This is a genomic window from uncultured Aquimarina sp. (genome assembly GCF_947492405.1).
Taxonomy (GTDB): Bacteria; Bacteroidota; Bacteroidia; order Flavobacteriales; family Flavobacteriaceae; genus Aquimarina.
This window is the reverse complement of record NZ_CANLMP010000009.1, coordinates 115343-173013: the sequence shown is the minus strand read 5'-3', so window position 1 is coordinate 173013 and position 57671 is coordinate 115343. Positions and strand designations below refer to the sequence as shown.

General features: G+C 33.4%; 52 protein-coding genes, 5 tRNA genes and 1 pseudogene (1 of these 58 cut by a window edge). 18 read left to right on the top strand and 40 right to left on the bottom strand.

Annotated features, from left to right (window positions below; all coding sequences use genetic code 11):
* Positions 1 to 1381, bottom strand: a pseudogene (locus Q0829_RS25495) (hypothetical protein); its annotated part reaches 3006 nt to the left of the window's first position; the annotation flags it as partial.
* 326 nt (positions 1382 to 1707) lie between these two features.
* On the opposite strand from Q0829_RS25495, the gene Q0829_RS25490 reads away from it, so the two are divergent.
* A complete protein-coding gene (locus Q0829_RS25490) occupies positions 1708 to 3294 on the top strand; it encodes a peptide chain release factor 3 (protein ID WP_298548389.1) in 1587 nt (528 codons plus the stop codon).
* A 158-nt stretch (positions 3295 to 3452) separates the two neighbouring features.
* Here the strand turns inward: Q0829_RS25490 and Q0829_RS25485 are convergent, their stop codons facing one another.
* From Q0829_RS25485 to Q0829_RS25345, 29 genes are all read right to left on the bottom strand, one after another.
* A complete protein-coding gene (locus Q0829_RS25485; protein ID WP_298548386.1) occupies positions 3453 to 3773 on the bottom strand; it encodes a DUF962 domain-containing protein in 321 nt (106 codons plus the stop codon).
* A 144-nt stretch (positions 3774 to 3917) separates the two neighbouring features.
* Positions 3918 to 4232, bottom strand: coding sequence for a DUF3467 domain-containing protein (locus tag Q0829_RS25480; protein ID WP_298548383.1), 315 nt, complete (start codon positions 4230 to 4232; stop codon positions 3918 to 3920).
* A 70-nt stretch (positions 4233 to 4302) separates the two neighbouring features.
* On the bottom strand, positions 4303 to 8601 hold the full coding sequence (gene rpoC / locus Q0829_RS25475) for a DNA-directed RNA polymerase subunit beta' (protein ID WP_298548381.1): 4299 nt from the start codon (positions 8599 to 8601) through the stop codon (positions 4303 to 4305).
* A gap of 93 nt (positions 8602 to 8694) precedes the next feature.
* On the bottom strand, positions 8695 to 12504 hold the full coding sequence (gene rpoB / locus Q0829_RS25470; RefSeq protein ID WP_298548378.1) for a DNA-directed RNA polymerase subunit beta: 3810 nt from the start codon (positions 12502 to 12504) through the stop codon (positions 8695 to 8697).
* 129 nt (positions 12505 to 12633) lie between these two features.
* A complete protein-coding gene (gene rplL / locus Q0829_RS25465) occupies positions 12634 to 13011 on the bottom strand; it encodes a 50S ribosomal protein L7/L12 (protein WP_298548376.1) in 378 nt (125 codons plus the stop codon).
* Between the two features lie 66 nt (positions 13012 to 13077).
* Entirely contained in the window at positions 13078 to 13599 is a 522-nt protein-coding gene (gene rplJ / locus Q0829_RS25460; RefSeq protein ID WP_118457934.1) for a 50S ribosomal protein L10, read from the bottom strand.
* Between the two features lie 15 nt (positions 13600 to 13614).
* The gene (gene rplA / locus Q0829_RS25455; protein WP_298548373.1) at positions 13615 to 14310 is read right to left on the bottom strand and encodes a 50S ribosomal protein L1; all 696 of its coding nucleotides are present in this window, start codon (positions 14308 to 14310) and stop codon (positions 13615 to 13617) included.
* Positions 14311 to 14328: 18 nt separating this feature from the next.
* Positions 14329 to 14766, bottom strand: a complete 438-nt coding sequence (rplK, locus tag Q0829_RS25450; RefSeq protein WP_298548371.1) for a 50S ribosomal protein L11 — start codon at positions 14764 to 14766, stop codon at positions 14329 to 14331.
* Between the two features lie 77 nt (positions 14767 to 14843).
* Positions 14844 to 15398 (bottom strand): transcription termination/antitermination protein NusG, encoded by a 555-nt coding sequence (gene nusG, locus Q0829_RS25445; RefSeq protein ID WP_118457938.1) that lies wholly within the window; start codon positions 15396 to 15398, stop codon positions 14844 to 14846.
* A 5-nt stretch (positions 15399 to 15403) separates the two neighbouring features.
* Entirely contained in the window at positions 15404 to 15601 is a 198-nt protein-coding gene (secE, locus tag Q0829_RS25440) for a preprotein translocase subunit SecE (RefSeq protein WP_298548368.1), read from the bottom strand.
* Between the two features lie 99 nt (positions 15602 to 15700).
* A tRNA-Trp gene (locus Q0829_RS25435) sits at positions 15701 to 15773 on the bottom strand.
* A 60-nt stretch (positions 15774 to 15833) separates the two neighbouring features.
* Positions 15834 to 17021, bottom strand: a complete 1188-nt coding sequence (gene tuf / locus Q0829_RS25430; protein WP_298548365.1) for an elongation factor Tu — start codon at positions 17019 to 17021, stop codon at positions 15834 to 15836.
* Positions 17022 to 17079: 58 nt separating this feature from the next.
* Positions 17080 to 17151: transfer RNA gene (locus Q0829_RS25425), tRNA-Thr, on the bottom strand.
* Positions 17152 to 17278: 127 nt separating this feature from the next.
* A tRNA-Gly gene (locus tag Q0829_RS25420) sits at positions 17279 to 17351 on the bottom strand.
* A 32-nt stretch (positions 17352 to 17383) separates the two neighbouring features.
* A tRNA-Tyr gene (locus Q0829_RS25415) sits at positions 17384 to 17465 on the bottom strand.
* A 239-nt stretch (positions 17466 to 17704) separates the two neighbouring features.
* A tRNA-Thr gene (locus Q0829_RS25410) sits at positions 17705 to 17778 on the bottom strand.
* Positions 17779 to 17880: 102 nt separating this feature from the next.
* Entirely contained in the window at positions 17881 to 18183 is a 303-nt protein-coding gene (gene raiA, locus Q0829_RS25405; protein ID WP_118457944.1) for a ribosome-associated translation inhibitor RaiA, read from the bottom strand.
* Between the two features lie 66 nt (positions 18184 to 18249).
* Positions 18250 to 19140 (bottom strand): tyrosine-type recombinase/integrase, encoded by an 891-nt coding sequence (locus Q0829_RS25400; protein WP_298548362.1) that lies wholly within the window; start codon positions 19138 to 19140, stop codon positions 18250 to 18252.
* 126 nt (positions 19141 to 19266) lie between these two features.
* Entirely contained in the window at positions 19267 to 19461 is a 195-nt protein-coding gene (rpsU, locus tag Q0829_RS25395; protein ID WP_025743950.1) for a 30S ribosomal protein S21, read from the bottom strand.
* A gap of 223 nt (positions 19462 to 19684) precedes the next feature.
* On the bottom strand, positions 19685 to 21067 hold the full coding sequence (locus Q0829_RS25390) for an alpha-amylase (protein ID WP_298548359.1): 1383 nt from the start codon (positions 21065 to 21067) through the stop codon (positions 19685 to 19687).
* Positions 21068 to 21583: 516 nt separating this feature from the next.
* A complete protein-coding gene (locus tag Q0829_RS25385; RefSeq protein WP_298548357.1) occupies positions 21584 to 22747 on the bottom strand; it encodes an acyl-CoA dehydrogenase family protein in 1164 nt (387 codons plus the stop codon).
* A 121-nt stretch (positions 22748 to 22868) separates the two neighbouring features.
* Complete coding sequence (locus Q0829_RS25380; RefSeq protein WP_298548355.1) at positions 22869 to 23741, bottom strand: helix-hairpin-helix domain-containing protein; 873 nt, start codon at positions 23739 to 23741, stop codon at positions 22869 to 22871.
* Between the two features lie 19 nt (positions 23742 to 23760).
* Complete coding sequence (locus Q0829_RS25375; protein WP_298548353.1) at positions 23761 to 25362, bottom strand: alanine/glycine:cation symporter family protein; 1602 nt, start codon at positions 25360 to 25362, stop codon at positions 23761 to 23763.
* 99 nt (positions 25363 to 25461) lie between these two features.
* The gene (locus Q0829_RS25370; protein WP_298548351.1) at positions 25462 to 26478 is read right to left on the bottom strand and encodes a TrkA family potassium uptake protein; all 1017 of its coding nucleotides are present in this window, start codon (positions 26476 to 26478) and stop codon (positions 25462 to 25464) included.
* The gene (locus Q0829_RS25365) at positions 26475 to 26696 is read right to left on the bottom strand and encodes a PspC domain-containing protein (protein WP_298548349.1); all 222 of its coding nucleotides are present in this window, start codon (positions 26694 to 26696) and stop codon (positions 26475 to 26477) included. Before Q0829_RS25365 ends, Q0829_RS25370 begins: the two co-directional genes overlap by 4 nt.
* A 17-nt stretch (positions 26697 to 26713) precedes the next feature.
* The gene (locus Q0829_RS25360) at positions 26714 to 28006 is read right to left on the bottom strand and encodes a DUF2851 family protein (RefSeq protein WP_298548347.1); all 1293 of its coding nucleotides are present in this window, start codon (positions 28004 to 28006) and stop codon (positions 26714 to 26716) included.
* A 418-nt stretch (positions 28007 to 28424) separates the two neighbouring features.
* Positions 28425 to 29405, bottom strand: coding sequence for an AraC family transcriptional regulator (locus tag Q0829_RS25355; protein ID WP_298548346.1), 981 nt, complete (start codon positions 29403 to 29405; stop codon positions 28425 to 28427).
* Positions 29406 to 29564: 159 nt separating this feature from the next.
* A complete protein-coding gene (locus Q0829_RS25350) occupies positions 29565 to 30926 on the bottom strand; it encodes a pyridoxal-phosphate dependent enzyme (RefSeq protein ID WP_298548343.1) in 1362 nt (453 codons plus the stop codon).
* Positions 30927 to 31198: 272 nt separating this feature from the next.
* Positions 31199 to 32440: an FtsX-like permease family protein gene (locus Q0829_RS25345; RefSeq protein WP_298548342.1), complete on the bottom strand. Its 1242-nt coding sequence runs from the start codon at positions 32438 to 32440 to the stop codon at positions 31199 to 31201.
* An 8-nt stretch (positions 32441 to 32448) separates the two neighbouring features.
* Between Q0829_RS25345 and Q0829_RS25340 the strand changes: the two genes are divergently transcribed.
* From Q0829_RS25340 to Q0829_RS25270, 15 genes are all read left to right on the top strand, one after another.
* Positions 32449 to 33783 (top strand): DUF1343 domain-containing protein, encoded by a 1335-nt coding sequence (locus Q0829_RS25340; protein ID WP_298548340.1) that lies wholly within the window; start codon positions 32449 to 32451, stop codon positions 33781 to 33783.
* Between the two features lie 180 nt (positions 33784 to 33963).
* Entirely contained in the window at positions 33964 to 36180 is a 2217-nt protein-coding gene (locus tag Q0829_RS25335; protein ID WP_298548339.1) for a tetratricopeptide repeat protein, read from the top strand.
* Positions 36155 to 36799 carry a response regulator transcription factor gene (locus tag Q0829_RS25330; protein WP_298548336.1) on the top strand — a complete coding sequence of 215 codons (645 nt, stop codon included), beginning with the start codon at positions 36155 to 36157 and terminating at the stop codon, positions 36797 to 36799. The genes Q0829_RS25335 and Q0829_RS25330 overlap by 26 nt, the downstream gene beginning before the upstream one ends.
* 354 nt (positions 36800 to 37153) lie before the next feature.
* Positions 37154 to 37576, top strand: coding sequence for a hypothetical protein (locus tag Q0829_RS25325; protein WP_027393777.1), 423 nt, complete (start codon positions 37154 to 37156; stop codon positions 37574 to 37576).
* Positions 37577 to 37699: 123 nt separating this feature from the next.
* Positions 37700 to 38044, top strand: coding sequence for a zinc-ribbon domain-containing protein (locus tag Q0829_RS25320; protein ID WP_298548335.1), 345 nt, complete (start codon positions 37700 to 37702; stop codon positions 38042 to 38044).
* A 30-nt stretch (positions 38045 to 38074) separates the two neighbouring features.
* Positions 38075 to 38764, top strand: coding sequence for a Lipl32 family lipoprotein (locus Q0829_RS25315; protein ID WP_298548334.1), 690 nt, complete (start codon positions 38075 to 38077; stop codon positions 38762 to 38764).
* A 111-nt stretch (positions 38765 to 38875) separates the two neighbouring features.
* Positions 38876 to 39073 carry a hypothetical protein gene (locus Q0829_RS25310; RefSeq protein WP_298548332.1) on the top strand — a complete coding sequence of 66 codons (198 nt, stop codon included), beginning with the start codon at positions 38876 to 38878 and terminating at the stop codon, positions 39071 to 39073.
* A 20-nt stretch (positions 39074 to 39093) separates the two neighbouring features.
* A complete protein-coding gene (locus Q0829_RS25305) occupies positions 39094 to 39861 on the top strand; it encodes a hypothetical protein (RefSeq protein WP_298548330.1) in 768 nt (255 codons plus the stop codon).
* Between the two features lie 17 nt (positions 39862 to 39878).
* On the top strand, positions 39879 to 40916 hold the full coding sequence (locus tag Q0829_RS25300; RefSeq protein ID WP_298548327.1) for an SPFH domain-containing protein: 1038 nt from the start codon (positions 39879 to 39881) through the stop codon (positions 40914 to 40916).
* 30 nt (positions 40917 to 40946) lie between these two features.
* A complete protein-coding gene (locus Q0829_RS25295) occupies positions 40947 to 42026 on the top strand; it encodes a DUF6620 family protein (RefSeq protein ID WP_298548325.1) in 1080 nt (359 codons plus the stop codon).
* A gap of 135 nt (positions 42027 to 42161) precedes the next feature.
* Positions 42162 to 42797 (top strand): hypothetical protein, encoded by a 636-nt coding sequence (locus Q0829_RS25290; protein ID WP_298548322.1) that lies wholly within the window; start codon positions 42162 to 42164, stop codon positions 42795 to 42797.
* A gap of 37 nt (positions 42798 to 42834) precedes the next feature.
* On the top strand, positions 42835 to 43380 hold the full coding sequence (locus Q0829_RS25285; RefSeq protein ID WP_298548319.1) for a hypothetical protein: 546 nt from the start codon (positions 42835 to 42837) through the stop codon (positions 43378 to 43380).
* Positions 43380 to 43703: a hypothetical protein gene (locus tag Q0829_RS25280; protein WP_298548316.1), complete on the top strand. Its 324-nt coding sequence runs from the start codon at positions 43380 to 43382 to the stop codon at positions 43701 to 43703. The genes Q0829_RS25285 and Q0829_RS25280 overlap by 1 nt, the downstream gene beginning before the upstream one ends.
* A gap of 24 nt (positions 43704 to 43727) precedes the next feature.
* Positions 43728 to 44201, top strand: a complete 474-nt coding sequence (locus tag Q0829_RS25275; RefSeq protein ID WP_298548312.1) for a hypothetical protein — start codon at positions 43728 to 43730, stop codon at positions 44199 to 44201.
* A 451-nt stretch (positions 44202 to 44652) separates the two neighbouring features.
* The gene (locus Q0829_RS25270; protein WP_298548309.1) at positions 44653 to 45336 is read left to right on the top strand and encodes a Lipl32 family lipoprotein; all 684 of its coding nucleotides are present in this window, start codon (positions 44653 to 44655) and stop codon (positions 45334 to 45336) included.
* Positions 45337 to 45442: 106 nt separating this feature from the next.
* Here Q0829_RS25270 and Q0829_RS25265 read toward each other — a convergent pair whose 3' ends face one another.
* Complete coding sequence (locus Q0829_RS25265; protein WP_298548306.1) at positions 45443 to 45961, bottom strand: YkgJ family cysteine cluster protein; 519 nt, start codon at positions 45959 to 45961, stop codon at positions 45443 to 45445.
* 49 nt (positions 45962 to 46010) lie between these two features.
* On the opposite strand from Q0829_RS25265, the gene Q0829_RS25260 reads away from it, so the two are divergent.
* Positions 46011 to 46736, top strand: coding sequence for a class I SAM-dependent methyltransferase (locus tag Q0829_RS25260; RefSeq protein WP_298548304.1), 726 nt, complete (start codon positions 46011 to 46013; stop codon positions 46734 to 46736).
* Here Q0829_RS25260 and Q0829_RS25255 read toward each other — a convergent pair.
* On the bottom strand, positions 46714 to 47244 hold the full coding sequence (locus Q0829_RS25255; protein ID WP_298548302.1) for a DUF2059 domain-containing protein: 531 nt from the start codon (positions 47242 to 47244) through the stop codon (positions 46714 to 46716). The two genes, Q0829_RS25260 and Q0829_RS25255, sit on opposite strands and share 23 nt — an antisense overlap.
* A 45-nt stretch (positions 47245 to 47289) precedes the next feature.
* On the opposite strand from Q0829_RS25255, the gene Q0829_RS25250 reads away from it, so the two are divergent.
* Positions 47290 to 48060: a hypothetical protein gene (locus tag Q0829_RS25250; protein ID WP_298548300.1), complete on the top strand. Its 771-nt coding sequence runs from the start codon at positions 47290 to 47292 to the stop codon at positions 48058 to 48060.
* Between the two features lie 200 nt (positions 48061 to 48260).
* Here Q0829_RS25250 and Q0829_RS25245 read toward each other — a convergent pair whose 3' ends face one another.
* From Q0829_RS25245 to Q0829_RS25210, 8 genes are all read right to left on the bottom strand, one after another.
* Complete coding sequence (locus Q0829_RS25245; RefSeq protein WP_298548298.1) at positions 48261 to 49898, bottom strand: amidohydrolase; 1638 nt, start codon at positions 49896 to 49898, stop codon at positions 48261 to 48263.
* 118 nt (positions 49899 to 50016) lie between these two features.
* Positions 50017 to 50493 (bottom strand): hypothetical protein, encoded by a 477-nt coding sequence (locus Q0829_RS25240; protein WP_298548295.1) that lies wholly within the window; start codon positions 50491 to 50493, stop codon positions 50017 to 50019.
* A gap of 43 nt (positions 50494 to 50536) precedes the next feature.
* Entirely contained in the window at positions 50537 to 51118 is a 582-nt protein-coding gene (locus tag Q0829_RS25235) for a TetR/AcrR family transcriptional regulator (RefSeq protein ID WP_298548292.1), read from the bottom strand.
* Positions 51119 to 51190: 72 nt separating this feature from the next.
* Positions 51191 to 51643 carry an antibiotic biosynthesis monooxygenase family protein gene (locus tag Q0829_RS25230; RefSeq protein WP_298548290.1) on the bottom strand — a complete coding sequence of 151 codons (453 nt, stop codon included), beginning with the start codon at positions 51641 to 51643 and terminating at the stop codon, positions 51191 to 51193.
* Positions 51644 to 51989: 346 nt separating this feature from the next.
* Positions 51990 to 52580: an SRPBCC family protein gene (locus Q0829_RS25225; protein ID WP_298548286.1), complete on the bottom strand. Its 591-nt coding sequence runs from the start codon at positions 52578 to 52580 to the stop codon at positions 51990 to 51992.
* A 255-nt stretch (positions 52581 to 52835) separates the two neighbouring features.
* Positions 52836 to 54542, bottom strand: a complete 1707-nt coding sequence (locus tag Q0829_RS25220; protein WP_298548283.1) for a serine hydrolase — start codon at positions 54540 to 54542, stop codon at positions 52836 to 52838.
* Between the two features lie 233 nt (positions 54543 to 54775).
* Complete coding sequence (locus Q0829_RS25215; RefSeq protein WP_298548281.1) at positions 54776 to 55669, bottom strand: helix-turn-helix transcriptional regulator; 894 nt, start codon at positions 55667 to 55669, stop codon at positions 54776 to 54778.
* A gap of 167 nt (positions 55670 to 55836) precedes the next feature.
* A complete protein-coding gene (locus Q0829_RS25210; protein ID WP_298548279.1) occupies positions 55837 to 57633 on the bottom strand; it encodes a DUF885 family protein in 1797 nt (598 codons plus the stop codon).
* Positions 57634 to 57671 lie beyond the last annotated feature (38 nt).

Here is a 57671-nt window from a genome sequence, read left to right as displayed (position 1 = left end):
GGCTTCCAGATATGATTGGAATCCCATCAGAATCCACATCAGCTGATGTATTTGCTAGGTTATTGTCAATGGTTAAATCCGAATACAAAAAACTACCTGACGCCTCAATAGCATCAAAACATCCATCACCATCACTATCAACATCAAATTGATCAATAATACCGTCTATATCTGTATCAAATTGATCACTTATACCGTCGCCATTGCTATCAGAGAAACCAGAAAAACTAGTATCCAAATAATTTGGAACTAAATCTCCATCTTCATCTGCAAAAGGATCTCCACCTGGTTGTTCGTTTGTATCGAGAATACCATCATTATCATCATCTAAATCCACCGTATTAGAAACCAAATCTCCATCTTGATCGGCAGGATCGAAACCAGAAGCGGTTACTATAGTACCTAAAGCTCCATAGATATCAGCTCCTGTTGAAGTATTATCAGGAAATGTTGTTACATCTAACAAATTATCACTATCTACAACATCATCACCAAAAAACGATAATCCGTAAAAAGTTTCTCCTGCACTAATACCTAAATCGGCAAAAGTTATAATAGATAACCCCATTCTTTCACCCGCTCCACCAACTCTAATTGGCTGATTATCACTATTAGAGTCTTCTATAAAAGCATTATTCCTAACTGGATTAAACGAATTAACCGTTGGTTCTCCATAAGAAGTATTTGCAACAATCGTTACCAAATTACCGTAAGAAAGAGGATTCCCAGACCCATCTATAGTAAGTATTGCCGCTGCCTTAAAGGTGTTGTTCCCATTCTTCTCTGATGCTAAAAAACCATTTAAGGTTAGATCGGCTACATTATTCACTTTTAATGCAGGAAAAACAACATCAATTCTTTCGATATTCGATGGTCCTTCATCACCTGAATTCGTACCTTGATTCCTAAAAACATCTAAAGCACCTCTATTAATAACGGGCTCTTTTAAAATCGATTCAAGATCAATGTCTCCAGGAGTTCCCGGTAAACTAGGTCCATAAATAAAATTCGAACCTCCCGTTCTCTCATAGAAAATACTTGCTTTATCTCCTAAAACCGCTACTCCCTGAGCATTCGAAGCAATATCATCACGTCTAAAAATGTAAAATTGACTTGCAAATGGAATGGTATAGACATTACTATTATATGTTACAGAAGTTATAATCACTTCATCTCCTTGTCCATATTGATACGTTTGTCCGCTAGCAGAATAAGTATCTTGGTCTGTTGCAGCTTCTGTACTAATCGTCCAGCTGGTAACAGGATTTTGAGAATTACCATTAAATCCTATAAAAAGGAAAAAAAATAGTAGGTAATAAGAATTCTTAACCAAAACATTTAGGAGCCCTAAATGTCCTGAGACTTGGGTAATTTTTTTCATATGACGATGGTTTACAATAGCTTGTAAAAGTTGTGGGTAGCAACTTTTATAGGCTATTTATAAATATCTAAATAATATTTATATTTTCAAAATTTAAGCAAAATTACGGAAAAACCGTAAATAACACTAACTACAAATATGGCGATACATTTATATATCTAACACCTTTTTCCCCATCTTTTTTTTAATTTTTCGATGAAATACACTTTTATCTCGCCATAAATCACATCAAAAACACAATATTTCGAAAAACTCTTGTTTTCGTTACTTATAATGGCTTTGTAGTTTTAAGTAGTATATTTGCAGACTTTAGCAATATAACTACAATGAAATTCACTGAGGAAATAAAGAGAAGACGAACTTTTGGTATCATTTCTCACCCTGATGCAGGTAAAACAACGTTAACTGAAAAATTGCTCTTATTTGGCGGTGCAATACAGGAAGCTGGAGCCGTTAAATCTAATAAAATTAAGAAAGGTGCTACTAGTGATTTTATGGAGATTGAGCGCCAAAGAGGAATCTCTGTTGCTACATCAGTTTTGGCCTTTGAATACCAAAATGTTAAAATTAATATTTTAGACACACCAGGACATAAAGATTTTGCCGAAGATACCTTTAGAACTTTAACTGCCGTTGATAGTGTAATTGTCGTAATTGATGTTGCCAAAGGTGTAGAGGAACAAACTGAAAAATTAGTATCTGTTTGTAGAATGCGCAACATCCCTATGATTGTTTTTATAAATAAACTGGATCGTGAAGGGAAAGATGCTTTTGAACTACTAGACGAAGTTGAACAGAAACTCGGATTAAAAGTTACTCCACTAAGCTTTCCTATTGGAATGGGATATGATTTTAAAGGAATTTATAATCTTTGGGAAAAAAATATTAATCTTTTTAGCGGAGATAGTAGAAAGAATATAGAAGAAACTATTGAAGTTTCTGATTTATCCTCATCTGAACTTAATACATTAATTGGTGATACTGCAGCCGAAACTTTACGTGAAGAAATAGAATTAGTAGAGGGTATTTACCCATCTTTTGAAAAAGAGTCTTATCAAAATGGGAGTTTACAACCTGTCTTTTTTGGTTCAGCATTGAATAATTTTGGGGTTCGTGAATTATTAGATTGTTTTGTTTCAATTGCTCCAACACCAAGACCTAAAGAGAGCGATATTAGACTTGTAGAACCTGATGAAAAAGATTTTACGGGCTTCGTCTTTAAGATTCATGCAAATATGGATCCTAAGCATAGAGACCGATTGGCTTTCATTAAAATAGTATCAGGAACTTTTGAAAGAAATGTACCTTATTTGCATACAAGGCATAACAAAAAACTAAAATTCTCAAGTCCAAATGCTTTTTTTGCAGAAAAAAAAGAAATTGTAGACATCTCTTATCCAGGCGATATTGTTGGTTTACATGATACTGGCAATTTCAAGATAGGAGACACACTAACGACCGGTGAGCAATTAAATTATAAGGGAATTCCTAGTTTCTCTCCAGAGCATTTTAGATATATAAACAACGCTGACCCTATGAAATCCAAGCAATTAGCAAAAGGAATTGACCAATTAATGGATGAAGGAGTAGCGCAATTATTCACCTTAGAATTGAACGGAAGAAAAGTAATTGGAACGGTTGGAGCGCTTCAGTACGAAGTAATACAATATAGGTTAGAGCATGAATACGGAGCAAAATGTACCTATGAAAATCTTAATGTGCATAAAGCTTGTTGGATTGAAACCGAAGACATAGACAATGATGAGTTTAAAGACTTCAAGCGTGTGAAAAGTAAATTTTTAGCAAAGGATAAAAGAGGGCAATTAGTATTTTTAGCAGATTCTTCTTTCAGTTTACAAATGACACAACAAAAGTACCCTTCTATAACTTTTCACTTTACTTCAGAATTCTAAACGTTATTTAGAGGTGTTTTAAAACCGTTTATAAGAAATAAATAAGTTCTATACGTTTTTACAATAAACGCTTCTTAAAAAGCATTTATTAAATCGATTTTTATACGAAATATTACAAAAATCTATTAACTTTTATTTTAGTATAAAATATTATTATATCAATCTTTTGTGCTATCCAATGATCGCTTTCCAAGAAGAATCTCAAAGAACAACTTAAAATCTGAAATTAAACTCCATAAAGGATACTTGAATGTTGCCGGCTTATTTTTTTCAAAAAAGGCGTGACCTACCCATGCAAAACCATACCCAACAATAGGTACCAAAAACCATTTCCAACCCCAACCGTAATAAATAGCAATTGCTACAATAATAAAAACCAAAAAAGTACCAACAAAATGTAAAGTTCTACTAGTTCTATTTTTGTGTTCTGTTAAGTAGAACTTATAGAATTCAGAATAGGTTTTAATCCGATCAGACATAATTTAATACACTTAGTTATAAGAATGTTTAAGGTAACAAAAATATAAGTACTGATCAAGTATAGATATATTTCAAAATAAAAATCCGCCTGATTTTATCAATCAAACGGATCACATATTACTCTTAAGAATATTTTACACTTCTTATGCTTGTCCGGTAGGACCGAAATTCAAAGGAATCGGTGGTTGCTCATAATCTTTAATTTCACCATGAGCAGCTTCAAATCTAGACACATTATCTCCCAGTGCTTTTAATAATCTTTTGGCATGCTGAGGAGTTAAAATGATCCTACTTTTCACTTTACTTTTAGGTCTTCCTGGCATAATATTTACAAAGTCAACTACAAATTCTGATACTGAATGGTTAATAATTGCAAGGTTGCTATAAATCCCATCTGCAATAGCATCATCTAGCTCTATGTTTAACTGATTTTGTTTTGGTTTCTTTTCGTCTGCCATTTTTAAAATATTTTACCTGAACACATTGGTTCTTAAAACAGAAAGCCTGCCAATTGGCAGGCTTAACTGATTAATTATAATTAACTTCTTGTCGTTGTTCCATTCGATCTTCGAACTCTTCTTTAGAACCAACTATGATACTTTCATAATCTCTCATACCTGTTCCGGCAGGGATTCTATGTCCAACGATTACATTCTCTTTCAATCCTTCCAGATCATCAACCTTACCGCTTACCGCAGCTTCGTTTAGTACTTTTGTTGTTTCCTGGAATGATGCTGCAGAGATAAACGATTTAGTTTGAAGCGAAGCTCTTGTGATACCTTGAAGTATTGGAGTCGCCGTAGCAGGAGTAACATCTCGTGCCTCTACTAAATTCTTATCTTCTCTACGTAAAAGAGAATTTTCATCTCTTAAATCACGAGGTGATATGATCTGACCAGCTTTAAGGTTTTCACTATCACCAGCATCTTCAATCACCTTCATTCCGTACATAGAATCATTCTCAACTATGAAATCAGATTTATGAATTAATTGATTTTCTAAGAAAATAGTGTCACCTGGATCCTGAATTCTTACTTTACGCATCATTTGACGTACTACTACTTCAAAATGCTTATCATTAATCTTCACACCTTGTAACCTATATACTTCTTGTACTTCATTAACTAAATATTGCTGTACAGCTGAAGGTCCTTTAATCTTAAGGATATCTTCAGGAGTTACAGAACCATCAGATAAAGGCATACCTGCACGTACAAAATCATTCTCTTGTACAAGAATCTGATTTGATAATTTCACAAGATATTTCTTGATTTCACCAATTCTAGATTCTACAATAATCTCACGGTTACCACGCTTGATTTTACCAAATGATACCACACCATCAATTTCACTAACAACTGCAGGGTTCGATGGATTACGTGCTTCAAACAATTCTGTTACACGTGGAAGACCTCCTGTAATATCACCAGCTTTTGCTGATTTACGAGGAATCTTAACCAAAATCTTACCTACCTCAATCTTTTCATTATCATCTACCATTAAGTGAGCTCCTACAGGTAAGTTATATGAACGAAGAACTTCGTCACCTTTACCCATAATTAGAAGCGTAGGTATCTTTTTCTTATCACGAGATTCTGAGATTACTTTCTCCTGGAATCCAGTTTGTTCATCTATTTCTACTTGATATGTTACCCCTTGCTCTACATTTTCGTAGCTTACTTTTCCAGCAAACTCTGAAATAATCACACCATTATATGGATCCCACTGACAGATACTTTGATCAGCCTTAACAGTATCACCACTCTTAATGAATAATTGAGAACCATAAGGTATAAGATTTGTACTAAGTACAATCTTAGTTTTAGGATCAATAATCTTAACTTCAGAAGTACGAGAAATTACTACATCAATTTCCTTTCCTTCAGAATCCTGACCTTTTACGGTCTTCAATTCTTCTATTTCTGCTTTACCGGCAAACTTAGATTTTAGTTGATTTTCTTCCGAAATATTACTTGCAATACCTCCAACGTGGAATGTACGTAATGTAAGCTGTGTTCCCGGTTCTCCAATTGACTGGGCAGCAACAACACCTACTGCTTCACCTCGTTGAACTGTTTTACCAGTAGCTAGGTTACGTCCATAACATTTGACACATATACCTTTCTTAGCCTCACACGTAAGAGCAGAACGAACTTCTACTGACTCTACAGGAGAATTTTCTATATTCTTAGCAGTTGCATCATCAATCTCCACACCTGCTTCTACAAGCACTTCTTGAGTTAACGGATTAATTACATCCATCAATGAAGTTCTACCTGTAATTCTAGCAGCAAGACCTTCTATAATCTCCTCATTTTTCTTTAATGGGCTAACTTCTACACCTCTTAACGTTCCACAATCTTCAATATTAACAATTACATCTTGTGCAACATCCACTAAACGACGTGTAAGGTATCCTGCATCTGCAGTTTTAAGTGCGGTATCCGCAAGACCTTTACGAGCACCGTGTGTAGATATAAAGTATTCAAGAATTGAAAGACCTTCTTTAAAGTTAGAAAGAATCGGATTCTCAATAATTTCTCCACCAGCCGAGTTAGATTTTTTCGGTTTAGCCATCAATCCACGCATTCCTGTAAGCTGACGAATCTGTTCTTTAGATCCCCTTGCTCCAGAATCAAGCATCATATATACTGAGTTAAATCCTTGTTGATCTTCTCTAATACGTTTCATCGACAACTCTGTCAACTCAGCATTAGTAGATGTCCATATATCAATTACCTGATTATAACGCTCATTATTAGTAATAAGACCCATGTTATAATTGGCTACAATATTATCTACTTGACCGTTAGCATCAGCAATCATTTTATGCTTCTCTGCAGGAATGATGATATCTCCTAAACTAAATGATAATCCTCCTCTAAATGCAAAATTATATCCTAATGTTTTAATTTCATCTAAGAAAGCAGCAGTTTCTGGAACACTTGTTACTTTTAAAATACCACCAATAATATCTCTTAGAGATTTTTTAGTCAATACTTCATTTATATAACCAGCTTTTTCCGGAACTTTTTCATTAAATAAAACTCTACCAGTAGTAGTTTCTATTATTTTAGTTACTAACTCTCCTTCTTCGATATCTTTTGTTCTAACTTTTATGTTAGCATTGATATCTAATCTTTTCTCATTGTAGGCAATAACTACCTCTTCTGGAGAATAAAACGTTAAATCTTCACCTTTAATTTCTAATTCAGGTGTTGATCTACGAGATTTAGTCATATAATACAGTCCTAATACCATATCCTGAGAAGGTACCGTTACTGGTGAACCATTGGCAGGGTTTAAGATATTATGAGAAGCTAACATTAATAATTGTGCTTCTAATATTGCTTCTGGTCCTAATGGTAAATGCACTGCCATCTGATCTCCATCAAAATCGGCGTTAAATGCTGTACACACCAATGGGTGCAACTGTATCGCTTTACCTTCAATAAGCTTAGGCTGGAATGCCTGAATACCTAAACGGTGAAGCGTAGGAGCACGGTTTAGTAATACTGGATGTCCTTTTAGAACATTCTCCAAGATATCCCAAACAACAGGCTCTTTTCTATCTATAATTTTCTTTGCAGATTTTACTGTTTTAACAATACCACGCTCGATCAACTTTCGGATCACAAATGGCTTGTACAACTCGGCTGCCATATTCTTAGGAAGACCACATTCGAATAATTTCAATTCTGGTCCAACAACAATTACAGAACGAGCAGAATAATCCACACGCTTTCCAAGTAAGTTCTGACGGAAACGTCCTTGCTTACCTTTTAATGAATCTGATAGTGACTTTAATGGTCTGTTAGAATCTGTCTTAACTGCGGAAGCTTTACGCGTATTATCGAATAAAGAATCTACAGATTCCTGTAACATACGTTTTTCATTACGCAAAATTACTTCTGGCGCTTTGATTTCCATCAAACGCTTCAAACGATTATTACGGATAATTACACGACGATATAAGTCATTTAAATCGGATGTTGCAAAACGACCTCCATCAAGTGGTACTAATGGGCGTAATTCTGGCGGAATTACCGGAACTACTTTAAGAATCATCCATTCAGGACGGTTTTCTCTATTCTTATTAGCATCACGTAATGATTCAACTACCTGAAGACGTTTTAATGCCTCAGTTTTACGTTGCTTAGAAGTTTCATTATTTGCTTTATGTCTTAATTGGTATGACAGATCATCAAGATCAATTCTCTTTAAGATTTCGATCAGGCATTCTGCACCCATCTTAGCGATAAACTTATTAGGATCAGTATCATCCAAGTATAAATTCTCCTGAGGAAGACTATCCAAAATATTAAGATATTCTTCTTCTGTAAGGAAATCCATTTTCTGAACTGGCTCCCCTTCTTCATTTTTAGCGATACCAGGTTGAATTACTACGTATCTTTCGTAGTAAATAATCATATCTAATTTCTTAGACGGCAGCCCTAATAAATAACCTATTTTATTTGGTAAAGAACGGAAGTACCATATATGAGCTACAGGAACAACTAAATTAATGTGTCCTACACGATCTCTTCTAACTTTCTTTTCCGTTACTTCAACACCACATCGATCACAAACGATCCCTTTGTAACGAATTCTTTTATATTTACCACAAGCACATTCAAAGTCCTTAACAGGTCCAAAAATACGCTCACAGAACAAACCATCACGCTCCGGTTTGTGAGTACGATAATTGATAGTTTCAGGCTTTAAAACTTCTCCCTGTGACGCTGCTAAAATTGACTCAGGAGAGGCTAAACCTATAGAGATTTTATTAAACCTCTTTACTGTATTCTTATCATTATTTCTTGCCATAATATATGGTTGCTTAAGAATTATTGTAATTTAATTTTGAATAATAATTTTATCGTACCCTTTGACTACTCTCAGGGTACGATTTCAAATATATTATTCTTCTAATCTGATATCCAGACCCAGACCTTTCAATTCATGCATTAATACATTGAATGATTCTGGTAATCCTGGTTCTGGCATAGGTTCACCTTTCACGATACTTTCGTATGTTTTAGCTCTACCGATAACATCATCAGATTTCACAGTCAGTATTTCACGAAGGGTAGCTGAAGCACCATAAGCCTCCAGTGCCCATACTTCCATCTCTCCAAAACGTTGACCACCAAACTGTGCTTTACCACCAAGTGGTTGCTGCGTAATCAATGAATATGGACCTATAGAACGTGCGTGCATTTTATCGTCTACCATATGACCTAACTTAAGCATGTAGATTACACCTACAGTTGCCGGCTGATCAAAACGATCTCCTGTTCCACCATCATATAAATACGTATGTCCAAATCTTGGAATACCCGCTTCATCTGTAAATTCATTGATCTGATCTAAGGAAGCTCCGTCAAAAATTGGAGTAGCATATTTTCTACCTAATTTCTGACCTGCCCAACCTAATACAGTTTCATAAATCTGACCAATATTCATACGAGATGGTACCCCTAATGGATTCAGTACAATATCTACTGGTGTTCCATCTTCTAAGAAAGGCATATCTTCTTCTCTTACGATACGTGCAACAATACCTTTGTTACCGTGACGACCTGCCATCTTATCACCTACTTTAAGTTTACGTTTTTTAGCAATGTAAACTTTAGCAAGTTTTATAATTCCAGAAGGTAATTCATCACCTACAGAGATTGTAAATTTCTCTCTACGTAAGTTACCTTGTAAATCATTTTCTTTAATCTTAAAGTTGTGAATTAAATCAGCAACCATTTTATTAAGATTATCATCAGTAGTCCAAGTTCCTTTAGTAAGGTGAGCATAATCATCAACACTGTTAAGCATTTTCTGAGTGAACTTTTTACCTTTTGGAAGCACTTCTTCTCCTAAATCATTAATAACCCCTTGAGAAGTTTTTCCTCCAACGATTACAAATAATTTATCTACTAACTCTGCTTTTAATAATGCAAACTTTGCATCATAAGATCTTTCTAATATTGAAATATCTTCTTTATCCTGAGAACGTTTACGCTTATCCTTAATAGCACGAGCGAACAATTTTTTATCTATAACAACACCGTGTAAAGAAGGTGAAGCTTTTAAAGAAGCATCTTTAACATCTCCTGCTTTATCACCAAAGATAGCTCTTAACAGTTTTTCTTCTGGAGTAGGATCACTTTCTCCTTTTGGTGTAATCTTACCAATAAGAATATCTCCTGGTTTGATTTCAGCACCAACACGGATCATTCCATTTTCATCAAGATCTTTTGTAGCTTCTTCAGAAACATTAGGGATATCATTAGTCAACTCTTCGTTACCTAACTTAGTATCTCTTACTTCTAACGAATATTCATCGATATGAATAGAAGTAAAGATATCATCTCTAACTACTTTCTCAGAAATTACGATTGCATCCTCAAAATTATATCCTTTCCAAGGCATGAAGGCAACCTTCATATTTCTTCCTAAAGCAAGTTCTCCATTCTCAGTTGCATATCCTTGACATAGTACTTGTCCTTTGTTTACTCTATCCCCAACTCTTACAATTGGTTTAAGATTTATAGAAGTACCTTGGTTGGTCTTACGGAATTTTATCAGGTTATACGTTTTGGAATCACTCTCAAAACTTACCATTCTTTCTTCTTCCGTTCTATCATATTTGATAGTTATCTTTTGGGCATCTACATACTCAACAACTCCAGCTCCTTCGGCATTTATTAATACTCTGGAATCTGAAGCTACCTGACGTTCAAGTCCTGTTCCTACAATTGGAGCATCTACTCTTAATAAAGGAACTGCCTGACGCATCATATTCGATCCCATCAATGCACGGTTCGCATCATCATGTTCTAAGAAAGGAATCAAAGATGCAGAAATCGAAGCAATCTGATTAGGTGCAACATCCGCATAATTTACAGATGATGGTTCGATTACCGGGAAATCACCTTCCATACGTGCAATCACCTTATCGCTCTCAATTGTACCATCTTCTTTTAATGGAAGATTGGCTTGCATTATCAATTTTTCTTCTTCTTCTTCAGCGCTTAAATATCTAAATTCTCCTAAATCTACTTTCCCTTCTTCTACCTTACGATAAGGAGTTTCAAGGAATCCCATAGAATTTACTTTAGCAAATACCGCAAGTGAAGAAATCAACCCAATATTTGGTCCTTCTGGAGTTTCAATAGGACATAAACGACCATAGTGCGTATAATGTACATCTCGAACCTCAAAACCTGCTCTTTCTCTTGATAAACCACCAGGTCCAAGTGCAGAAAGCCTGCGCTTATGAGTAATCTCTGCTAATGGATTCGTCTGATCCATAAATTGAGATAACTGGTTAGTACCAAAGAATGAATTAATTACAGAAGACAAAGTCTTTGCATTAATTAAATCAATTGGAGTAAACACTTCATTATCTCTTACGTTCATACGTTCTCTAATCGTACGAGCCATACGTGCTAAACCAACCCCAAACTGTTGTGATAATTGCTCTCCTACGGTTCTTACACGACGGTTAGAAAGGTGATCAATATCATCAATTTCAGCTTTAGAGTTAATTAACTCTATTAAGTATTTTATGATAGTTATAATATCTTCTTTGGTAAGTACTTGCTTATCCATTTCGATATTAAGACCTAATTTTTTATTCATTCTATAACGACCTACTTCACCTAAGTTGTAACGTTGGTCTGAGAAGAATAACTTGTCAATAATACCTCTTGCAGTTTCCTCATCAGGCGGTTCTGCGTTACGTAATTGACGGTATATATGTTCTACGGCTTCTTTTTCAGAATTCGTAGGATCTTTTTGTAATGTATTATGGATTATTGCATAATCACCTTTTTGATTATCTTCTTTATGAAGCAAAATGGTTTTAGCACCAGAATCCACGATCTCATCTAAGTGATCTTTATCAAGGACTGTATCACGATCTAATACAATTTCGTTACGCTCGATAGAAACAACTTCTCCTGTATCTTCATCAACGAAATCCTCATGCCAAGTATTTAAAACACGAGCAGCAAGTTTACGACCTAATACTTTCTTTAATCCAGATTTAGAAACTTTAACCTCTTCTGCAAGATCAAAAATTTCTAATATATCTTTATCTCTTTCAAACCCGATAGCACGGAAAAGAGTAGTTACTGGTAATTTTTTCTTTCTATCAATATATGCGTACATAACGCTATTGATATCTGTTGCAAATTCTATCCAAGATCCTTTAAAAGGAATTACTCTGGCAGAATATAGTTTAGTTCCATTGGCATGGAATGATTGTCCAAAGAAAACACCTGGTGAACGGTGTAATTGAGATACAACAACACGTTCTGCTCCATTAATACAGAATGTACCACTTGGAGTCATATAAGGAATTGTTCCTAAATATACGTCCTGTACAATTGTTTCAAAATCTTCGTGTTCAGGATCGGTACAGAAAAGTTTTAGACGTGCCTTAAGTGGAACACTATATGTAAGACCTCTCTCTATACATTCTTGCAAATCATATCTTGGCGGGTCTACAAAGTAGTCTAAAAATTCAAGTACAAATTGATTACGTGTATCCGTAATCGGGAAATTTTCCATGAAGGTATTATAAAGACCTTCATTTCCTCTTTCTTCTGACTTCGTTTCTAATTGAAAAAAGTCTTGAAAGGATTTGATCTGGATATCCAAGAAATCTGGATAATCAGGTCTATTCTTTACGGAAGAAAAATTCAATCTTTCAGTTTGCGTTGCTAACATCAATGGACGGAATTAAATTAAAATTTAAAAAACAGCGTATTTTAATACATCATATTTATATACGCAAAATGGTTTAGACCTTAGAGAAAATTCTCCAGGTCTAAACCTCTATGTCAATATATGGTAAGCTTACTTAAGCTCAACCTCTGCTCCAGCCTCTTCTAATTGAGCTTTAAGAGCTTCTGCTTCATCTTTAGCAATACCTTCTTTGATTGCACTTGGAGCATCATCAACTAATCCTTTAGCTTCTTTAAGACCAAGACCAGTTAATTCCTTCACAAGTTTAACAACTGCTAATTTAGCACCACCAGCTGCTTTAAGGATTACATCAAATTCAGTTTTTTCTTCAGCAGCATCTCCACCAGCAGCTCCACCACCAGCAGCTACAGCTACTGCAGCAGCAGCAGGCTCGATACCATACTCATCTTTTAATATATCAGCTAACTCATTAACTTCTTTTACTGTTAAGTTAACTAATTGTTCTGCGAATTCTTTTAAATCTGCCATTTTCTATCGTTTTTAATAATTTTTTTTAATTGAAATATATTTGTTAAAAAGTGCGTACACGCTTGATTATCCTTCTTTCTCGGATAATGTTTTAAGAATACCTGCTATAGTACCTCCACTAGACTTTAATGCAGAAATAACATTCTTAGCCGGTGACTGTAATAAGCCAATAATTTCTCCGATAACTTCTTCTTTAGACTTGATATCTACAAGTGCATCCAGAGTTTCATCGCCAACAAAAATTGCTTCTTCTACAAAAGCTCCTTTTAATAAAGGCTTCTCAGATTTCTTACGAAACTCTTTTATAACCTTTGCTGGTGCATTACCTGTTTCAGAGAACATGATTGAAGTATTACCTTTTAATACTTCTGGCAACTCTCCAAAATCTTTATCAGATTTCTCCATTGCTTTAGCAAGGAGTGTATTCTTAATTACTTTTAATGATACGTTAGCTTTAAAACAAGCTCTACGTAAATTTGAAGTTGTTCCTGCATCTAAACCTGAAATATCCGCTAAATAGATATTAGTGTTTTCAGCTAACTGAGCAGTTAAGTCTTCAATTACTTGTGATTTTTCTTCTCTTGTCATAATCGTTTATCTTAATTACCCAGCATAGTTCTTAGAATCAATCTCCACACCAGGGCTCATTGTAGAAGACATATATATTGATTTAATATACACACCCTTAGCAGCCACAGGTTTTAACTTCACTAATGTTGTTAATAATTCTTTTGCATTTCCTGCGATTTTATCTGCAGAAAAAGATGATTTACCAATTGCAGCGTGAACAATACCGGTTTTATCAACTTTGAAATCAATTTTACCAGCTTTTACATCAGAAACAGCTTTTGCTATATCCATTGTTACTGTACCTGTTTTAGGGTTTGGCATTAAACCACGTGGTCCTAATACTCGACCTAATGGTCCTAATTTACCCATAACACTAGGCATTGTAATGATCACATCTACATCAGTCCATCCGCCTTTGATCTTATCAAGATACTCATCAAGACCTACAAAATCCGCTCCTGCTTCTTTAGCTTCAGCTTCTTTATCTGGTGTTACTAATGCAAGAACTTTAACATCCTTACCTGTTCCGTGAGGTAATGTTACCACACCACGTACCATTTGATTAGCTTTACGAGGATCTACGTTCAAACGAACAGCTAAATCTACAGAAGCATCAAAATTTACGTTTGTTATTTCTTTTACTAAAGCAGAAGCTTCGTCTACTGAATATGCTTTATTCTTTTCGACTTTAGCTCTAACTTCTTTTTGCTTTTTAGTTACTTTTGCCATTTTCTACACGTTTTTGGATTAAAAAGGAGCTTGTCCTTTTACAGTTACACCCATTGAACGAGCGGTACCGGCAATCATTTTCATAGCAGATTCTATAGTAAATGCATTTAAATCTTGCATTTTATCTTCTGCTATCGTACGAACTTGATCCCAAGTAACACTAGCCACTTTTTTACGATTTGGCTCTCCTGAACCTTTCTTTTGTTTTGCTGCTTCCAGTATTTGAACCGCCGCAGGTGGAGTTTTGATTACAAAATCAAAAGATTTGTCTTTGTAAACATTAATAACAACTGGCAATACTTTACCAGCTTTATCTTGTGTTCTACCATTGAATTGCTTACAGAATTCCATGATATTCACTCCGGCAGCACCTAAAGCAGGTCCAACTGGTGGGGATGGGTTCGCCGCTCCTCCACGTACTTGAAGTTTTACAACCTTACTTATTTCTTTAGCCATTTTTCTAATTTTAAATTAGAATTGTTCTATAAAGTGGAAGCAATAAGAACAATTCAGGATATATAATGTAACAATTATTATACTTTTTCTACTTGCATATAGCTTAATTCTAATGGTGTTTTTCTTCCGAAAATCTTAACCATTACTTCTAGCTTACGCTTTTCTTCATTAACCTTCTCAACTGTACCGTTAAAACCGTTAAAAGGACCATCAATTACTTTAACCGTTTCTCCAACAGTATAAGGGATAGCAACATTATCCGTTTTTACAGCAAGCTCATCTACTTTACCAAGCATTCTATTAATCTCCGCTTTTCTTAAAGGTACAGGATCTCCTCCTTTAACCTCTCCAAGAAAACCAATTACTCCATTAATAGACTTTATGATATGGGGAATTTCTCCAGAAAGATTTGCTTCTATCATAACATATCCTGGAAAATACACTCTTTCTTTATGAATTTTTTTCCCATTTCGGATCTGAATAACCTTTTCAGTAGGAACCAAAATCTGAGAAACATAATCCTCCATTCCCATATGAGCAATTTCTCGCTCAATATAGTCCTTGATTTTATTTTCTTGACCACTTACAGCACGTACAACGTACCATTTTTTTGTATTACCAACCTCAGCCATTATAATTACGATTTAACTAAAGTGAAATAATACTCTATTACATTACTAAATACAGTATCAACCCCCCAGATAGCTAATGAAAAAATAACCGAAAAAACAATAGTAACTAAGGTAAGCCTTTGTGCTTCTGCCCAAGGAGTCCATGTTACGTGGTTTTTTAATTCGCTATATGATTCCGTAATGTAATCTATTAATCCAGCCATCTTATTATTCTTTTTAATGACAAGAAAAACTCTTACCATTATAAATTCATTATATCAACTTCATTTTATTTAAATGAAGATATTTTTCATATTTATTAGCACGGGTTGAGAGACTCGAACTCCCGACACCTGGTTTTGGAGACCAGTGCTCTACCAACTGAGCTAAACCCGTATACATAAGTCAAGGTATTCGCCGTAACGAATACCTCACCTCATATATTAATATATTGTATTAGTCTAAAATTTCAGTAACCTGTCCAGCACCTACTGTTCTACCACCTTCACGGATAGCAAAACGAAGACCTACATTCATTGCGATTGGCTGAATAAGCTCAACAGTAATTGTTAAGTTATCTCCAGGCATAACCATTTCAACTCCATCAGGAAGCGCAATGTTTCCAGTTACATCAGTTGTACGAACGTAGAACTGAGGACGGTAGTTATTATGGAATGGTGTATGACGTCCACCTTCTTCTTTCTTAAGGATATAAACCTCAGCTTTAAATTTAGAATGTGGAGTTACAGATCCAGGCTTAGTAATTACCATACCTCTTGAGATCTGAGTTTTCTCAATACCTCTTAATAAGATACCAGCGTTATCTCCAGCTTCTCCTCTATCTAATATTTGACGGAACATCTCGATACCAGTAATAGTAGAAGTTAATTTCTCAGCTCCCATACCAATAATCTCTACAGGATCTCCAGTGTTAGCAATACCAGTTTCGATACGTCCAGTTGCAACAGTACCACGACCAGTAATAGAGAATACATCTTCAATCGGCATTAAGAAATCTTTATCGATCTCACGTAATGGCTCTTCGATCCAAGCATCTACTTCCTTCATTAATTCTAAAACGGTATCAACCCATTTTTGCTCTCCATTTAATGCTCCAAGTGCAGAACCAGAAACAACAGGTCCATTATCACCATCATATTCATAGAAAGAAAGAAGATCTCTAACTTCCATTTCTACCAATTCTAATAGCTCATCATCATCAACCATATCCACTTTATTAAGGAATACAACGATTCTTGGAATACCTACCTGACGTCCTAATAAGATGTGCTCACGAGTTTGTGGCATAGGTCCATCTGTCGCAGCTACAACCAAAATTGCTCCATCCATTTGAGCAGCACCAGTTACCATGTTCTTTACATAATCGGCGTGACCTGGACAGTCAACGTGTGCATAGTGACGGTTAGCAGTTTGATATTCTACGTGAGAAGTATTAATAGTAATACCTCTTTCTTTTTCTTCTGGAGCGTTATCGATAGTATCGAAATCTCTAGCCTCAGAAAGACCAGCATCTGCTAATACCTTAGTAATCGCAGCCGTTAAAGTTGTTTTACCGTGATCAACGTGTCCAATAGTACCAATATTTAAGTGCGGTTTGGAACGATCAAAAGTTTCCTTTGCCATAATTAATTTATTTAATCTTAGTTATATATTAGTGTTCAATTAATGCTTCTGAACTAAGAGCCAATGACGAGATTTGAACTCGTGACCTCTTCCTTACCAAGGAAACGCTCTACCCCTGAGCTACACCGGCTTTTTAAAGTACACAATGATAAACCAGAGTCCTTCATTATATATCGAAAGAAAACCGATTCATCATTATTATTGTTTTAAAAATCCAATGCTAAAAATGCATCAAGATTAGCTCTGTATTTTTTAAGAGCGGGAGACCGGGTTCGAACCGGCGACATTCAGCTTGGAAGGCTGACGCTCTACCAACTGAGCTACTCCCGCATTTACAATTTTGAAATCAAAATTGAAGGTTGTGGGGAGAGCAGGATTCGAACCTGCGAAGACGTAGTCAGCAGATTTACAGTCTGCCCTCGTTGGCCGCTTGAGTATCTCCCCAAAAAAATCATTATTTTAGAATGAACTTCTAAATTTTGAAAGCGCAAAAGTAATCAAATATTTTACAATTCAAAATTTTATAAAAAAAGGTTCCATTTTTTTTCAAAATTCCACCTTTTAAATAGTCGTTGGAGGAACTCCCACCGACATTGCTCAGGATAGATTTCTTGTCCCTAATTTTCATACAGCTCGAACATAATTCAACCCAGAAAACCCTTTGCAAATTTCAATATTTCAAGAGCCGATGGAGGGACTCGAACCCACGACCTGCTGATTACAAATCAGCTGCTCTAGCCAGCTGAGCTACATCGGCTTTTTAGTTACTTTTTTAAGCATAAAAAAGTCCGCTATTTCTAACGGACTGCAAATGTATAGAATTTATTTCTTACACAAAACAATTTTTAAAAAAAAATTATCAAACATGTGCATTTAATTTTTCCTTCCGTTTTCGCAATTGTCTTTCTAATGAACTAACACACTCATCCACACCTTCTTCAAAGCTTTTGTTTATTTTTTTTATGATAAACTCATCTCCAGGAACACTCAGTAAAATTTCAGTGATTTTATTTTCTTTACCACTTGTATTCATAACTTTCAAAAAAACATCAGCATGAATAATACGACTAAAATGATTTTCTAACTTATCCAATTTCGTCTGTGTAAAATCTACCAATTTCTGATCTACATTAAAATTTACGGATTGCAAGTTCACTTTCATAGGTGTTATTTTAATTGGTTAAACAAATATTTAAAGCCTAAAAGATATTAACGTAAAAGAAATACGCTACTTTTTATTCCTTGGGTGAGACTCCTTGTGTACTTTTGATAATTGCGCAACACTATGATGTGTATACACCTCAGTAGAAGCTAAACTAGAATGACCAAGTAATTCTTTTACAGCATTTAAGTTTGCACCTTCATTGAGCAGATGCGTCGCAAATGAATGTCTCAATATATGCGGGCTCTTTTTCACTTTAGAAGATGCCTTACTAAAATAACCATTTATGATTCGATACACAAGTGTTTCATAGATTTTAACTCCTTTTTCTGTTAACAGTAAAAAAGGATTTTCAGACCCAACCACAACCTCTGATCTTAATTCTAAATATTTTTTGATAGTAGAAATAATTGACGGTATTAAAGGTATATACCTTTCCTTATTGCGCTTCCCTAGTACCTTTACCTGTTTACCCAAGAGATCAATATTACTTATTTTTAGATTAACTAATTCAATTCTACGCATTCCTGTTGCATAAAAAAGCTCAACAATTAACCTATCTCTAACACTTTTAAAATCTTCTCCACCCAATAGTGCGCTCAAAACAGTATCCACTTCTGTATTTGAGAATGGAATTTGCAGCTTTTTTGAAACTTTTAATGCACTATGCTTAGCTAAAGGGGTTTTATCTATTTGACCAGTCTTTAGCAAAAACTTATAATACGACTTAAGTGAAGATACTTTCCTATTAATTGACCTATTAGAAACCCCTTCATCAACCAAATTTATAATCCAGGAACGGATTTGAGCATAATTTGATCTTGAGATATCTTTTTCGTCATATTCTTTTTCACAAAAATCAATATAAGACAACAAATCTCTCCGATATGCGGTAACTGTATGAACTGAATACTTTTTCTCTAAAAGTAAATAATCTATAAACTCTTTAACAAACACAAAAAAACCATTAGACAACAAAAGTATAAAACTTTTGGTATCTAATGGTTTAAAATTATATATACTGAAAAACGAAGTTTAATTCCTAAAAAGAATTAAAAACATACAACGTTTCAACATGTTGTTTTAAATTTCCTCTTGATCTCTTAAGTGCTGTATATACTGCGCTTTTTGAACCTGAGCTCTACGCTCAACAGAAGGCTTTGTGAACGCCTGACGCTTACGCAGCTGACGCATAGTTCCTGTTCTGTCGAATTTACGCTTAAAACGTTTTAACGCTCTATCTATATTTTCTCCGTCTTTAACTGGTATAATTAACATAGTGTTACCTCCTTTCTTTAAAAATTAGGGTGCAAAGATAACACAAAAGTATTATCTACAAAGCTTTTTTCAAATAACTTAATTATTATTTACTTATTTATTTTAAACTCTTTATAATCTCTATAAAAAATACGGTTTTTTTATCCGCTTTAAAACACTATAACAGATAAAAAAACCGTATCATTAAATGTTATTCTTATAAATCAATAAGAACATTCATTCTTTATTTTAGAGACCAAACAGTATATCCTTTTGGTGGCGCCTGGATCTTAACCCACTTTCCTCCTTGCGTAGTAGGTTCCCAACCAGAATTACCAGTATAATCTTTTATTGTTCTATTAGACCAGTTTGTCTGAATCCATCTTTCTTTCCATGAATTAGAGTTATTGATATACACAACCAAACCATTCTTTCCTCCACCACCATTTCTTCTGGCTATATACTCATCATTATCCGTCCAAAGGTTTGATGTATTACCTCCTGCAAGATTATTATGTATCCAAATCAGGTTATTCAATTTGTTTTTATCTAACCAGTCTTCATAATCTCTATAAAAAAGAGCAGGATATCCTTCGTGCGTTAAAATATACGCATATGCCAATAGCTTATTTGTATAAATCTCATCAGTATCATGATTTGCCACAAAGGTAACTGCTCTACTTGCATTTCTTTTCCATAACATATCACCACTAAGAGCATTTAAATTATTACCAACAAACGCATCTCTCATTTTATAGTAGCAAGCAAAATCAAATGCTGACATCTGAGCTTGACTTGTCCACCAGTCCAATGTATTTACATTTCCATCCCAATATTCTCCAACACCAAATGCACCTGTCGATTGACGAAATTCTTTTGCAACCCAAGGAGCAAAACCTTTTACATAATCAAATCTATATCCATCAAATCCCATAGTATTCTTATAATACTTAGCTACAGAATTACTTCTTTTCCATAACCAATCCTGTACATATGCTTTGTTATGACTTAAATCTGGAAATCCGCCAAAAATACCGCTATCAGAATTATAAGCTTCATTTGGATGAAAATCATATTTTGTTCTATCAAATTTATTAGACAACGGATTAAATTTTGTGTATGTATCTTTTCCAGCAAATTCATTTGGCTCTAAATCCCCTCCACTGTTATGATTAATCACTATATCTGCAATCACATTGAGTCCTTTATTATGAGCGCTAGAAATCAACGATTCTAGTTCTGACTTAGAACCAAATCTGGTTTGCGTACTTCCCATCTGATTATACTGACCGAAATCATAGTAATCAAAAGGATCGTATCCCATAGAAAATGGCCCGTTCTGAGCTTTGCTAACTGGAGGCAACCAGATTGCATCAACACCTGCATTACTCCAGGAGTTAACTTTTCCTTTGACAACATTCCACCAAGTACCACCGGCTGGAACATCCCAATAAAAGGCTTGCATCATTACTCCAGATCCTATAGATTTAAGACCTGCTCTAGTAGAAATTGATTCTTCAGGTTTAATAGATTCCGTTTCTACAGAATCAAAAACCTCATCTTTACCGCACGATACCATTATAAAAGATACCGCTAACAAAAAATAGATAAACTTAAAAGTTTTCATAAAATAAGTGTTTGTGTGTTAAATTTCTTACAATGTAATATTTTTACCTATAACGAAAACGTTTGAAGCATTGCGCAAACGTTTTCGTGTTGATAAAATTTTAACGTTTACACAAAAACAGATACAAAAACTTACTAATTCATTACTTTTTTATGAGTGAATAAAAGAAATCCGTAAGACTTATTAGTTCTTCAACTATAAGCTACGGATTTTATGGAGTTGTCAAAAAAAATATTGTAAAACTAGAGAATTTCAATCAACTAGTATATATTCCTTCTTATCAATAATCATTTTGGCAAATTGAAAAAATGATTTTCGCCAAAAAGCTATTTTAGATTATTCTTTAACAGCTGGTTTATATTCCTTCTTATCAATAACCATTTTGGCAAATTGAAAAAATGATTTTCGCCAAAAAGCTATTTTAGATTATTCCTTAACAGCTGGTTTATATTCCTTCTTATCAATAACCATTTTGGCAAATTGAAAAAATGATTTTCGCCAAAAAGCTATTTTAGATTATTCCTTAACAGCTGGTTTATATTCCTTCTTATCAATAACCATTTTGGCGATAATCTCTCTTAAGATTTCAGAAGTTCCGCCTCCTATCGGGCCTAATCTACTATCTCTAAACAATCTAGCGAGTGGATATTCTTCCATATAGCCATATCCTCCTAACAATTGAAGGCATTTATAAATTACCTCATCCGCTATTTTTGTAGAAAGTAATTTAGACATACTTGCTTCTTTTACTACGTATTGTCCTTCATTAAGCCTTTTAGCAACCGAATAATTAAATTCTTTACACATTTCTAATTCACTCGCCATATCTGCCACAGTATGTCTAAGTGCCTGAAACTTGTCTATAGTCCTACCGAAAGCTTCACGTTCACCCATATATTTAATAACATACTCCAATGCAAATTCTGTTCTAGCATGTGCATTAATACCCATAATCAATCGTTCCAGTGCAAAATGTTGCATGATATAAGAAAACCCCTTGTCCTCTTCTCCCATTAGGTTTTCTAGAGGAATTTTTACATTATCAAAAGCTATTTCTCCAGTATCAGATGCTTTCCATCCCAACTTATCCAATTTAGTTGCAGAAATACCTGGTGTATCGCGATCCATAATAAAGATACTAATTCCTTTATTTCCAAGTTCAGGAGTTGTCTTAGCAGCAACAACCAAATAATCACTATACACTCCATTAGTAATAAATGTTTTAGATCCATTTATAACATACGAATCTCCTTCTTTAACGGCAGTAGTTCTCATACCAGCGACATCAGAACCTCCAAACGGTTCAGAAATACATAAACAACCTATCTTTTCGCCAGTGATACTAGTTTTTAAATATTTTTCTTTTATTCTATGATCACCTTCTTTATTGACATGGGTCATCGCCAGATACGCATGTGCCCACATTGCAGCAGCAAAACCTCCTGAATTAATTTTCTGTAGTTCTTCTAAAAAAATAACGGTATAAAAAAGATCAAGGTCTAACCCTCCATATTCTTCAGGGTAAGCAATTCCGAAATACCCCATCTCACCGAACTTTTCCCAGATAAAACGTTCTATATCTCCAGTTTTTTCCCACTTCTCAATATGTGGAACTACCTCTTTTTGCAAAAAATCTTTAAGACTTTCTCTAAATAATTCGTGCTCTTCTGTAAAATACATGTTGTTTAGATGATAACTTTTAATTTATATATAGCAACATATTACCGTAAAGAAACAGATATCTTAAACTTTTAAACTAAATTTAAGTATTATCAATATTTACAGTAATTTTTTCCGATTTTTAATTTAATATCAAATATAACGCTATTCTATCTATTTTTTCTAAAGAAAAACCTTCAATTTTTCCTAATTCTTTAAAATCCGATATCCCGTTATTCTCTTCTATAAAATCCTTTATATCCAAAGCGGTTTCAAAATCAAAATAAGGAACCTCCATCAGTTCTTTTACAGAAGCCTTATTTATATTAATCCTCTCTATATCCTTCTTTGTTTTAACTGTATACAAAGCCAGAATTTTATTTCGTTGATTCTCATAAAGCCCCCTAACATCTTTAAGCTGGAGGTCACTTATGAATCCCTCCAAATTGTTTCTGTGTTTTATGATTCTTTCAGCTATGAAATCTGGAACCCCTATTACTTCCTGAAGCTCGGATGATGTTACTACATTAAGATCTCCTTTCTGAGCAAAAGATTTTGCGGGGTATTTAGATTTTTTATTGGAGTTAGAGCCTTTGTTTTTTTTAACCCAATCAGGAAATTTAAATAATGGTGAAATGACCGCCAACAATGAATCAGAAACTCCTGTAACATTCTTAAATTCTGAAACAGAATTTATCCATTTATTATTTTTCCTATATGCATAAAGTCTATCTAACTCTTCTGTAGACATCCCTAAAGTATATCCCTTATAATCAGTTATAAAATTAGGATTAAAAGGTCTTAATTTATATGATTTTTTTTTCTTTATTACTTCCTCTTTAAGAGAGTCTATTTCAATTTGAAATTTTGCCAATTCCTCAAAGTTATTGGAATTATTTACAGAACCTGGATAAAGATACAAGGCTATAAGGAAAAGAAAAATCAATATTGCTAAAAGAAGAATCCCATTTCGGAAACGTCTGTGTATCTCGAAATGGGATTTTATAGATTTCATATTAAGACAATAAATAAACTTAATTTTTAGAAGCTTTTATTGCGTCAAAATATCTAACAAGTTGTTTTTTAACTACAGGAAATAAGAAAAATAGTCCTACCATATTAGGGAACACCATTGCAAAAATCATTGCATCAGAGAATGCCCAAATTGATCCCATACTTGCTGCTGCACCAATAATAACAAAAGTTAAAAATAAAAGTTTATATACTAAATCTGCAGTTTTACCTCTACCGAATAAGAATTTCCACGATTGTAATCCATAATATGACCAAGATATCATGGTAGACACTGCGAATAAAACAACAGCGATCGTTAAGAATATATTAGAGTATGGAATAAATTTACCAAACGCTTGTGCAGTTATTCCTGCTCCTTCATATGATACACCATCAATTAAAACAGCACCAGTACCATCTCCTCCATATTGAAAAGCTCCTCCTGAATTAAATATAATAATAACTAAAGCTGTCATAGTACAGATTACTACTGTATCGATAAATGGTTCCAGCAATGCCACAAGCCCTTCCGAAGCTGAGTACTTAGTTTTTACAGCAGAATGTGCTATCGAAGCTGATCCAGCTCCCGCCTCATTAGAAAATGCCGCTCTTTTAAACCCTACTAACAAGACTCCAATAAATCCACCAACTCCTATTGCTTTTGGATTGAATGCTTCAGTAACGATCATACCTATAGCATCATCTATAAAAGAGAAATTACTAAAAATTATATACAAACAAGCAAGGATATACATTACTGCCATTAAAGGAACTACTTTTTCTGTAACAGAAGCTATTCTCTTTATTCCTCCAATAATAATGATTCCCACTAGAATCGCAAGTATAACACCAATGATTGTTCCCGCTCCTGCACTTTCTAATCCCATGAGTTCCTTTAGTACAATCGTTGCCTGATTAGATTGGGCAGCGTTTCCACCTCCAAAAGATCCTCCGATACAGAATATAGCAAAAATAACCGCCGCGATTTTACCTAAGGTAGCAAAACCTCTTTCCTTAAGTCCTTTACTTAGGTAATACATAGGACCTCCATATACCGTTCCATCTTCTCCAACATCTCTATATTGTACACCCAGCGTACATTCCACAAATTTCGTAGACATTCCCAATAATCCACAAATGATCATCCAGAAAGTTGCTCCAGGTCCACCTAAAGCAATTGCCAATGCCACACCTGCAATATTACCATTACCTACAGTTCCAGAAACTGCTGTTGCCAAAGCCTGAAAGTGAGAAACCTCTCCTTCCTTACTTTCATCTCTAATCGTATCTCTAATATCACCATCTACAGCAGCATCAGGATCTCCTAAGCTATGACCTTCTACATCGTCATATTTACCTCTTACTACATTAATTGCTTTTGCAAAATATCGAATATTTGGAAATCCAAAATATATAGTAAAGAAAATAGCACTTAACACTAATAAAATGATAACAAATGGTGCTCCAGCAAAAACTTCAAAAAAGATTACATTAGAGAAAAAATCAGAAACTGGTTGAAAAGCTTCATCGATTTTTTGATCCAGACCCTTTTCTGTGGTCTCTTGTGCAAATGTTATAAATGGAATTGTAAGAGCTAAAATTGAAAGAAGAATTCTCTTCATAATGTGTGAGTTAATTGAATTTAGTTTTTTAGAAGTGAGCAAGATGCTAAAAAAAACAATTGTTTACAATAATTTAACGATTAAATCTTTTGTAATAGTTTAAATATTAAATTCTTTATTCAGTTGATTTACTTGTTCTGGACGACCTATGATCACTATCTTAGAACCTGGGCTTAAAATTGTATCTGCTCCTGGATTAACTACATAATCTCCTTCTGGTGATTTATACCCAATAATAGAACAACCTGTTTTGGACCTCATATCAATTGTTCTAATAGTTCTTTCTTTTTGATCATCAAACATATCTTCAAAAGAAACTTCTTCAATGTTTATAGATTTTTTTCCAACAATAGAAAGATTATCCAAGAACTCAATCAAATCGGGAACCACAACCAACGAAGCCATATGATCTCCTCCTATTCTATCCGGCATAATTACATTATCCGCTCCTGCCAATCTAATTTTTTTATAAGATGCATCTTGTGATGCTCTACTAATTATTTTTAAATTCTTATTAATTTGTCTTGCTGACAACACTATAAAGAGATTATCTGCATCCTCTGGTAATGTACAAATCAAGGTTGCGGCTTTCTTAATTCCTGCTTCAATTAATACATCATCTTCTGTAGCATTTCCTTTAAGAAACAATAGCGTTTCACTTTGGTATCGCTGAATAATATCCTCATCTTTTTCAACTATAATAAATTTCTTATTATAGGCCGTTAATTTTGCTGCTGCCTGTTTACCATTGCGACCATATCCCACAATAATGATATGATTTTCTAGTTGATGTATCATTTTTTGTATTTTACGGTTTTGCATTCTTTTTGGATCATTTTTGCTTACTATATACTCAGTTATTACTGAAACTGAATACGCAAAAATCGCCACACTAGTAGATATTAAAAATATTGTAAATAACTTACCGTTATCATCCAATGGTTGAACTTCTCCAAAACCTACAGTGGTCATTGTGATCACCGTCATATATAAGGCATCTACCCAGGTATAATCAGAAATATAACGAAAACCCAATACTCCTGTAACTATAACAACAATCAGCAAGATTAATGCTATATATATTCTTGGTCTCCCCCAACTATATAGCTTTATCATAGATCAAAAACTGAAGTTCGTTTTGTATACACAAGATCCTTTAATTTCAACCAGAAAGCCATATTAAGGTAAATAACAAAGCCTAATCCTACTGTAGCAAAAGTCAAATAAATAAAAAACAAACGTACATTTTTAGCGCGCATTCCTAATCTATCTGCCAGCCTGCTAGAAACGTAAAAACCGTTTCGTTCTAAAAAATGTCTTAGATTATAAAGCATAATGCAAAATAATTATATTATCCCAAACTATCCTCTCTATTCAATAAATAATTACCAATAGAACACTTTAGACAAGCTTTTTTATCGCAATAGTTATTCTTAAGTTGAATCATAGATTGAGAATGCAAAGCATCCTCCATGTTAACTCCTAAACTAATAAACTTATCTGATATCGTATTCTTTTCTACTGGTAACTGTGATATCAGTCCGAAGATTTCTTCAGAAACATCTTTCCCCTGGCTTTTTGCATATAAAAATTTTATAGGAATAACTGTATTGATTAAGATTAAATGAACGAATGACTTTGTTACCTTTTTCTTTCTTGCAGAAGATTCTTTATCAAAAGTATAATGCGTTTTCCAAAAATCACTAGTACTTGTATCAAATAGTTTATAGAATTTTTCCAGATCACTAGTTGTAATAATCTTACTAAATAGTTTCTTATTTTCAAAATAAAGGTTTGCCAGCTGAGATATCCGAATCGTTGGAAAATTAGAAGGTCGTAGTCTAAAAAATTGAAAAGGCAAAACACCGTGGTTTTTTAATGTGAATTTATTTTTTAAAAATTCATAATACTGAAGTAACTCCTTAACATATGGAACATCCAAATCTGAATTGAGTAAACCAGCTTGACCATAAAACAAAGCTTCTAAATACTTTAGATTATTGCTACACTTTCTAAGAACTGAAAAATCAAAGGAATTAGCCAAACTTAAAAAAGGATCACTATTAACTTTAAGCCCGAAATTCTTCGCTAGTAATTTAAAAAGAACTGTTTCCCAATCATTAGAAGACTTATATAACAATTCTTTTATCAATTCAGATTTCTGTTCTAATCTTTCTAAATACAGTCTTTCTTGCCAATTAAAAATTATAAAATCAGACACATCACAAAGCTGCTTTTCACATTGAATCCAACTCGTATCTTTATTTTGAAAAAGTTTTTGATATTGAGACAGTATGTTTTTATCGATATAATCTTTAAGCTGTAACGCAGGGATTATAGAATTATCCTTTCTAAAAACTTCTACATCATTTTCCCATACTACATGTAATATAACATTATCATAGGCTGGATCACATTCGTGATGATGGACATACCAATCACTTGACTTACTATGAATCTCCACATTACCTGCCCATTTTTGATTATCAATCACCAATTGAGTATTAAAAAAATCAGGTCCAGAATTCATCTGATTATGCTCACCAACTTGTTCAAGTACAATAGGTAGTAAGTTTGTAGTTTTTAGATTTGAAAAATTAAACTTTTTGTATTTCCATAGGTAGTGCAAAAACTCTTCCTTCATACTATCATTAATTATTAATTTTAAAGAAAACCTCTTGATTTCTATAGTTATGTGTAATCAATAATTAAAATGTTACCATTTTTGATGTATTTAAATAGTAAAAAAAACTTTTTGAGCTTATTAGAAAGAGATATTCTCCCTTAATATCATACTATAACTCAGTAAATAGTACTATTTCTCCTATTATAGTTCTTAAAAAAGACTTAAATCTGGCAAAAATGTACTATTGGTAAGATTTTATGTATTAATGGAAATTGTTACAATTATTTCATTTCTTTAATTTGTTATCAGAAATAGGGAAGATAATTTCAAAAAACATAAAGATTACAAAATCCTAAGCTTAGTTGAGTTTGTGTTAGGTTATAGATGGTTGTCATTTTTTGACGACCATCTTTATTTTATATCAATTAGTATATAATCAAATTTGGATATCCGGATAGACGTCGAACTTATTAAAAAAAGCTTTTTTGAATTTTGAAGAATTCGAATAATTCAGATTATCCATCACTTCTTTAATAGACAAACCTTCTGCAAATATCATATTATAGGAGCTTTCTAATTTTTTATTATTAAAAAATTCTAAAGGCGTTTGATCATGAATCTCTTTAAACATATTGAAAAAATTGGTACGACTCATATGCGCCATGGATGCCAATTGATCTACACCAATAAATGGTTCGTGTAAATTATGCTCTAAATAATTACTAACTTTATAAATGTTACCAACTTGTGAGCTATTTATATTAAACGGATTACTTTCTGTTTCCCACATTAAAACATCTTTCCAGAACGTTTCTAGTAAACGGATTCCTCTTGCTATAAAAAATAAATAATTCTCTACCTTATTAACGTCTGGAGAAACAATTTGATCAAATAAGACTGACTGTTTATACGAAAGGTAAAATTTATTAATATGTTGATGTGAGTATCTAATATAACTATCTACCCTTTCTGCCATATCGCTATTTTTAAGAAAATATGGTTTTATATATTCACTTTTCAGAACAATCATAATAGATTTCACCTCAGCTCCTTTAGTGATATAAACTCTTTCGCCTTGTTGTGCATCCATACATCTCATATTTCCTGGAGTATAACCATCAGAGTATGAGCTTATGATTTCATTTTTCTTTATTTGATGGTCTAATGAATACTTTCTAAAATGTAAAATGATATCCTTTTCTGCTATAGGTTCTCTTACATACTCTATATCAACATGTGCTTTATAATTATTAATAAAAAGAAAAACCTCTGGAGATATTTTATAATAACTTAAATATCCTTCTCCAATCTCAGGAGGAAAATAGATTCTGTCGGTGGTTCCTTTCGGATCTAATTGAGATCTAAAATAGTTCCTTATTTCATCTATATCAGAAAAGTCAAATGAATATTTTTGCATAGTCCTAAGATTTTATACGAATCTTTCTATATAGATTGAAATTTTACGATTAAGTTGCGTAAAACAGCATCTAAATTAAGATTAATGTATAAAAACAACCCCTATATCAGCTTGTCAAACTAATAAAAGGGGTTCCTTACCTGTTATAAATATAATAATTTATTTTATATGACTGATAACATCATATTTTGTGATGATATGATGTTTCCCATTATCAAGAGTTACAAGAACAGCTGGATTACCATTTTTTATTAATCCAGATATTTCATCAAGCGATGTGTTTGCTTTTACTATTGGAAAAGGATCGTTCATAATCTCCCTAATTGGAGTATCACCTGTATTTTTATCTTCAAGAAACGCAGTAAACAAAGCACTTTCGTCTACAGAACCGACAAAACCTTCACTGTCTAAAACTGGTATTTGAGAAATCTGAAATTTACGCATGCGTTCTATTGCGTGAGAAACCAACTCTTCAGTTTTTACCGTGATTAAAGGCTTTTCTATGTGATTTTTAACTAAATCAACTGCAGTAGATACTTCTTCTTCCAGAAAGCCGCGTTCTCTCATCCAATCATCATTAAACATCTTACCTACGTAACGACTTCCATGATCATGAAATAATACAACCACTACATCATCCTTAGTGAAATGATCTTTTAATTGTAGTAGCCCTTTAATAGCTGCTCCAGCACTATTACCGAGAAACATTCCTTCTTCTTTAGCAAGTCTCTGTGTATATACCGCTGCATCTTTATCTGTTACTTTCGTAAAACCATCAATAATCGAAAAATCTACATTCTCAGGTAAAATATCTTCTCCAATACCCTCTGTTATATATGAATACACCTCATTTTCATCGAACACACCTGTTTCATGGTATTTCTTAAAAACAGAACCATATGTATCTATTCCCCAAATCTTAATATTTGGATTTTTTTCTTTCAAATACTTTCCAACTCCAGAAATTGTTCCTCCAGTACCTACTCCTACAATGAAATGAGTAACTTTTCCATCCGTTTGCTCCCATATCTCTGGTCCAGTACTCTCGTAATGTGCTTTTGCATTAGAAGGATTATCATATTGGTTTACATACCAAGAATTTGGAGTTTCTTCTGCTAATCTTTTAGAAACAGAATAATAAGACCTTGGATCATCAGGCTCCACGTTCGTTGGACACACCATCACTTTGGCGCCAACTGCGCGTAGAATATCCATTTTTTCTTTGGATTGTTTGTCTGCCATTACACAGATCAACTTATATCCTTTTACAATAGCTACCAGTGCTAATCCCATTCCGGTATTACCAGAAGTACCTTCGATAATAGTACCTCCAGGTTTTAATCTTCCATCGGCCTCAGCATCTTCAATCATTTTTAGAGCCATTCGATCTTTTACCGAATTTCCGGGATTAAATGTCTCATATTTTGCTAATACAAGCGCATCTACATCTTTTACCAAAGGATTCATTTTTACCATAGGTGTATCACCAATGGTTTCTAATATATTATTTGCGTACTTCACAAGCTTATTAATTTATTATAGTCTCTTGAATCTATTTCACGTATTAGAAAATCTATTATATCTGAAAGTTACTGCAAATACTAACACCATACTACTTTTTTAAATTTAACTGCAACTATATCTACAGTAAAATCAAGAAGAAGCACGTACTTATTGCATCTTAAAGCTTCATAACGAAGTCCCAATATATAAAATAGGTTTATTTGTTTTTTATGCGGTGCAAAGATACAAATACAAAGTCATTAAGTAAGAGGAAGATGCCTTATTTGCTACTATTGAAATCTTATTGCTTTAGAAGGTGATATTTTAGCAATTACATAAGACGGTATAAGAAGCATTGCTAAACATAATATAGTTGTTCCGATATTAAGCAAAATAATATATCCTACGCTTATATAAATTGGTGCAGTACTTACATAATAAGTAGCGGGATTAAGGCCTATAACTCCATAATATTTCTGAATAAACAACAAACTTATACCAATAAGATTACCCCAAAACAAACCGAGAAGAATTAAATATCCTGCGTTATATAAAAATACTTTTCGAATACTCCAATCATTAGTTCCTAATGATTTTAGAATACCAATCATTTGTGTTCTTTCTAATATTAAAACAAGTAATGCTGTAATCATATTGATTCCTGCTACCAATATAATAATTCCAATAATCCCAATTATGTTCAGATCAAAAAGTTTAAGCCATTCAAAAATGCTACCATACTTCAGAGCAATTGTTTGCGCCTCTAAATCAGATGGAATACTTTCATAGATCTCTTTCCCTTTTTTATCTATTTCATCAAAATCATCAATAAAAACCTCAAAACCTCCTACTTCTCCATCCTTCCATTTATTCATTTTTTGGATATGCCTTATATCAGCAAAAATAAATTTCTCATCAAATTCCAGAAAACCAGAATCGTATATCCCCACAATTTCGAAAGCACGAATATTCGCTGGAATTTTAGAACTCGAGTTTTTCTTTAAAAAAACCGTATTCGCCTTATCCCCTACTCCCAAACCTAATCGTGATGAAGTATAAGCTGATATTAATATCTGATTATTTCTCGGATCTGTAAAATCGGGTAAAGTACCTTCTATTAAATACTCTTTAAAATACGACCAGTCATAGTCATCTCCGATTCCTTTAACTACAACTCCTTCAAAATCATCTTCAGTTCTAATAAGACCTCCTTTTGTAGCAAATCCCTGTATGTGTTTAATACCATTTACATCAACAAAGTTTGGATAAAAGTGTTGGTCTTTTTTAATAGGAATCAAAGATTCTATACTATTATTATTATCATAACTAGTAATAATAACATGTCCATTAAATGCTGCAACTTTTTCTCGAATTTTACGTTGTAAACCTATACCGGTAGCAACCGTTATTAACATCATAACCATCCCGATGGAGATAGCAAAAATGGCTATTTTTATGATTGCAGACGATATGCTACTTTTATGTTCCTTACCTTTGATAAGGCGTTTGGCAATAAAATATTCGAAATTCAAAGTTATCTATGGTTTTTATCAGAAATGCATTCAAAAATACGTTTTTATTCTTTTTCACGCTGCTTATTTCTTGTGGAAGCGGTACAAAAACATCATCTCAAACTACTCAGGAAGGCGAAATGCCTATTATCAATCAAAAAAGTGTCATTTCTGAAAGTCAAAAACAAGATTCTTTGGACATTTTAGAACCAATTATTGTAGGAGCTAATCAAACCGAGCTCTATCTGCCTTTACTAAAAGATAAAAAAGTAGCCATTGTTGGTAATCAGACTTCTGTCATTTTCAAATTTCCTAATCTAGGCCCTCTTTTACAAACAGAAGGAGTTACTTCAACTACCTTACAACAATATACCCATTTGGTAGACTCTCTATTGTCAAGAAACATAAATATCCAAAAGGTTTTCGCCCCAGAACATGGTTTTAGAGGTAAAGCTGATGCTGGCGAGCTGGTGGCAGATGAAAAAGATATTAAAACCGGATTACCTATTGTTTCTTTACATGGCAAAAACAAGAAACCTCCTGCAGAAGAGCTTTCCAACATAGAAATTATGGTTTTTGATATTCAGGATGTTGGAGCAAGATTCTACACCTATATCTCGACGCTACATTATGTAATGCAAGCTTGTGCAGAAAATAATATTCCTTTATTAATCTTAGATCGCCCTAACCCAAATGGACACTATATCGATGGACCTACCTTAGAACCAGAACATTCTAGTTTTCTGGGAATGCATCCCATTCCTCTAGTTCATGGTATGACTATAGGTGAATATGCAAAAATGGTAAATGGCGAAGGTTGGTTAGGAGATGGTTTAAAATGTGAAATCAAAATTATACCTGTCCAAAATTACACACACCAAACGTTTTATAGTTTGTCTATAAGACCTTCTCCTAACTTACCAAATGATATATCGATAAATCTTTATCCAAGTCTTGGTTTTTTTGAAGGGACAACCATAAATGCCGGTCGTGGTACAGAAATGCAATTTCAGATTTTTGGTTCTCCTGATTTCCCAATTGATCAATATGATTTTGCATATACTCCTCAACCCAATTTTGGATCCAAATACCCTAAACATAAAGGAGAGGTTTGTTATGGAAAAGATTTAAGAAAAACCGAGCGCCTTAATAGCATAAATTTACAATGGTTGCTTAATGCCTATAACAATTCGAAAAACAAAGAAGGCTTTTTTAACACTAAATCATTTACAATACATGCAGGAACACCAAAACTAGAACAACAAATAAAACAAGGATATACAGCTCGAGAAATCAAAAAAACCTGGATAAAAGACCTGGAAAAGTTCAAAAAAGTAAGAGCTCAACACCTTCTGTATGAATAACCCTACGTTTGATATAATAAGTCCCCTGTTTTCAGGGATACTGTTAGTTTTATAAATTAATACCTTTGACTATTCAAAAAAAATATTAAAATAGTGATCTAGTTATCATGCGCATCTAAATTTATATAATTCTAAAATAAATGTGGATATACAATGGTATCGAGGATAATCCAAAAAAAAATGAAAGCAGTCAATTTCATCATATTCCCTTCTTTAAGAAACGCCATCAACCTAATATTCTTATTGGTTTCTTTGAGTATTTATGGACAAATTGACACTAAACGAACTTTCCCTTACCCCATTAAAGGAGAAAGAGAAATTATAAACGAACTTAAAACTTTAGCCAACACTCCTAATAAACGAGAAGAGAGTTACCTAAAAGCGCATAAACAATTAAGGAAAAAAGCAGTTAAAAGTAACCGGTTTAAAGCGGATTTAAGTTTGATTTTAAGTTCTTATTTTAGAAGTATCTCACAGATTGATTCTGTAAAATACTATGCAAAAAAAATCCTTGAGCTGAAAGATTTTGGAAACGATACTCTTAAAAGCAATATCTATGGGCTTGCATACTTCACATTAGGTCAAGCAAATAGTTTCATAGGATTACAGGAAAAGTCGAAAAAATGGTATTTTAAAGGTATCGATATTTCACAAAAATATGATGATGAACGCATCTACTATATAAATTCTTTTGGTTTGGCTAACATCTACATTGCCGCCAGCGAGTATGATTTAGCTTTGGACATTTTAGAAAAATGTCAGGAGTACAAAAAAAATGAAGAAATGGTATTTGGTTCTATAGTAAATATAGCCAATATTTACGGGTATAAAGAAGAATTTGATAAGTCAATTAAGTATTTCGAAAAAGCTAGAGAAATTTGTATACAAGCCAATAGAATAGGTTGCATCGGAACAATTTCTGTAAATATGGGAATTACGTACAAAAAACTTGGAGATCTTGATAAATCGCTCCTTTCTTTTGATAAAGCCTTAGAAATTGCAGAAAACAACAATCTTGACCGAATGCTAATTATTGGGGGTGTGGAAAAAGGACGTCTTTTAACGGAATTAAATAGAAACCAGGAAGCTGAAGATATTATGCTTACTGCCTTAGATATAGCAATAAAAATAGGTTTCTTAAGTGAACAAGAAAAAATTTATTTACGTCTAAAAGAAAATGCCATTTCCCAAAAAGACTATAAAAAAGCATTAAGTTATCATGAACAATACGATAAAGTTTCAGACTCTACGCGAACACTTGATAAAGATAAAGAAATCAATGAACTAGAAATAAAATACAAAACATTACAAAAGGAAAAAGAAATTAGATTTTTACAAATTGAAAATACCAATAAGCAATTGGAGTTAGCAAATCGAGAAGAAGCGATAAGCAATCTTAAACTTAAACAAGAGATAGAGCATAAAGAGAATGAAATTTTGAGAAAAGAAAATAAAAATAAATTATTAACTTTTCAGAACACTACAGAAAAAGCATTAAAAGATAATATCATTCTTAAGAAAAATCAAGAGATTAAAGACGCACAATTAGCTATTCAGCAAGCAGAAACTGTCAGACAAAAAGGCTTTAAAAATTTCATCTTATATTCTTTTTTAATACTTTTAATTCCCGTTATCGGTTTACTAGTTACCTATTATCAAAAAATAAAAGCTCAAAGCGAGTTAACAAAAAAACAAGAGGAGATAAACGAAGAGAAAATTTCATCCTTACTAAAAGATCAGGAATTGAAAGTTATTAAAGCCTCTATAGAAAGTCAGGATAAAGAAAGAAAACGTATTGCACAGGAATTACACGATAGTATCGGAGGAAATCTTGCTGCAATTAAGCTTCAATTAAATAATTCTGAAAATAAAAACAAAGGCTTACTTAAGAGTATAAATACTCAAATAGATGATACTTATGAGTTAGTTCGTGACCTTTCTCATAACTTGATCCCTAAAAAATTTAGCAAAAACAATTTTTGTGATATCCTTGAAGAATATTTCAAAAACATAGGTGGAGCGAGTAGTCTTACCACTTCATGTAGTGTATACCCTAGAAAAGAAATTGATTTATTAGGAGAAGAATTACAAATAGAAACTTTTAAGATCATCCAGGAACTCATCACCAATAGCATCAAACACGCAAAAGCATCTTCTATAGAACTGCAACTCAATTTGGTCGAAAATGAGTTAAGTATTTTATTCGAGGATGATGGCGTAGGTTTTGATACTACTAAAAATATAGAAGGAATAGGATTTAGAAATATAAGAAGTAGATTAAACAAGATTTCTGGAACTATAGACATAGATTCTAGAATCAAAAGAGGAACTATTATTAATATAGAAATTACCAACTTAACAACTACCATAAATGAAATACAACCTAATTATAGCTGATGACCATAAAATGTTTTTGGATGGCTTATTAAGCATTCTGAATTCTGAAAAAGATTATAATATTTTGCTGACAGCCAAAAATGGCAAGCACATTGCTAAATATTTAGAAATCAATCCAGATGAAAAAATAGACTTGATTATCACTGATATTACGATGCCAGAAATGGACGGTATCGCTCTTAATAAGATTGTAAAACAAAGAAAATCAAATATTAAAACTCTGGTAGTTAGTATGCACAATAATCCAGAAATGATTGACAACCTTATTGAGCATGATGTTGATGGTTATGTACCTAAAAATGCTGAAAAAGAAGAACTTCTTAAGGCAATACAAACTATATTAAAAGGAGAAAAATATTTTTCACGTGAGATAAAAGACATTTACATGGAAAATAAGTTTTCTAAAAAAAAGGACGAAGAAGTAAAACTTACTCAAAGAGAAGTCGATGTAATTACACTAATTGCCCAGGAATTCACAACTCAGGAAATCGCTGATAAATTATTTTTAAGTAAACATACTATAGAAAGTTACCGAAAAAACCTAATTGCTAAGCTTAATGTAAGAAATCTCGCTGGATTAACTAAGTATGCTTTAAAAATGAATTATATACAAAACTAATTTTTTTGTAGCATCAAACCCTTATGATGGTATTAGGAGATAAATAACCAAATAGTTATCATCTATAGGGCTATTCATTATTCTTCTGCTTAAAAAAAATAGATCATGAGTCTGTACATGTAAAATTGATGATTCCTATCAATTTTCCTGGTAACAGATTTATCACTCACCGCTTATTTAGTAATTATACTATACAAAAAAACTTCCCTCACTGTTTTCAGGGTATTCATTTCCCCTAGAAAGGGTGTTTCTAATAGCCCAGATATATAACATCTTTGTACTGTAGCTTTTGATAAACAATATATCAAAGCTTACAGCATAAACTAATTACTAACCCTATAAAACCATAAAGATATGATCTGGGGAATCTCATTAATTTTATTAAGCATTTTAGCAGTACCATCATTATTGCTTTCAAAAAAACCTAACGCCAAAGAACTTTTAGAAAAAATCGAACCGTATCAAGGATGGATTGGACTTGTATTCTGTTTCTGGGGAGTTTGGGGAATCATTTCTGCCATCTTAAATCTTGGATGGCTTACTACATATCCAATCTGGTGGGTAACCTTATTAGCAGGTAACATTATTTCTGCAGTACTAGGGTTTATGTTAGGTTTTGGACTTATCAATAAATTTTTCTTATCCAAAAATGAAGCAGCAAAAGAAAAAGCTAACGAACTAAGAGCAAAATTAGCTCCTAAACAAGGTAAACTAGGAGTATTTGGACTAATCGTTGGTGGATGGATGATCGTAGCATCATTCCTATTCTTTACATAATACGTTAGTTAGTTGAAGAATGGAGAGAGAACGAAATCTTTCTTTAAGATTGAATGCTCTCTCCTATTCCTAACTCAAGTAAAGTTTCAAACCAAAAGAATATCTAACATACATTGATTTGCCATGATTATATTCGGAACAAGCTCTTCTACAATACATCCTGCAAAACTGGATGGAGGTTGCTGTCCTTTTTGTAAAACAAAAAATCAGATGTGGATTCAGGGATATAGAAAATACTTTCACGTATTCTGGATTCCATTTTTTCCACTGTGGAAAAAAATCTACTCAGTATGTAGTCATTGTAAAGGTGTTTTTGACAAAAAGGAATTTAAAGACCAAGAATTGACCAATAGTTTCGAATATTTCGAAAACAATAAAATCAAAATTCCTTGGTATCACTTTACCGGTATTATCCTTGTATTATCAATGATTACGTTGATATTCACATTATCATTTTTCACTAAATAAACAATTTTAAATTACACAAATTATCAAATTATGAGAACAAAAATTTTATTTCTATTAAGCATTATCGTACTTGGAACTTCAACAACCCTGCAAGCGCAAAAATTAAAAAAATTCGGAAGTTCTATCGAGAAAAAAATAGGACCAAAAACTATCAAAGTACCTTATACAGACGTAGTATCCTATCTCGGATATGCAGCTCCAGGCAACGAAGATGAAGTAAAAGATGGAAAAAAATTCTACTACATCTACGTATGGGTACCACTTGCTGCTCCAGAATTGGGAGTGCGAATGATGTCTCCTGTAGGGAAAAACAAAATTAAAAAAGCTACGATGTCTAAAGCATACGAGGAGAATGCTAAATCTGCTGATTATTTTGATACGTATATCACATTAGAACGTTCAGATATTATTAGTACTGCTAATATAAGTCAAGACGCAGTAGATAGTGCTAACTGGACTATTCTAGAACGTAATGATGATAGTGGAGAGATGCCAAAACAACCAAGTGGTAGTACTTATAACTCATTATTAAGATATAAAAGTGACATTAATGATCCTTTAAAAGCATTAACCGTTGGGTTGTATCGTATAGGTTTTACTACATATAAAACCGGAGAAGTAAAAGGTACTTTCTTAGCAGAAGTTGCGGCTCCAATAAAAATACCAGGTGTAGTAATGGCTAAAACCATTAAAGACCTAAAAACAGGACTTAGCAAATAATGTATTCCTAACAAACAAAAACTGGATAGTTATTCCTATGTTCAAAAAACATAGGGATAACTTTCTTTCACTTCTTCTTTCTAAAACACCCACAACTAAATCACTTACGTTATGCCAGACGATGCTGAAAAAAACAAAAAAGAAAAAAGTGTTCTCGATGATATATTAGGCAATGCTATTTCCTCTACCAAAAAATACGAAGAAACAAACGCTGGTCTCGAGACTAAAAAATGTAAAAACTGTGGTGCAGCCAGACCTAGTGATACAGATCTTAAATATTGTGATTTCTGTGAAAGTCAATTTTACTAAAACCTAATATACCTCTTGAGATGTCATTTACAACCACACAAAATAGATGGGATACTTTTCTAACCAAAATTGAAGATCGATTTCACGATGTACTAAGTAAAACAGAAGCTGCACTACCGCTACTGTTTGAAGCTACTGATTTTGAAACTACAACCTTCCATAATGCCTGGCAAGGAATATATACCCAAGCCTCTGATCTGATTTCTAAAATAGATTCGACCTGGTTCGACAAAGTAGAAGAAACCTTTTTAGATACCCATCTAGATGATGATTCTGTTCAATTCATCAAAGAACGAAATAAAGGGTTTCAACTTCAGCATGACCTGGATCAAGAATTAAAATCATACGAAGTTCGGATTTTTTCGGAAGCAGCAAAAAAACTACTGGTTGCCGTAAAAGAAACACTATCCAAAGACTTTTCTTGTACCCAATGTCAAGCAAAACTTCCTGTTAAAAATAATTTTTTCCGGTCTTATTATAGTACTTGCGATTATTGTCAAACAGTGAATACATTCGAGCCTGGAACCAAAGCAAGAAATATAGAACATTTTGCTATTAATGCATTAGGAGAAGAAGCTGCTCTCGAACATTATTTAAAATATGAACAGCTTAAATTTCAGAACTATCTAAATGATCGAGATGTTTATGGCAAAGACGAATTAGTAAATCAATATCGAAAATATATAGAAGCCTTTCTAAAGAAAAGGATCGAAATCATTCCTGATTATCAAGATCGATATGAAAAAGATCTTACCGCTAAAATGTCATTCATAATCGATTATTCATAAACAAAAAAAAGAAAAACATGTCTAATTCATTTAGTAATCAATTACGCTCAGTTATTGAGTGGCAAAACCCAAAATCAGATACTCTTTTTGAGAAATGGACTCAAAATGGTGATGAAATTAAAAATGCATCAAAACTGATCGTTGGACCAGGACAAGGATGTCTTTTTGTTTATGAAGGTAAAGTAGAAGGTTTTTTTGAAGAAGAAGGACTCTATGATCTTAAGACCGGTAATATTCCTTTCTGGACGACCATCAAAAACATCATGTATAAGTTCGAGTCTGCTCATAAAGTAGGAATCTATTTTTACCGAAAAGCAGAAATGCAAAACATTCGCTGGGGCACCCCTTCTCCAATAACCTATAAAGATCCTGTCTATAACTTTCCGGTTGGATTAGGCGCTTTTGGTAACTTTTCATTTAAGATTACTAAAGCTATTGACTTTTTTACTAATGTAATCGCTGGTGAAGATTATTACCCTGTAAAGGCAATACAAAAAGTGATTTTATCAAGAATCACACAACCTATAAGTGATTTTCTTGCCAAAGCATCCTTTAGTTATGTTGATATCGACAAACATCGCAATGAGATTGCTGAATTTTCTAAAACCTCATGCGAAAGTATTTTTAGCAAATTAGGTTTTGAACTTCTTGATTTTAGAATTGAGGGAACCAGTTTTGACGAAGAGACTAGAACAAGAATTGGCAGAATTGCCGATATGAGTGCCGAAGCACAAGCAATGAAAGAACTTGGTGTGAGCTATCAAGATTATCAACAACTCGAAGCACTTAAAAACATGGCAAAAAATGAAGGTGGTGGAAATCTGGGTATGCAAATGGGTGCTGGTCTTGGAATGGGGCAAATGATGGGAAATATGATGAACGGTCAGAATCAACAACAACCTCCACAACAACAGCAAAATAATCTTCCACCAACACAACCGAACCCGGATGATCCTATGCAAAAGCTAGAAAAATTAAAAAAAATGTTTGATGCCGGGTTTATTGATGAGCAAGAATACAAACAGAAAAAACAAGAAATATTATCTCAATTTTAATTAAAAAACAAATTATAAAACCAACATATCATGAGTAGCACAAATGAATTATATCAAAACGTTTCGGGGAAGCAAAAAGATGAATACAGAGATTATCTAACAGTACTAGATCGTATGGACTGGCGCAGTTATGACTATACCACCTGGCCTTGTGCTGATCTATCTTTTCCGGATATCGCAGAAGATGAAGCGTGTGATTTATGGCCTTTTAAACCTAATCTAAACGAACCTCATTGGGTAGATCTTAATAGTCAATTCAGATCAGGAATCAGAAGATACGGATATGCTAATAGATTCGAAATGCCAGAACAAGTACAAGAACTTTCTCATAGTGTTGCCAAAGAACAACTTTCTGTTATTCAAGAGCTTCAACATAGTAATCCAGATGAATTTAATACTCAAATTAAACAATTTGGATTTTCTGATGAGAAACATTTTTCTTGGGGAGTTTCGCTTTTGGATTCTGCAGAAGAGCAGGCATTAGATGCTGCTGATGATTTTCTGAAAGAACAAAAGGCAAAACTTGATGCGCAAATGGATGCGCATATAGAAGCTGCTTCGGAAGGTGGATTACTAGATCCAATAAACGGAATCGATATGGAAACCTGGGCTGCTGCAAATGCAAAAATCGCTGGTGGCATGGATCTAGAAGATGTTCTGAAAGTAGTAGGTACAGAAAAACCAATTTGGGATGAAGTTTCTGCAGAGTGGACTGCTAGAATGTCTCAGGACACAACGTTTGCAATTTCAAAAGTATATGGTGATGCTTTTATGAATTCTGATATCGGTAAATTCGCATCATCAGAAACTAATGAAACATCAGAAACAAATACTTCAACAAGCGGAAGTGCATTAGAAAAAGTCACTGAAGATTTCGAACTATATATAAAAATTATGTGTCATCAAAACATGGGTGCTGCACAAGGAAAAGATGCCGCTTCTATACTAAATGAATATGGACTTAATGTTACCGACTGGAGTTCTGTAGGAGCACATTGGTCTACAAAAATGGCTACCGATACTCGTATGGCATTAAAAATGGGAGAACTTATGGAAAAATACAATGCTGAGTTTGCTACAGCAGGAGCTGGAGATGATATAGATTTCTAGATGACAATGACCCGAAATTAGTCAATAAATTCCATGACATTAGATATAGTTAACACTTGATGAAATCGGGTCATTTGTTTTATGAAATAATAGTATATTTCTAATTCATATGATCAATACAACAAATTCAAAAAAATGAAATCAATCCTTTTACTAATCACATTATGCATGCAAATGACATATTCTCAAAACACGAAACCAAACCAGGAAGTAAAAAGATTAATTGAATTAGGAAGAGATCATATTATTGATTTAGCGTTAAAAAAAATAAAAGAGCAAGAAACATCCGACGTCAAAAAAGATGATTTCCATTTCATTAAGGTAAAAGCTAATGATCAAAGCATATTGGTAGAATTGGGATATAACGTATTATACTTGCCCAAAAACGCTAGTTATTATTCAAGTATTTTGGTAGAGTTCCCATCTAAATTAGTTTCTAAAAGTAGCGTAAGTAATGATGGAGAAAACACTACTTTTTATCAGCCAACATCAGAACATTTAAGAGTAATTAATTTCTTAATGAATCCTAACGGAACTAATACCGATGTTTTTCATAAAGGAATGATGTATCCACCAACGATTATTTATGAAAAAGAAAAGTTTTATTTGGTAGAATTTTCATCGCGAGATCCCTATTTGGGTGGAAGCTTTTCTACCGAAGAAGTAGATAAAGAAACGGGGGAAATCCTTTCTACAATGAGTGGACATTATGCACCGGCTCCAAAAATACCTGGTGAAACTGAAGAGGAGTTTATTGAAATCATAGAATAAATAATAATTCCTATGCTAAAAATTTATATTCGAAATTATGAAAGCTTTAAACATCATATATTTTAAGTTCTATATTCTATTCTTACCCTTACTATTTTTGAGCTTCAATAGTATTGAGCTTATGCATAGTCCTCTTCAGCAACAATCCATGTATCTAAAATCAAAAATCAAGAAGCAATTCTTCTATTTAGAGGTATTTGGAAAAGGAAGCGATGTAGAAATTCGATTAAATGATATACCTGTTTGTAAATTAAAAACAGATAGTACTCCGACTGGATATGGTAATTCTTCTTCTAACGTTCAATATTATATAATTCCCGGAATCAATACATTGTCTATTTATCCTCTAACAAAAAAAGGGGAAACAACTATTCGTTTAGTTCAGTTTTCAAAAGGAGATAACACCAATAACGAAAGTAATGAAGAAACGCTTGTAGAAATTGAAAACGACGACACTCCTATTCATAAAAAAGTAGAATTTTCTTCAAATATAAAAAGGTGGTCTTGGATGGATACAGATAGTATAACTGATAAAAAAGTAAGGAAGAAGCAATTACCTTCTCTAAATCATTCTATAAAATAATGGAGCAGAACAACATAAGTGAAATGATTGCTGCTGCGGATCCTATACTTAGTAATGAGCTCATATCTAAACCTGATCTTAAAAAAGAGAAACTGGTTAAAGAATGGACAAAAGGTTTGAAAATGGCATTTACAGATCAAGATGTATATGATGATATTGATTCAATCTCTATTAAATTGACTCCAATTGCAAATGGGAAACTTTTTGAAGTGAAACGAGAAGATGGAAGTTTTTTATTTCGTACATCTGATAAAAACGAATTTCCTGTAGGGTTTAAAAGTATCATTGGTCGTAAAAATGGTGTCTGGCAATTTTACAATTAGCGTTACAAATTAAAGTATGTACTAATGATCGTTAAAGTATATATTCACATCTTTATGCTCATCGTTGGCTGTTTAACATATACTCAAAATAAAAGAAACGAAATAAAAGTCTCAGCAATGGAATATGGGTCAGTTATAAAAATTAATCGCGGATCAACTGTAGTTTTTTCAGACGGGTTGTCTATCTCACCAATATCTTTTTCGCATAAGAATTCGATCGATAGAATAACAAGAGCATCTGTTTATATTATTCTAGCTATTGATAATGAAAAAACGGAGAAGTTCTTATCGGTATATAGTGATGATGATCAAAAGTCAGAAGAAGAACTTAATACATTCGAATATAACAAAACGATACAACAAGAAAACGGAATGGTGTATACAATTACCAGAAAAAACCACGACCGTTTTATTTTTTGGAAGAATTATCAAATTCAATTAAAAGAGTTTAAATATAATCAGCACATCAAAATTATTGCTACTAAAAACTCCAAATAACTATCTGGTACAGGATCAAGTTCTTCTATTACTTTCATGCTCTAATGGCATTAACTCTTTCATCTTTTCTACAATGTTATAAGCAGCTGGACAAACAACTGTATTCTGAATCTTTAAGTCATAAATCTAATGATACTTCTTTACATCAGTATATTAAAAACTCTCTACAAGCTTTAGGCCTTACATTATAATACAAAGGATAATTATCTGAACCAAAAATGCATAAAGCATTTCTTTTAACAGAAAATCTCCATCCTCACTCTTTTCAATATATTGATCTTCAAACAAAATAGGTTTCATTCTTGAACATTTCGAAATTAGAATTAAAAATTGTATGAAAAAACGTTGAAAAAATGCAATTAATAATTAAAAAACATTCATATTTGATATTCTTTTTAACAAAAAATAAGTGTGTTTAATTAATCAATTAATAACTTCAATAACTAAAAACATGAAAATCAAAATTTTACTTTTACTAAGTATATTTACTTTAGGTAGTTCTGTTGACTCTCAAGCACAGAAACTAAAAAAATTCGGTAGTTCGATAGAAAAAAAGATTGGTCCAAAGACCATAAAAGTACCATACACGGAAGTTGTATCTTATCTTGGATATGCATCGCCTGGAAATGAAGATGAAGTAAAAGATGGTAAAAAGTTTTATTACATCTATATGTGGGTTCCTGCTGTGGCAACGGAGCTTGGTGTAAGAATGAAATCACCTGTGGGAAAAACTAAAATAAAAAATGCAACTAAGTCTAAAGCTTATGAAGAAAATGCAAGTTCAGACGAATATTTTGACACTTATATTACTTTAGAGCGCTCAGATATTATTAGCAAAGATAAAATTAGTGAAGATGGTGTAAAGAATGCTAACTGGACTACACTAGATCGTAATGATGATAGCAGTGAAATGCCTAAACAACCTAGCGGAAGTAGTTACAATTCTTTGTTAAGATATAAAAGTGAAGTTGGTGACCCGCTTAAGGCTTTAACGGTTGGCTTATATCGTATCGGATTTACAACATATAAAAAAGGAGAAGTAAAAGGTACGTTTCTTGCAGAAGTTGCAGCTCCTATTAAACTACCAGGAGTAGCGATGGCAAAAACTATCGAAGAATTAAAAAAAGGATTATAAGATAAGTATTTAAGACACACTTATAAGTATCCCTGCATTTTAATAATAAAAGTGCAGGGATACTTTTTTATCGGATAATAACAAATTATTATAGCGTAATTATAGATTATGCACGTCTATTACTTTTATGCTCTAAGGGCATTAACTCCTTCATCTTCTCTACTATATTATAAGCAGCTGGGCAAACAGTTATATTTTGCATCGTTAGGTCAGAAATCTGATGAAATTTCTTTCGATCAGTATGCGGAAATTCTTTACACGCCTTTGGTCTTACATCATAGATTAAACAATAGTTATCCGAAGCTAAAAAAGCACAAGGTGTTTCTTTTAACACAAAATCCCCATCTTCATCCTTTTTCAGATATTGATCTTCGAATTGAATAGATTTCATTTTTAAATGCTTCGAAATTCGATCTACATCAATATCCGTGAACAAAGGTCCTGTAGTTTTACAACAATTCGCGCATTCTAAACAATCTGTTTTCTGAAATTCTTTAGTATGTAAATCTTGCATAAACCTATCTAAATTCTTTGGAGGTTTCTTTTTAAGCTTTGCAAAATACTTTTTATTCTCGTTCTGTGTATCTTTGGCTAGTTTCGGTAATTGATCTATGAATTCTTGCATAGCACAAAATTACGAATTATGAATTACGAATTTCGAATTAACAACTATAATGATCAACAAAGATATTTTCGGAGAAGCGATTAAAGATTTTTATAACAAAAAGTATAGCGAAGATATTATAGTACAGGCTCCAGATTTTGATGACGACATCATACCGATTCCTTATTTATTTAGAACTTATCCTGAAATGCCAAAAATAGAGCAAAAAGCATTGGATCTTGCTTTTGGCGATGTTTTAGATGTAGGTTCCGGTGCAGGAAGTCATAGTTTATTTCTTCAGGAGAATAGAAAACTAAATATACAGGCAATCGATATTTCTGAAGGAGCTATCGAGATTTGTAAAAAAAGAGGAATTACCAATGCATCTGTTCAGGATATTTTTGATCTTAAAGAAGTACAATATGATACGCTATTGTTTTTAATGAATGGAAGCGGAATCATAGGAAAACTTGCTAATATTGATGCTTTTTTTTCGAAAATTAAAAATTTAATAAAGCCTAATGGTCAAATCCTGATTGACTCTTCGGACATCTCTTATTTATTTACCGAAGATGATGGAAGTTTTTGGGTGGATGCTTCTGCTAGATATTACGGAGAGATGCAATATCAGCTAAAATATAAGAAACTACAATCTGATTGGTTCGATTGGTTGTATATTGATTACAACACCTTACAAAATGCTGCCAACACTAATGGTTTTTTATGTGAATTACTTCTAGAGGGAGAAAACCATGATTATCTAGCTAAACTAACTAAGGTGTCTGATACCCTTTAGATTTTAATTTCTGGATAGTTTCTGTATATAAATCTCTGCTCCATAACTCACTAACTTCTGCTACCATAGATCTTAAAGAATCACTTTGGTTTTGGACTTTTTGTCCTACTTTAGAATTAAAAAAATCAGACAATTTAGTTTTTTGAGCATCGGTAAGCTGCGTTCTGTCCTTAACCATTTGCTGCCCCGTTTCAGATTCGTAAAAAACAATAAGTTGTTTGATATCTTCTTGTGAAAAATTACTGCGATATGCAGATACTAGTAACGATTTAATATTAGCTAAGGCAGCCGTTTTATCTCCTTTTAATTCTTCCCAGACTTTATCAGGAACATTCTGAGAATTATACTGTTCTTTTAACAATGCAAACATTTGTTCTATTGCAGTATCATATTGTTGTTCAGTTCCATTTAATTCAAAATATCGAATAGCATCTTGATGGTACGATCTTTGTGACATACAAGCGGTACTTGTTAAAAATAAAGTTAAAGCAAAAACTATATCTCTCATAAATTCGTTTATTTACTAACCAATACCTCTGGAAAATCAATTTTTATGCAAATTACAAAATTCTTAAGTATACTTTTATTTACATCTTTATTATTGGTCGGATGTTCTGATGATGATGAAAACACATTTGTAGCGGATAACCAATCTCCAAACGGTCAACCACTAGGAACCTCTGCCAATGACTTGTTAAGTGATACTAATTTTAAAGGATTGACTGTAGAAATTGTTTCTGTACAGGGATTTGAACCAACGACAACAGCCATAAATACATTTAGAAGTTTTCTAGAAGAGCGTCTTTTTAAACCAGATGGAATCATAATAAATCAACGATCGGTACCTTCTTCAGGATTAGCACCATTTACTATTGAAAAAGTAAAACAAATTGAAACTACTACAAGAACCGAATTTAATGAGGGAGATGAAATAAAGGTATATATCTACTTTGCAGATGGAACTAATGATAGCGATGAAGGAGCTAGAGTAACTTTGGGTACTGCTTACTTAAATACTTCTATCGTTATTTATGAAAGTACACTTCGTAACCTAAGCAGCAATCCTAATGCCCCTATGTTATCCACAGTTGAAGCAGCTGCATTGAATCATGAATTTGCGCACTTATTAGGTCTTATAAATATTGGTACCTCATTACAATCTCAACATGAAGATACAGAATCCAGAGGTCATTGTAATGTACAAAGCTGTCTAATGGAAGCTGCTATAGAATTCGAAACAGGAATGATTAGTATGTTAGATAATGGAGTTCCGAAACTAGACGCATTATGTATTGCTGATCTACAGGCTAATGGAGGAAGATAAGTTTTTAGTAGTTAGTACTAAGTATGAAGTAGGCAGTGTTAGTGGGAATTAGGAGTTAAAAAGTTAGAAGTTTTTTAGTATTAGTATACTCAACTACCTATCACTAAGTACTTAGTAATCAAAGCAAAGCGCCTCACATACTTAATACTCAAAAGTGAAACGCTCTTACACACTCACCTCTCACAGCAAAGCGTACTCACTTACTCACCTCTAACAAACACCTTCTCTCCACCCACATAGGTAGCATTTACTTTGATATTCGGTATTTTATCTTCTTCAATTTCCATGATATTTTCTTCCAGAATTACAAAATCAGCAAATTTACCTTTGGTAATGCTTCCTTTTTCAGTTTCTTCAAAATTACTATAGGCTGCCCAGATTGTCATTCCTTTTAAAGTTTCTTCTCTAGATAAGGCATTTTCTTTTTGGAAACCTCCTGCTGGATATTGTTTAAGATCTTTACGAGCTACTGCTGCATAAAATGTATAGAATGGACTTACATTTTCTACAGGATAATCAGTTCCTAGAGCTATTTTACCAGTTTTTTCTAATAATTGTTTATACGCATATGCTCCTTTGATACGTTCCTCACCTAATCGTTCATCTGCCCAATACATATCACTCGTAGCATGTGTAGGTTGTACACTCATTACCAGATTGTCATTAAGGATATCAAACTCTTCTGGAGATACTACTTGTGCATGTTCTACACGCCATCTCCTGTCTGACTTATTTTTTAACACGTCATAATAGGTATTCATCACTACTGCATTTGCAGAATCTCCAATAGCATGTGTATTCATCTGAAAAGGAGAACCTGCCAGTTTTTTAGCCAATTCTTTAAATTCATTTACACCGATCACCATAGCTCCATGATGATCATCTTTATCAGAGTATGGTTTCTTAAGCACTGCTCCTCTAGATCCCAACGCACCATCTGCATAGACCTTAAAAGAAGATACATTTAATTTGTCCGTTTTGTGAACTCCTTTTTTTAGATAATGATCTACATATGCTGGTACATTGCTTACCATCGCATACATGCGAATTTTTAATTGATCGGCTTTTTGTAAACTATCAATAACTGTAATCACATCGGGACTTAATCCGGCGTCGTCTACTGTTGTTAATCCATAACTAAAGTTAATCTTTTCTGCATCTTTTAATGCCACCACTTGCTCGGCAATTGTAGGTTGTGGAAAGATCGCTTCTACCATCTCCATTGGATTATCGATCAGTACTCCAGTCAATTCGCCATTCTTTTGCACAATCTCTCCTCCTGATACTTTAGTATCTGCTGTTATCTTAGCCAAATCCAAAGCTGTCTGATTAACTAACATAGCATGACCATCTACTCGAGTCATAGCGACTGGAGTTTCCGGAAATAGGCTATCTAGTTTTTCTTTGGTCGGGAATTCTTTGATCTCCCAATCGTTTTGATCCCATCCACGACCGGTGATAAAAGATACTTTTTTCTTTTTCTGAAAATCTACAATACGTGCCAGTACCTCATCATAACTAGTAGTACCGGTTAGATCAACCTTTTGCTGCTGTAATCCTAATCCATAAAAATGACAATGCGCATCAATCAAACCAGGTACAATGGTTTTACCTTTTGCATTGACTGAATCAGTAAACGTATATGTTTTGCTTAATTTTTCTAAACTACCTATTTCAATAAATCTATCATCCTTAATAGCAAAAGCTTCTGCCTTCGGTTGTGTATCATCTACTGTATATATATTGGCATTAAAAACCAGCAAATCTGCTGCTTCTTTAGGTTCTTGACAAGAAATAAACAAAAGTGTACTAATCGTTCCTAAAAGTACTTTTTTCATGAGGTGTTGAGTTTGATTTGTGAAAGGATAAAAATAAAGATAAAAAAGATGATATCGGGTTTTTATCAAATTCTTAACTTTTGTATACTTACCTATATAATCATTCTGCTAGATAAGTTTATAAATTAATCACTCTTTTAAAGATAATTCCTTCTGATCTATACACTATCATCACAACATTATCTCCATTTCGAGTATATTTCTCTGGGTCACTTGTTGTTTGCCACTCCATTCTTCTTTTCTCAATTATTTCTTTCACCCACTTATCATCGTGATCCTCAGGTATCGTCTGGATCATTCCCTCTGTCCATTTCTTGATATCCGAAGGATCAATTTTAATTACAAACTTGTAATCCCAAGAAGAGGCTCCTGGAAGCGTGGTTCTGCTATTTGAGAATCCATTTACATTAAACAATTCGAATTCTGCATTCTCAAATTCGCTAAAAGATTTGATTTCATTTCTTAGAATCTCTACTCGTTCCTCTTTAGAATCATAATCATCACTATCCAACTTATTTGAGCTTGAAGTAGAAGAATCAAAACAACTATTAAATACTATAATTATTAGTAAAAGTAGGAAGACTGATTTTCTCATTACGAATAACTTGTTTTTTAGAATTAGTTGTAGAAAAAAATAATTAATCTAAAATAGTAAGTGCGTTTTCAACCATTTTTCTTAAATCTTTCTTAGAAGTGTTAGTTCTATTTAAAACCTTAAGTCCATTGTTTAACGTAAATAGAAATAAGGCCAATGATTCTAAATCCTTTTCAGGTGAAATCTCTCCATTCTCTACACCGGTTTTTAAGTGATCTAAAAACAAACTGATAAACATTCTTTGATTATCTTGAATTATGGATTTGATAACATCATCGTGAGCAGTAAGTTCGGTTGTTGTATTTACCACAAAACAACCTTTGCTATCTTTGTCTGTTTCGACTTCTTCCGCTATACTCAAAAAGAGTTTTTTAAATCCTTCTTTTACAGAATTCTGACTGTATAGGAAAGTTTTTAAATCTGATAGAGAGGTTTTTCTGTAGTGTGCAAATGCCTGTAAAAAGAGTTGCATTTTATCTCCATAAGTATCATAAATGCTTGCTCTGTTGATTTGCAGATGCGTTACAAGGTCTTGCATTGAAGTTGCATAAAATCCTTTTTTCCAAAAAAGATTCATCGCTTTTTGTAGTACAACATTTTCGTCAAAAGATTTTATCCTTGGCATACTTTTATATAATACATAGCAGGTCAGCTTAGTAAGCAAAACCTGCTATTAAATTATCTTAAATGGTTAACATTACTTTTTTTCACTTGCTAAATTTACTGAAATTACGTCGTAAGGATGGTAATCAGGTGTAGAATTACTAAATACCTCTAACATATTTGGTGCCTTACCTGCCTCAATTAGTTTTACTGCTTCTTGAAGAGAAGCCTCATCTTTCCATTGTGCATAAACAATAACGTGTTCGCTATCCAAGCTTTTATGGATATTTGCAGAAATAAAACCTTTCTGGTAACGCATTGTCTCAGTCATTCCTTTTTGTAATAATTCAACGATTTTATCTTGTTGTCCTTGTTTTGGAGTAATTACATTAATGACTGTAAGAATTTCTTTATCTGCATTAATGATAGCATCTGATTTTTTGATATTTATGTCAGTAGCGTTCGACAAAGTGAAGCTCATTGTAATAATTGCAATAATAATTGCTGAAATAGTAAATAAAATTTTACGGTTTGCGATAGTTTTCATTTTTCTTATTTTTAGATTAATATTTATTTTGGAATGATCGTTCTGAAATAGTTCAAAAAAATTATTCTTTAATACAAATATCATCAAAAAAGAACGATCATTCCAAAATATTAACAATTAATTAACTTTTAAAAATAAACCAGTAAATGGTTACTTAATTATTGATAACTATAGTTTATAAACCCTACTTGCTCCTACATTGTATTCATGATTCCTCTTTCGACTACAACTTAGACACTTGTCCGCCTACGGAGGAAGCTCAATGTGACACCTCAGGGTTCGGGATGTCCGAGGATTGCACTTCGGCAAGCTCATCACTCGCGCGTAGTCCAAGTTCGAGTTTGGATTATCCCTCTGCAGAAACTGCTGTTGAATCAATTACAGGTTCTGTTTCTATTTCCGGTTTGGGAAAATAGTTCTTGGTGTTTTCGTCAATTAGTTTTTTCAGGTTATTTAAGTTTTTATCCTCTTGCTCTTTCATAGCTCCTGTCATAAAAGAAATCAGGGATTTTGCGAAAATCCCATTCCCCATAGTAGTGGATTTAGAACTGATGGTAGTTTTACCGCCTTCTTCTTTAAAAAATATTTCATAGTCCATATCCATAAAGTCCATGGTAAAGGTCATTGCCATGTGTTCATTTAGTTTCAAAGCGGTTATCGTTTCTTCCATCATCATTTCTGTACCATTCTCGTCTACATATACGTTAGAAACCGCCCCAACGGTATTGGCGGTACCGCTTACTAGTTCTGTTCTTTTAAACCCATCTATCCATTTAGGTAAATTGGATTCATCAGACATCACTGCCCAAGATTCATTCGCAGGTTTATCAACTACTACTTCATTTTCGTAGGATACGGAAGGTGTTAACAAGCCTTTTCCAAAAAACACTAGTGCGAGTACTGCGACCACAATCAGTAGATACTTTAAATATTTCATCTGTTTTAATTTTATTGGTTTTTGTTAGTTGTCCTGTATAAGACGTTTTGTGTTCCTATAAATTTAATCATTTTTCGGATAAAGAAGTTTTTTACTGTTTTCTAGCAAAAAAACCAGCAAGATGTATCATGCTGGTTTTTGGGTGTGTGATTCACCCTTCGAGCACTTCGACAGGCTCAGTGTGACAACTCAGGGTTTGGAGTAATCGAGGACTGTACTTCGGCAAGCTCAGCAATCACGTAATCGAAGTCTGATTTATTCCACAATTGCGGGAAGTACGTATTGCTCTATTATATTTTCGGGTTGTTGTAATAATTTTCGGCTTCTATAATTTCCTGAAGTAATTACTACTACGGCTTTTAGTTCTGGAATTACACAAATATATTGTCCTCCTGCCCCTCTTGCTTCGATAGATGCTATTTTTTTATCTCCTACGTTGTAGTTTTTATGCCACCACAGATAACCATATTCATTTTTATCTTTTACATCTTGCAGTCGTCTGTATTTTTTAAAGGACGCTGCTACCCAACTTTCAGAAATAATCTGTTTTCCTTTCCACTTACCTTGATCCAGGTATAGTTGTCCAAACTTCAGCATATCTCTTGGAGTCAAGTACATTCCCCCACCAAAATAAGGTGTTGTTGCTGTATTTTCTGTTTGGATGATATAATTGGTAATTCCTAACGGAGCAAACAACTTTTCTTCCATGTACAACTCTAAGGGAGATGCTAACTTTTGATCTAAACTTACACCTAACAAATATGGATTAGCAGAACCATAATTAGCACCCGCTCCTGGTTCCTGTACCATTTTTGCTTCTAGCGTTGTTTTCAACCAATTATCAGAGCTCTGATAATTGTTTTCTGATGCTGCACCATCCACATCCAATCCGGAACTCATCGTGAGTAAATCTTCGAAATTGATCTTAGCTTTTAAAGGGTCTTTGGTATACTGAAAATCCTGAGGTATAAAATCATATAGTTTTTGATCTACACCTGTTAGGATTTTGTCTTCAATAGCAATCCCGATCATCGCAGAAGAAATACTCTTAGATGCAGATCGCTGATCATGAGAAATATTGGGATTATGTCCATCAAAATAGGTTTCGAATACTAGTTTTCCTTCTTTGGCAATAAGCACGCTATGTGTATTGGGCAATGCTTTTTTATTGACCTCATCAATCAATTTTGATAAAGAAGCAGTTCTTACACCAACATCTGCTGTATTTGCAGTGGCCCAACCATCATTCAATATTACTGGTTTGTTAATGCTTTGACTGTTAAGACCGCTAGGTTGTATGGATGACAAATCAATATCAGAGCGTTTCAAATTGACAACTGTTACGACTTGCTTTCCTAATAAAATTTCTAAAGCAATGGTATCTTCCAGGAGTTTAGCGTTAAATCTAAGACCTGTTTTATAATCCCTGGATACTAAAGCATCTCCTTCTTTTTTACTACTATTCACCCAAGTTCCTGTAAATCGTTGATCTCCAAAAAACGGATAGGTAGCAAAGCTACCATCTTCATTGCTTTCTATGCCTAAATACATGGTTTGTGATTGCAGATTATCCACCATAAATATATTCCAAACACCACTGTAGGTTCCACCATTCGTCTTTTGCAAAGTAACGTGATACATTAAAACTCCAGATTTTACATATCCCGTAATTGCTGTTTTATCTTGGGTAAAAGAAAGATCAAAATGAATATCATCAATACTTCCTTTAAGACGCTTATCACTGGTTAGTACTAGTTTTTCCTTTATGGTTGTTTCAGGATTCTTAATCGTTAGCTCATGCGAATTAGCCGATGATTCCTTTATAACGAGGTTAAAATTCAAGGTATTTGCATTTGCTAATTTCCCTTCCCAGTTTCCTTCATAGGTGTTAGTTCCTTGCTGTGAACAACCTGTTAGAATGGATACGAAAAGAAGTATGATTGTCATTAGATTTTTAAACATGATTTTATATACTTTTTATGAAAGTCAAAATTACTTACTTACTCTTTCAAAAAATTGTACCAGATTAACATCATACCAATTTAATTGTAAAATGTCGCATAGAAAACGAAGTTGCTTTTTTGCGCTATGACGCCGTGATGAATTTGCATAGCCTTAGCTACGGAAATTTTGAACAAGAAAATAGCGCGAAGAATGAACAAGTATGAATACGATATTTTATAATTAAATTGGTATTACAAATTTTTATGTAGATTTTTTCTGTACAGGCTAGGATTCATGTCAAAATAGGATTTAAATACCCGATTAAAATGACTTTGATCTGAAAATCCCGTTTGATAGGCTATTTCTGTCAATGAGTTAGAGGAATCCAATATCAAAGGAATTGCCTTTTTAATTTTATGTTGCCTTATATATTCTCCAAGACTAGCAGAAAGGTATTTTGGCGCAGCCCTGGAGATATGTACAGGATGCACATCTAATTGTTCAGAAAGATATTGAAGACTAAGATCCGAAGTATCATAATGCAACAGTTCTCTTAATCTAATGATCCAATCCGGGATGTTTTTGGAATCATTTTCTTTAATCTCTCCTAATGTTTCACAAATCTGTAGCAATAACAATTCTACAGAGAGTTCACTATAGTCATCTGACAGCAAAAATTCATGATATAATTTAGCAAAAAGGAAATGCATTTTGGGATTTTCGATTAACTGACTGCCTTCTAGCAGGTTCATATGAATCCTATTATTTTCGAACCAGTCTTGCTGAAACTCCAAATGAAATCCATTAGCTTTTTCAGAATGTTTAGATCCGTAATGTGCTTCTTGCCAATTATTGAACATAATACTGCCTGATGGGCATAAGGTTTTTACCTTCGTATTACAATCCATCATATTACCACCTAATACAAACATGAAATAAGGATTCTCATGATAATGCCAAGCAGTTTTCTCTACAGTGTAGTTGTATTGGGATAGTAGAATACCATTAAAGGAAACTTCTGAGTTTTGTTTTCCATAATATGTTCCTTCTCTTAATATTCTCATGTATTGTTCAGCTTGCCGATATCGTTCTCTATCCTGTAAAGTTCTAAGATAGCGAATTACATTGAATTCCGTGTTTGCCACAGAACCAGTATTCATTAAAAAACCCAGTAGACATCCTACTAGGTTTATGTTATTACTATGAAACTTGACTTTTTAAGAGTCTCAGCCTTCGAGAACCTAACCCTTCGAGTAACTTCAGGGTTCGAAAGTTAGTATGACACTTCGGTGCAATAGCTCAAGTTTACGCTTTACTTGTTACTTGCTATCCAGGTGTTGATTTTGTTTTCCAGTAATGCTAAAGGAACACATCCAGTTTCCAGTACTTCGTTATGGAACTTACGGATATCGAATTTATCTCCTAGCTCCTGCTCTGCTTTGGCACGGAGTTCTCTGATTTTAAGTTGTCCGATTTTATAGGATAATGCTTGTCCCGGATTGGCCATATATCGTTCGATTTCTGAAGTGATTCCAGCTTCGGATTCTGCTTCATTATCTAATGAGTATTGTATAGCTTGTTCGCGTGTCCAACCTTTGGAGTGTAATCCTGTATCCACCACTAAACGAATTGCTCTATGCATCTCTGCTCCCAGCATCCCAAAATATTGATATGGATCCGTGTATAATCCTAACTCTTTTCCTAGTGATTCTGAGTATAATGCCCATCCTTCTCCATAACCACTATACCAAAGTGTTTTTCGAAATTTTGGTAGTTCTTCACTTTCCTGGGTTAACGAGATTTGATAATGATGACCAGGAATTGATTCATGTAAAAACAACGATTCATCACTGTATACATTATACTTAGTAGCATCCGGAATTGGAGTATAAAATATACCCGGTCGAGTTCCATCTAATGATCCTGGATTATATTCCGCGCTGGCAGATTTTTCTCTAAAGGCTTCTGTACGTCTTACTTCGAAAGGTGTTTTTGGTTTTACATCAAATAACTTTTCGATTTGTGGTTTCATACGCTCATGAATCGCATTAAAATTATCAATTACTTGCTGAGGTTCATTAAAAGGCATCAATTCCTTTTTATTACGTACATAATCAAAGAATGATTTTAGATCACCTTTATACCTAACTTCTTCCTTAATTTTTTCCATTTCGCCAGAAATACGAGCCACTTCAGACAATCCAAGTTTATGAATCTCATCAGCTGTCATATTGGTAGTTGTGTACAATTTAATCTGATGTTTATAAAACGTTTCTCCATTTGGGATTTCAGAAACACCAGAACTTTCTCGACCAGCTTCCATGTACTCAGTACTCATAAACTGATGTAATTTTTTATAGGCCGGAATGACTTTTTCTGAAACCATCTTTTTGTAAGATTCCGTTAACTGGCTTTTATCTTCTTCAGAAAAGTCTTCCGGGAAATTCTTAACTGGCGAGTAGAATAAATGTGTATCCAGATCTTCACCAGTTAAAGCTTTTAACTGCGGTAATACTTTAGTAATTAATGATTTTGGAAGTACATACCCTTCTTTCATTTCTACTTTCATTTTCGTCTCTGCAGAAGTCATCCAGGCTAAATATCCATCTAAGCGTTTTAACCAATTGTTATAATCTTCTACTGTTTTAAAAGGTTGTGCACTGGCACCACTTGCCAATTGACCAGCTACTAAATTAATAGACCACATCTGATCAATAGGAAAATAATTCTTGCTGTAATCAAAGCTAGCCAGATTCATATCACATTCCCATTGCAGAATGGCTTTGGTCATTTGTTCACTTTTAGAAAGGTTCGCATCCTCAAACTGGCTTAGTTTTTCTTTATAAGTAGTATAGTAGGCTTTTTGCTTGGCTATCGTTTCATCTGCCAAGGGATTAGGGAATTGATCGTTAAAACGATTATCTCCTGCAAAGGTAGCTTGTACTGGATTAAGCTGTAATCCTTCTTCATAGTACGCATCCAGCATTTCATTAAATGCTGCACTAGTATCTACCGTTGTATTTTCTGGAATGGCTTCTACCTTTTTTTCGTTTTTACAGGCTATAAAAACAATGGCAAAACAGGTTGCCATAAGAATTCTATTCATCATAATAGTGTATTTGATTGGAGTACAAACAATAATTTGTT

Bases quoted from the DNA above. Each gene is read 5' to 3' on its own strand.
- Q0829_RS25260 (WP_298548304.1), top strand. From the start codon at position 46,011: ATGATCAACAAAGATATTTTCGGAGAAGCGATTAAAGATTTTTATAAC.
- Q0829_RS25375 (WP_298548353.1), bottom strand. From the start codon at position 25,362: ATGAAGAGAATTCTTCTTTCAATTTTAGCTCTTACAATTCCATTTATA.
- Q0829_RS25220 (WP_298548283.1), bottom strand. From the start codon at position 54,542: ATGTTTAAAAATCTAATGACAATCATACTTCTTTTCGTATCCATTCTA.
- Q0829_RS25230 (WP_298548290.1), bottom strand. From the start codon at position 51,643: ATGAAAACTATCGCAAACCGTAAAATTTTATTTACTATTTCAGCAATT.
- rplK (WP_298548371.1), bottom strand. From the start codon at position 14,766: ATGGCTAAAGAAATAAGTAAGGTTGTAAAACTTCAAGTACGTGGAGGA.
- Q0829_RS25270 (WP_298548309.1), top strand. From the start codon at position 44,653: ATGAAAATCAAAATTTTACTTTTACTAAGTATATTTACTTTAGGTAGT.
- Q0829_RS25325 (WP_027393777.1), top strand. From the start codon at position 37,154: ATGATCTGGGGAATCTCATTAATTTTATTAAGCATTTTAGCAGTACCA.
- nusG (WP_118457938.1), bottom strand. From the start codon at position 15,398: ATGGCTGAGGTTGGTAATACAAAAAAATGGTACGTTGTACGTGCTGTA.
- Q0829_RS25300 (WP_298548327.1), top strand. From the start codon at position 39,879: ATGTCTAATTCATTTAGTAATCAATTACGCTCAGTTATTGAGTGGCAA.
- Q0829_RS25265 (WP_298548306.1), bottom strand. From the start codon at position 45,961: ATGCAAGAATTCATAGATCAATTACCGAAACTAGCCAAAGATACACAG.
- Q0829_RS25370 (WP_298548351.1), bottom strand. From the start codon at position 26,478: ATGATAAAGCTATATAGTTGGGGGAGACCAAGAATATATATAGCATTA.
- rplJ (WP_118457934.1), bottom strand. From the start codon at position 13,599: ATGACAAGAGAAGAAAAATCACAAGTAATTGAAGACTTAACTGCTCAG.
- raiA (WP_118457944.1), bottom strand. From the start codon at position 18,183: ATGAAAGTGAACTTGCAATCCGTAAATTTTAATGTAGATCAGAAATTG.
- Q0829_RS25245 (WP_298548298.1), bottom strand. From the start codon at position 49,898: ATGAAAAAAGTACTTTTAGGAACGATTAGTACACTTTTGTTTATTTCT.
- rpoB (WP_298548378.1), bottom strand. From the start codon at position 12,504: ATGTTAGCAACGCAAACTGAAAGATTGAATTTTTCTTCCGTAAAGAAT.
- Q0829_RS25280 (WP_298548316.1), top strand. From the start codon at position 43,380: ATGGAGCAGAACAACATAAGTGAAATGATTGCTGCTGCGGATCCTATA.
- Q0829_RS25340 (WP_298548340.1), top strand. From the start codon at position 32,449: ATGGTTTTTATCAGAAATGCATTCAAAAATACGTTTTTATTCTTTTTC.
- Q0829_RS25290 (WP_298548322.1), top strand. From the start codon at position 42,162: ATGAAATCAATCCTTTTACTAATCACATTATGCATGCAAATGACATAT.
- Q0829_RS25310 (WP_298548332.1), top strand. From the start codon at position 38,876: ATGCCAGACGATGCTGAAAAAAACAAAAAAGAAAAAAGTGTTCTCGAT.
- tuf (WP_298548365.1), bottom strand. From the start codon at position 17,021: ATGGCAAAGGAAACTTTTGATCGTTCCAAACCGCACTTAAATATTGGT.
- secE (WP_298548368.1), bottom strand. From the start codon at position 15,601: ATGGCTGGATTAATAGATTACATTACGGAATCATATAGCGAATTAAAA.
- Q0829_RS25480 (WP_298548383.1), bottom strand. From the start codon at position 4,232: ATGGCAGACGAAAAGAAACCAAAACAAAATCAGTTAAACATAGAGCTA.
- Q0829_RS25335 (WP_298548339.1), top strand. From the start codon at position 33,964: ATGAAAGCAGTCAATTTCATCATATTCCCTTCTTTAAGAAACGCCATC.
- Q0829_RS25485 (WP_298548386.1), bottom strand. From the start codon at position 3,773: ATGTCTGATCGGATTAAAACCTATTCTGAATTCTATAAGTTCTACTTA.
- Q0829_RS25315 (WP_298548334.1), top strand. From the start codon at position 38,075: ATGAGAACAAAAATTTTATTTCTATTAAGCATTATCGTACTTGGAACT.
- Q0829_RS25235 (WP_298548292.1), bottom strand. From the start codon at position 51,118: ATGCCAAGGATAAAATCTTTTGACGAAAATGTTGTACTACAAAAAGCG.
- Q0829_RS25255 (WP_298548302.1), bottom strand. From the start codon at position 47,244: ATGAGAGATATAGTTTTTGCTTTAACTTTATTTTTAACAAGTACCGCT.
- Q0829_RS25490 (WP_298548389.1), top strand. From the start codon at position 1,708: ATGAAATTCACTGAGGAAATAAAGAGAAGACGAACTTTTGGTATCATT.
- rplA (WP_298548373.1), bottom strand. From the start codon at position 14,310: ATGGCAAAAGTAACTAAAAAGCAAAAAGAAGTTAGAGCTAAAGTCGAA.
- Q0829_RS25210 (WP_298548279.1), bottom strand. From the start codon at position 57,633: ATGATGAATAGAATTCTTATGGCAACCTGTTTTGCCATTGTTTTTATA.
- Q0829_RS25360 (WP_298548347.1), bottom strand. From the start codon at position 28,006: ATGAAGGAAGAGTTTTTGCACTACCTATGGAAATACAAAAAGTTTAAT.
- Q0829_RS25380 (WP_298548355.1), bottom strand. From the start codon at position 23,741: ATGAAATCTATAAAATCCCATTTCGAGATACACAGACGTTTCCGAAAT.
- Q0829_RS25390 (WP_298548359.1), bottom strand. From the start codon at position 21,067: ATGAAAACTTTTAAGTTTATCTATTTTTTGTTAGCGGTATCTTTTATA.
- Q0829_RS25275 (WP_298548312.1), top strand. From the start codon at position 43,728: ATGATCGTTAAAGTATATATTCACATCTTTATGCTCATCGTTGGCTGT.
- Q0829_RS25305 (WP_298548330.1), top strand. From the start codon at position 39,094: ATGTCATTTACAACCACACAAAATAGATGGGATACTTTTCTAACCAAA.
- Q0829_RS25365 (WP_298548349.1), bottom strand. From the start codon at position 26,696: ATGCTTTATAATCTAAGACATTTTTTAGAACGAAACGGTTTTTACGTT.
- Q0829_RS25285 (WP_298548319.1), top strand. From the start codon at position 42,835: ATGAAAGCTTTAAACATCATATATTTTAAGTTCTATATTCTATTCTTA.
- rpoC (WP_298548381.1), bottom strand. From the start codon at position 8,601: ATGGCAAGAAATAATGATAAGAATACAGTAAAGAGGTTTAATAAAATC.
- Q0829_RS25355 (WP_298548346.1), bottom strand. From the start codon at position 29,405: ATGCAAAAATATTCATTTGACTTTTCTGATATAGATGAAATAAGGAAC.
- Q0829_RS25225 (WP_298548286.1), bottom strand. From the start codon at position 52,580: ATGAAATATTTAAAGTATCTACTGATTGTGGTCGCAGTACTCGCACTA.
- Q0829_RS25240 (WP_298548295.1), bottom strand. From the start codon at position 50,493: ATGAGAAAATCAGTCTTCCTACTTTTACTAATAATTATAGTATTTAAT.
- Q0829_RS25330 (WP_298548336.1), top strand. From the start codon at position 36,155: ATGAAATACAACCTAATTATAGCTGATGACCATAAAATGTTTTTGGAT.
- Q0829_RS25385 (WP_298548357.1), bottom strand. From the start codon at position 22,747: ATGTATTTTACAGAAGAGCACGAATTATTTAGAGAAAGTCTTAAAGAT.
- Q0829_RS25320 (WP_298548335.1), top strand. From the start codon at position 37,700: ATGATTATATTCGGAACAAGCTCTTCTACAATACATCCTGCAAAACTG.
- rplL (WP_298548376.1), bottom strand. From the start codon at position 13,011: ATGGCAGATTTAAAAGAATTCGCAGAACAATTAGTTAACTTAACAGTA.
- rpsU (WP_025743950.1), bottom strand. From the start codon at position 19,461: ATGTTAATTATACCAGTTAAAGACGGAGAAAATATAGATAGAGCGTTA.
- Q0829_RS25250 (WP_298548300.1), top strand. From the start codon at position 47,290: ATGCAAATTACAAAATTCTTAAGTATACTTTTATTTACATCTTTATTA.
- Q0829_RS25295 (WP_298548325.1), top strand. From the start codon at position 40,947: ATGAGTAGCACAAATGAATTATATCAAAACGTTTCGGGGAAGCAAAAA.